A 57,671-nucleotide genomic window follows, 5' to 3' on the forward strand; every position below is an offset into this window, starting at 1 on the left:
CGTGGTCTTTCGGTGTATATGATTACGGGCGATAATGAGCGGACGGCTCAGGCGATTGCCAGACAGGCAGGCATTGACCATGTGTTTTCCGAGGTTCTTCCCGAGGAAAAAGCAGCTAAAGTGAAAATTCTTCAAGAAAAGGGACTGAAGGTAGCCATGGTTGGTGATGGAATAAATGACGCTCCGGCATTGGCTACAGCAGATATCGGCATGGCAATTGGCACTGGAACAGACGTGGCAATTGAGGCAGCTGATATCACATTGGTCGGTGGCGATCTGCTTCATATTCCAAAAGCGATTGATTTGAGCCGGAAAACGATGCGGAACATTCGTCAGAACTTGTTTTGGGCTCTGTTCTACAATACGGTCGGCATTCCGGTCGCCGCACTTGGCTTACTTGCACCGTGGGTAGCCGGTGCTGCCATGGCCTTCAGTTCCGTATCCGTCGTGACGAACAGTTTACGTCTGAAACGGGTCAAAGTCTGAAATTGAAAGGTTTTTTGACTGAGAAGCTGTAGAGCATCAAAAAAGATGAAAAGGAGATTGACGACTTATGGCAAAAACGAAGCTTGATGTTAAGGGTATGATGGGAGACCACTGCAAGAATCTGGTGACTCAAACACTGATGGGTCTTGATGGGGTATCTGCTGTCTCTGTTGATCTTAAAACTGGTGAAGCTGCTGTCGACTATGATGAAACGAAAGTACAATGCGACAAAATGAAAGAAGCTGTCGAAGAACAAGGATACGATGTTGTTGGACAGCACTAAATCTGTCCATTCATCTTTAAATAAAAAATTTTCAGTATAAAAAAGGAGATTGAAACGATGGCAAAGACCACACTTGATGTAAAAGGTATGCATTGCGGACATTGTAAAGCCTCGGTTACAAATGCTTTAAAGGGATTAGATGGTGTATCTGACGTTTCTGTGGATCTTGAAAAAGGTAAAGCGTCAGTTGAATATGATGATGCAAGGGTTCAGTTCAGTAAGATGAAGGAAACAGTTGAAGAACAAGGATACGATGTTGTCGGACAGAATTAATTGTTAAGAAGTGCCTCGCCCGAAATGGGTTAGAGGCACTTTTTTAATACCATAAAAGAAACAAGACAATGAATTAAAGTAAAAAAGCGGGTAGCTTTGATGTTTCAAAATCATGTTCAATTCTCTTTTTAGAGAAATATCACTTTTACATGGTTTCTACACATTTAACGTGTAATCTTATTGCAGTAGAGAAGGAGGGGTAGTTGATACAAAACAACAAATGACGAATGTACTTGTCAATAAGGTAGAAAAAGTGTTGGTCACCCTTTTAAGGGGATCCGATATCGACATGAAAAACAATCAGGAGGTTTCATTAAATGTCACTATTTAAAAGACTGCGTGACCTTACCGTTTCAAATATTTATGCTGTGATTGAAAAAGCGGAAGATCCGGTTAAGATGACCGACCAGTACCTGCGTGATATGCAGGAGGACTTACAAGAAGCTGAACGGGGAGTCGCTGCACAAATTGCTCTTGAAAAAAAATTCAAGGCTCTTTACGAGGAACAAAAAGCCCTTGTAGCCAAGCGTGAAGAACAGTCACATCTGGCGGTTGAAACCGGTGATATGGATCTGGCACGAAGGGTCATCGAGGATAAACAAAACGCTGAACAAAAAGTGACTGAATACAAGAAACGTTATGAACAAAATCAGGTCGCGGCAGAAAATCTTCGTCAAAAACTAGATGAGATGCGAAAACAAGTTGCAGAACTGAAAGATAAGCGGGAAACGTTGGTCGCACGTGTTAACGCCGCCGAGGCGCAGAAAAAGATTAATGACACCATGTCTGGCTTTGATTCCAATACAGCGATGGCCGGACTGAAACGTATGGAAGAAAAAACATTGCAGCTAGAAGCCGAGGCGGAAGCAAGCGGGGAAGTCTATAAAAAAGAAAAATCCATCGATGAAGAGTTTGAAAATTTGGGGAAGGACAAGAAGGTCGAAGATGAACTGGCACAGCTCATCGAACAGCATAAAAAATAAGGGATAACAATAGGCAAATCAATGAGCCGGCACGCCGAGAAAATTACAAAAGACGGCTGTCGGTTTTATTTTTGCAAGTTGAAAGGAGATAAAAAATGTCCCTATTTCATCGAATCATCAATTTAGTAAAGAAGCCAGAACCACCGATTGAAGAAAAAACTCCTTACACTTTATCTATTGGTGATATTGTTGATCTTTCACTTAATAGTTATACCGTTGCGGGTCGAGTGTTATTCCCGCAACGCCAGGAAGCTTTTTTTACGATAAAGGATGGGAGTACGATCAAATATTTACGGGTTGCTAAGAGGGAAAAACTGGAGCTGTCTCTTTATGAAGCGATTGATGGACGTCTGGAAGATATTAATGAGATTCCAACGACCATTGAAATGGAAGGGACATTGTATCATATGGAAGATCAAGCGGTAGGCGCAGCCCATTCTTCAGGTGATACGCCTTTTGCATCCTCTAGTGAACGTTATCTTTGGGACTTTCAATCAGATAACTGGAAACTACTGCGAATCGAATGGCAGGCTGGCCAGATGATGTTGTATGAGGGAGAGGATGTCCTACCAATGGACGTCAGGATCATTCAGTCATGAAAAAAAGGAAGCGTTAAATATGATTAAGCGATTGTCAAACAGCATAAAAATTGTATTGGCTATTGTACTCGGGGCTTCCCTTTTAACCGGATGCTCCGCATCCGGCTCCGGACAGCCAGCCGTTACCGGTGGCTATCCGCTGACCTCCGTATCCAAAAACGGAAATCAGGAGTCTTATATTTATCAGGCTGACAAACAGTCGGTTCCAGAAGTAGCCAAGAAACTAAGCGACCAAAAGAAGCCGGATCAGATCTCAAGAAACGACAACCAGCAAATGTTCCTTGTCTATTCTGATGAATTATATGATCTTCAAAGAGACAAAAAGAACCCCGATAATACCCTGATTGAAGTAAGTAATAAAGAATTTGTTCGCAACAATTACAGTTCGTCGTTTTTGAAGGGCTATCTGTCTGCCGTTCTCTTGGATCGATTGTATCAATTGGGAAAAGGCGCTCTAGGTAATTATCGTGGCTATACGGATGGTAATACAATTCGGCCAACGGTAAAGTATCAGCCCCCTACCGCCAGCGAAAAGAAAACGATCCCTCCAATAACGAAGCAGACAACCGGTTCGATTATTAAGCGTAGCAGCTCCGGGAATAACTCGAACTCGTTTTCAAGTACATTCTCAAGAATAAGGAATAGCGTTACAAAAGATGTAGGACAGGCGATTAATTCGGTTGAGAGAAATACGGGGAAAATCTTGAAATCGGATACGGGTCAAGGAACGAGTAAAGTTTTTCCAAAAAATTCAAGAATTTCAATCCCAAAAAATAATTCTCCACCAAAAGTCAAATTCAAAAGTTTTGGAAGGATCATGAGAAGAAGCAGATAAATTCGATTGTCAATAAATTGATTACAAAACTACGGTTCGCTTTCAATTTAATGGTCGTCTATGAAATTCTGTTCAGGACTAAGCCGTAAAAGAGAGGCTTAGTCCTTTTCCTGACAGAAATACGAATCCACTATTTTTACACTTCTTTAGGCTTATGTGGTTCAGATCAAAATATTTCATATGGGTGTGTGTGCGGATGCATTTCAAAAAATCCAGTGTATTTCAGTCCCTGCTTGCCATCAATCTTGCGTTGTTTATTATTTTCCTGTCAATAGAGCTTGCTCTGCTCTTTAAACCTCTGTACTATTTCGATATTTGGTATCTTGGTATTGACAAGATCGCGGGTATCAACACAGCTAGAATTGTGGAAAACTATAATTACATGATTCAATATCTTTTCGATCCAAGGCCTCAATCCTTTAAGCTTCCATCCCTGCCTTACTCAGTTCGCGGACAAATTCATTTTGGGGATGTCAAAAGGATCTTCACTTCAATTGAGCTGCTCTTTATCATCACAGGTTTAGTTAGTGTGGCTGGCCTGTATTGCGGTATTAAGCATGGAATGATCAGTGTTCTGAAAAAAGCGTCTTTCATTCTTCTGTTCTTCATTATCGTTACTTTAACTGCTTTCACTTTAAACTTTGATGCATCCTTCACTTTGTTTCACAAGGCTTTTTTTAGAAATAATTACTGGCTGTTCGATCCGGTTACAGATCCTGTGATCACGATCCTCCCGGAAGCCTTTTTTCTACATGCCGCTTTATTTATTTTGATGTGGATTGTTATAGGCATGATTTTATTAAGTGTATGTCATAGGAAGTTATTAAAAAAGTGGAAAAATAAGTCCGTTTTCTAATCAAACAATCCATAGGAAGAGATCCAGTTTTTTTTTTTAAGTATCACTGGATTTAAAAAAGAAACTAGGATGTATGCTACGCATGATTTCAATTTGTTAATATATGTAATATGGAAAATTTGCTGTATGATGAGAGAAGGTGATGAGTATGAAGAAATTACAAGTCTTAATGGTGGATGATGACTGGAAGTTGCGCAATTTGCTACGCATCTACTTATCTAAAGAAGGTTTCAATACCGTTGAGGCAGCGGATGGCAATGAAGCGATGCTGAAAATTAAAAATCACTCCTTTGACTTGGTCATCCTTGACGTGATGATGCCCAATATGGATGGTTGGGAGGTGTGCCAGTCGATTCGGAAGACACAATCCGTTCCTATTCTGATGTTAACGGCTCTAGGTGAGACAAAAGAAAAGGTCCAGGGGCTGGAACTCGGGGCTGATGATTATCTGACAAAACCCTTTGATCCAGAGGAATTAATTGCCCGCGTTCATGCGCTGATTCGCCGCGCATCCTCGACCTCTACCGAAAAAACAAATAACGATGTGCTGAATTTTCCAGCACTAACGATTGATAGAGACGGACGCCAGGTTTTTGTTCATGATCAATCGGTGGATTTAACCCATAAAGAATTTGACCTTTTTGCTACGCTGGCCAAAAATAAAGGACGTGTTCTGTCTCGTGAACAGTTGATCGAACAAATATGGGGTTATGATTTTGAAGGGGATGCGCGGGTTGTCGATATCCACGTTAAAAATATCAGAGAGAAATTAAAGAGATCCGGATTAGTCTATAACCCGATTCAGACAAGTTGGGGAGTCGGTTATAAATTTGAGGCAGAGGTCGGAAAATCATGAGTATCAATCGAATCGGGCTGAAATTGGGCGCGGCTGTTATCGTACTGATGATTGTGATTCTCGTATCCTCCGGTCTTGCTGTTGATCGATTGTTCACAAATTTCTATGATGCTCAAATGAAGGACAATACACAGGAAATTGCTGCACACTTTGCAACCATGGCAGAATCCAATGATACTTCTTCACAATCAATGATTCGAGCTTTTGCTAAATTTTCAGATGTAAAGGTCTTCTGGTTGAATGATGAAGGAAGGATTTTGACGCTTCCACGGGAGAAACAGCCGAATCTGTCTTTTATACGGTCACGCGATACCCGGCGCCTGCTATCCGGTCATTCTGTAGCTTTTCAAAACCATGATGTTCATGGAAACCGATTTTATGTTGTAGGTAAACCCATACAAATAGGGGAAACGACTGGGTCTGCGATTTATATTGTCTCTTCCATGAAAAAAATAGACGATTCTTTGCAGAGACTTCGAAATTTGTTGGTGCTTTCTGGACTTGGCGCGTTTTTTCTCGCTTTAGGTATGATTCTTATCATGAGTAAACTGCTTTCTCGTCCACTGCTTCGAATGCAGCAAATGACCGATAAAATGGCAAAAGGAAACTGGGATACAAGACTTCAGGTCGGGAGTCGAGATGAAATCGGTATGCTCGGGCACTCCATTAATGATCTGGCTGCAAGTTTGCAAAGATATCGAGATACGCGGCGAGCGTTTTTCTCAAACATTTCACATGAACTTCGAACCCCAGTCACTTATCTTCAGGGTTATGCTAAAGTTCTGACAGATGGATTAGTTGATTCTGATAAAGAAAAAAAACAGTACCTTTCCATTATATATCAAGAATCCGTTCGTCTCGAACATTTGATTAATGACCTGTTTGACCTCTCGAAAATGGAGGAAGGACAGATCAAACTTAATATGGAATGGATGGATCTGAAGATAACCATAAAAACAGCTGTTCAGAAAGTTAAACTTAAAGCAGAAAGTAAACGACTAAGCTTACAGCTGGATTTACAAGATCAGGTTCCTCTTATTCGAGGAGATCGTAAACGGATGGAACAGGTGCTGTTAAATTTACTTGAGAATGCCATCCGTTATACGGAGAAGGGCAGCGTTCTTGTACGACTGACCGGGAAGAAAGAAGCAACTGTCCTTTCCGTATCAGACACAGGCATTGGTATTTCTAAAGAAGAGTTGCCTTATATCTTTGAACGATTTTATCGAGTGGAGAAATCACGTGCGCGTGAATACGGGGGGACTGGATTAGGCCTGTCTATCGTCAAAAAATACGTTGAAATGCAGGACGGAACGGTTCGAGTTGATAGCCAAATGGGCGTCGGGACTACTTTCACATTGATCTTTACTCATGAAAAAAAGCAGAGAAGGGACGGGATGAAATAATGAAGAAAATTGATTGGTTCTTTTCACTTTTTTTAATTATCGTTGGACTAACCTGCCTTCTCTTCTCAGCCAATGCTTTTGGTCATGAGAGTTTTCTTGCATTTGGGAGGATTTTTTTCAAAGTCTGCATGTGGGTCGCCTGCCCTGTGATCCTCTTTGGCAGCCTGTATTTATGGTTCCATTACAGGAACAAAGAGTAATATGTAAATCTTTTTTTATTTTTTCAACAATTACTCGCCTTCTACATGTTTTCCACACAGATTCCACACATTTCTTTCCTATAATCATTATTGAAGAATGAGAGGAGGAAGAAATCAATGGACTGGTCTTGGCTACTATTACTCGCTTGTCCCCTTATGATGCTCCCGATGATGTTTATGATGATGAAGGGAAATCATTCAGAAACGGATCATTCTGAACATCAAAAAAGCTCGAATGAATTGAACGACCTGAAAGAACAGAATAATCTTTTGCGGGAACAGCTTCAACAGCTTAAAAACAAGGATTAATAATCAAAGTTTACGAGGAGGAATTTTTTATGTCTTGTTGCGGAAATCACAATCATGAAGGTCATCAGTCTGAAAACCATCAACACAGCACACATCAGCATATTCATGAGAAACAGAATGAATTTGACGCGTTAAAAGAACAGAATGATCAGTTGCGGAAAGAACTTCAGCAGCTGAAAAGTAAACAAGCATAACGAGATTGAGGAGGGATTTTTGATGAATTGTTGCGGGAATCATGATCATAACAGTCAGGGTCACGAAAATCAAAATCAGGGAAATGAAAATCATAGTGCTCATGGAACTCATCAACACAATCATAACCTTATGATGGCAGTCTGCCTCATTATTCCAATAGCTGTGATCATTGGTCTGTTTTTCACAGGCGGATTTTCAGGATCAAATAGTTTGCTCATACTCGCGGCTGTACTTATTTGCCCGTTGATGCATCTGTTCATGATGCCGGCTATGATGAAGAAAGGTAATGGACATCATCATTGACTTGAAAAAAGTTTCAATTCGACTTTTCTTTATAGGGACGAAAACTCTATCGGGTTTTTCGTCTCTATTTAATAAGGATCTCATTAATCAGTGCAGATAATAAAACCAGTATGTAAAAAGAGGTGAAATGTAGATTGACAAAATCAAAAGATGAAAAAGCACAACCGGGGACTTTAGCTTGGCAAAAGCAAAAAATAAGAGAAGAATATGTTTGTCCCATTTTAGAAAAGGAAAATGAATCAATGAGAACACGGAGAGGATCTAAACGGAATCTTTTTAACAAAAGAACCGTTAGAACTGAATTTTAATCAGGTGTTGTTAAGCTGAACTCTGCAGATAAGAGTGAAGGGAATACTCTTATCGCTGTGACTTAGAGTTGCCACCGATGTGGCTTTACATAAAGAATTCACATCTCCATCAGATAATTAAATGATGAACGGTGAAAATTAGAGTGACTTTCACTTTTGAAATACAGGGTTCCTTATGCGTGAGTGGAGGAGACGGATGAAACGCGTCTATAGAAATATGATCATTTATGTCTTTATCGTTCTGGTTGTTGCAGGCGTGACCAAATGGCTGACCAGTCCAAACAACATTGTTGAACCGATGTCTTTCAGTACCTTTCAACAACATCTTGCCAAAGGGGATGTCAGAGAACTGACGCTTCAGCCGGATGGGAGTGTCTATACAGCAACAGGCCGCTTGAATAATGGAAAAAAGAATACGACATTTAGAGCCTATGTCCCGGCAAGTGAAAAGGAAATCAATCAAATTACTTCATTGGCTGAACAATCCAATTTGACTATTCAACCAGAAGCAAGTACACCTGGTTGGGTCGTATTTCTTACTTCACTGATCCCATTTGTTCTCATGTTCTTGCTGGTTTTCTTTCTCATGAATCGTACACGTGGTGGCGGCCAAATGATGAGCGTTGGTAAAAGTAAGGCTAAACTTTATAAAGAGGATAATCATAAAGTCACGTTTAAAGATGTGGCGGGTGCGGATGAAGAAAAGCAGGAATTAGTTGAGATTGTCGATTTTCTAAAAGAACCGAGAAAATTTATTGCTTTGGGTGCAAGAATACCAAAAGGGGTTTTACTTGAAGGACCACCGGGAACAGGGAAAACATTGCTGGCTCGTGCGGTTGCCGGAGAAGCGGGTGTTCCCTTCTTTTCAATCAGCGGCTCTGACTTTGTTGAAATGTTCGTGGGTGTCGGTGCTTCAAGGGTTCGTGATTTATTTGAACAGGCAAAAAAAAATTCACCTTGTATTATCTTTATTGACGAAATTGATGCTGTCGGACGCCAGCGAGGAGCCGGTCTGGGCGGAGGAAACGATGAACGGGAACAGACTTTGAATCAGCTGCTTGTTGAAATGGATGGTTTTGCGGCCGATGAAGGAATCATTATCATTGCGGCGACGAACAGGCCGGATATACTGGATCCCGCTTTGATGAGACCAGGCCGTTTTGATCGCCAAATTCCAGTTGGCCGTCCAGATCTGAATGGACGTGAGGCTGTACTTCGAGTTCATGCACGAAACAAACCGCTATCGAAAGATATTGATTTGAATACGGTAGCTAAGTTGACACCAGGATTTTCCGGAGCAGATTTAGAGAACTTGTTAAATGAAGCGGCACTGGTTGCTGCACGCGCCAACAAGATCGTCATTGATATGGAGGATATTGATGAAGCAGTTGAACGTGTCATAGCAGGGGTCGCAAAGAAATCACGTGTCATTTCCAAAAAAGAACAAAATATTGTTGCCTATCATGAATCAGGGCATACAATCATTGGTTTAGCTCTGGATGGTGCCGATGAAGTGCATAAAGTGACGATTATTCCACGTGGACAGGCAGGTGGGTACACTATTTCTTTGCCTAAAGAAGATCGCCATCTAATGACCAAACCGGAACTGTTGGAACAGATCACCGGCTTGCTTGGTGGTCGTGTGGCTGAAGAGATCACATTTGGTGAAGTATCTACAGGCGCTAGCAATGATTTTCAGAGGGCTACAAATATCGCAAGACGCATGGTGACTGAGTGGGGGATGAGTGAGAAGCTCGGTCCTTTGCAGTTTGGAAATAAAGGTAGTCAGCCCTTTCTTGGAATGATGCAAAATGAACAAAATATTAGTGACCAGGTTGCTTACGAAATTGACACCGAGGTGCAGCAAATCATTAAAAGACAATATGCACGTTGTAAGGAATTGCTAGTGGAACACGGTGATAAACTGGAACTGATCGCGCAAACCTTGCTGAAAGTTGAAACACTGGAAGCCGAACAAATTAAGGCATTGTATGAACGTGGAGAATATATCGAACCCAGAAATAATCGTTAAGGCGAGAAAATGTATTAAAATAGTATGTATTTTAAAAGTTCTTTAAGAAAATTACATTAAGATGGACGCTTCGTGAGAAACATAGTGATCCCAACGAAAAGTCAATATTTTTGATGAGGTTATAAATGAAAAAGGTTAAATTGGGCAGATGTCAATTGCTCAATTTAACCTTTTTTTAGATATTAACAGTTTCTACACGTTTTCAACTCAGAATCTACATGATTATCATTTAACATTACTTTATGCAAGAGGAAGTCCCATTGGATATAAAATACTTAAAATAGACACCATGAATGATGGTATAGCATAAGGGATATCTCTTACTAAGAAACAACAGTATAGAAAACAAACTGAGCATTAGATTTTCATTTATTAAATACTTTGGAGGGGAGAATTGAAAATGGAAGCTGAAAAAATACAGCACATGCATGAACATCAAGATCATGAGCATGGGATGATGACCGGTCACATCAAGCCAGAACAAGGTCAGCAAGGAGAATCAACTGAGGAATTAGAATATCGGTCGCTAATGAAGAAATGGTGGCTGGCAGCTACTGTATCTGTTCCTGTTATTTTAGTTTCTTACCCTAATTTATTTCCTGGGTTACGTGAGCTGCTTCCGATGGGAAGCCAGCAACTGTGGTGGGCCAGGTTAATCATGGGAATACTCGCCTTGTTCGTCGTGATCCGAAGCGGTGGTCAATTCTTCGTTGGCACCTGGGAAGGCTTGAAACAGCGCTCCGCCAATATGAACACGCTGATCGCAACCGGTGTTTCGGCGGCGTGGCTCTATTCTCTGGTCGCCCTGTTCTGGCCGCAAATTTTTCCGAGACCTGAAATGGCTGATGTCTACTATGATGTCACTACAGTTGTCACGGCGCTTGTTGTTCTTGGATCGGCGCTGGAAGTAAAAGCTAAAGGACGTTCATCCGAAGCCATTAATAAACTGGTTGCCCTTCAGCCTCAGACAGCCAACGTTGTCAGGGATGGAAAAGAAGTCAAGGTACCGTTAGAGGAAATAAATATCGGTGATCAAATTATTGTCCGTCCCGGTGAAAAGGTCGCCATAGACGGAACCGTTGTCTCAGGAAGTTCAGCTATTGATGAGTCGATGCTGACCGGAGAATCTATACCTGTGGAAAAGAATGAAGGCGATGAAGTTTTCGGAGGGACGCTGAATAAAACAGGAAGTTTTACATTCAAAGTAACCAAAGAACAAAAGGACTCGGCATTAGCCAATATTGTGGAAATGGTGAAGCAGGCCCAGGGATCGCGTATTCCCGTTCAGAAAGTTGTCGATCAGATTTCGTCAATCTTCACTCCGGGTGTCATTATTGCGGCCATACTCGGCTATATCGTCTGGTATGATTTCGGGCCGCAGCCGGGATGGGTATATGCGTTGATTGTTGCAGTGACGACCTTAATTATTGCCTGCCCATGCGCGCTGGGAATGGCAACACCGATGTCCCTGACGACCGGTATTGGAAAAGGAGCGGAAAACGGGATATTAATCCGCTCCGGAGAAGCGCTGCAAATCGCACAGAAACTAAGGACGATCGTCATGGATAAAACCGGCACGATAACGGAAGGAAAGCCTTCACTGACGGATATCGTTCCCCTTGGAAAATTTACTGAGGAAGAACTCCTTCTCATCAGCGCTTCGGTTGAGCAGGGATCCGAACATCCGCTGGCATCCGCTATTGTGGAAAAGGCTAAGGAGAAAGGGTTGACGCCTGTTAAGAGTGAGGGCTTCAATGCGATTCCGGGACATGGAGTTGAAGGAACGGTCGATGGAAAAATGATCTATTTCGGTAATTTAAAACTGATGAAGGAAAAAGGGATTCCTCTGGACGGCTTTAACTCTTATGCTGCCTCGATGGCCGATCAGGGAAAGACGCCGATGTTCCTGGCGATCAATGGGGAAGCCGGTGGCATCGTTGCGGTTGCCGATATCGTCAAGAAGGACTCGCTTTCCGTTATTCATGAATTGAAATCAATGGGCCTGGAAGTCGTGATGATTACCGGGGACAACGAGCGAACGGCCCGCGCGATCGCCAAACAGGTGGGCATTGATCAGGTCCTGGCGGAGGTCCTTCCTCAGCATAAGGCGGAAAATGTCCGCAGGCTTCAGGAAGAAGGGAAGAAAGTGGCGATGGTCGGCGACGGCATTAACGATGCACCGGCACTCACACAGGCCGATGTCGGTATTGCCATTGGAACCGGAACGGATGTCGCCATTGAAGCAAGTGATATCACACTCATTTCCGGGAGCCTGGAGGGGGTTGTTAGGGCTATTAGAGTCAGCCGAGCCACGATGAAAAACATCTACGAAGGTTTATTCGGCGCCTTTATTTACAATGCAATCGGTATTCCCATTGCCTTGGGTGTGCTCTATCCCTTCACGGGCATCCTGTTATCGCCGCTGGTTGCCGCAGCAGCCATGGCGTTCAGTTCTTTAACTGTTGTCCTGAACGCGAACCGTTTGAAACAATTGAAACTTAAATTTAATTAAAGAGGGGAGAATGATTCAAATGAATTGGTTTGTTACAGTTGTTGGACTGTTATTAATTGGTGTGATCGCCTGGTACTTCTGGGGACCGAAAAAAGGAGGAAGCCTTGCGGAAACGAATGCTTCCGGTTTTCAGGAGGCTAAGATCCTGGTTAAAAACGGCTATAATCCGTCCCGTATTGTTGTCCAGAGCGGGAAACCGGTTCGATTTGAGTTTACCCGTATAGAGACAGGAGCCTGTGACGGAATGGTTATTTTTCCTGGATTTGAGAAAAGCGCGACGCTGCCGGCTGGAGAAAAGGTTATTGTTGATCTCCCTCCCATGAAAACAGGATCCTATGACTTTACCTGCCAGATGGGGATGTTCAGAGGAAAGATTATTGTGAAAAACTAAAAAAATAAAACAAGAAACAATGAGCTGGTTTATAGATTATTTATGAAGAGGAGATTTGCTCATGCCTGATGGAAAATACGCGTACGGTCTATGGGGTGCTGTCCTATTCAACATCGTTTTCTTCGGACTGTTTGCTTACTCCGTGTTTAAACCGACGACAAAACGGGACTGGAGAACTTTGGGGGCATTTACAGGGTTTATGGTCGCTTTGTTCAGCGAAATGTTTGGTTATCCCCTGACCATCTATATCCTGACATCTATCCTTGGGAAGAATTATCCAGTTCTTGATCCGTTCAATCATATTAATGGTCATCTATGGGTGGCAGTAGCAGGAGGATCTCCGATTTTATTTGATATTCTTCACCCTTTAAGCAATGTGTTTATTTTTGGCGGATTGATTATTATCGGGATTGGTTGGAGAAAAATACATTCAGGGGAAGGAAAATTAGTCACGGATGGGATCTACCGATTTATTCGCCATCCTCAATACACCGGTTTCGGAGTGGCAATTATCGGTTTTCTGATTCAATGGCCAACGTTAATTACACTCATTATGGCGCCTACTTTACTGATTATGTACAGGAAACTGGCAAAAAGAGAAGAACAGAACATGATTCAAGAGTTTGGTGAGGAATATCTCGAGTATATGAAAAAGGTACCTAGATTCGTTCCAAAGATACATTTAACTAATTTCACAAAGAAGGAAACAAATTAAAAGAAACTGACAGATGATCCTTTTACTATTTATACATGGATTCTTTTAATCATTAATTTTAGTGTGGTAGATTACTCACTCTCTGTGTTCCTCCGTGATTAATTTGAGAAAACATTAAAACATTGAACAAACAATGATGGTAACCGGACCGCTTCACATAATCGACCAAACTTATCTGTGTATCAATGCTGTTCCAAAACGTACTAACTTACACATCCCCCCATCTTCCATAATCAGCACTAAAACCTTCGCCAATCAAGCGAAGGTTTTGTCTTTGATTTTTACTCTTTAACTTTCGCGAGTCGTAAACTGTTCAATGTGACAATTATTGTAGCTCCCACATCAGCTAAAATAGCAATCCATAGTGTTAGCCACCCTGGGAAAATAAGCAATATAGAAATAGCTTTAATAGCTAGTGAGAACGTGACGTTTTGTTTAATAATCGCCAAAGCTTTACGGCTCAATTTTATTGTGTAGGGCAATTTTGTTAAATCATCAGACATAAGGGCAATGTCGGCTGTCTCTAAAGCTGTATCTGTTCCAGCACCCCCCATAGCAATACCCACAGTGGCTTCTGCCAATGCTGGGGCATCGTTCACCCCATCACCAACCATTGCAACCTTTTGCTTCCCACGATAGGACTTAATATAATTTAGCTTTTCTTCCGGTAGCAATTCTGCTTGAATATCAGAAACACCGACTTCTTTTCCTATTGTCTCGGCTGTACTTTTGTTGTCCCCTGTTAACATTACAGTTTGTTCAATACCGGACTGATGAAGTTTTTGGATAACATTCTTCGCTGAATCTCTTAGCTTATCAGCCACAGCGATAAGGGCAAGAATATCTCCGTCCGTTCCAAAAACCATTACTGTTTTCCCTTGCTTTTGAAGGGTTACAATCTGATTATGAATAGCTTTTTTAATCCCATTAGAAAGTGTTTCTTCAAAAAGGTTCGGGCTTCCCACATAGTACATGTTCTGGTTAATTCTAGCCTTGACACCTTTACCAGTAATGGATTGAAAGTCCTCAATCTCAATATCGTTAAATTTCAGCCTTTCTTCCTCAGCCTTCCTAACAATGGCTGAGGCGAGTGGGTGCTGAGATCCTTTTTCAAGAGCCGCTGTTAAGGTTATGATATCTTGTTCGTTTTTATTAAAAGTTACAACGTCTGTAACCTCTGGAATCCCTCTTGTTAATGTACCGGTTTTATCAAAGGCAATAACCTTGAGGGAGCCAGCTTCTTCTAGGTGAACTCCTCCTTTGATAATTACACCGTTTTTGGCAGCATTTCCTATCGATGTGACAATAGCTACGGGTGTAGAAATGATCAGAGCACACGGGCAACCGACAACCAGCAAGGCTAACCCTCGATAGATCCAATCTCCCCAAGAATCTCCCATGAATAAAGGAGGAATCACGGACAACAGGACAGCGAAAATAATAATCGCTGGCGTATAGACTTTTGCAAAACGATCAACAAACGTCTGAGAAGGTGCTTTTTCTGCTTGAGATTCTTCAACTAAATGAATAATTTTAGAAAGAGTTGTATCTTCAACTCTTTTTGTAACTTTGACCTCCAACAAACCTTCTTCATTTAATGTCCCAGCAAAGACTTCGTCATTAATGGTTTTTGTTACTGGTACTGACTCGCCAGTAATAGCGGCTTGATTTAGAGTCGATGTTCCATTAGTCACAACTCCGTCCATAGCCAATTTTTGCCCTGGTTTCACAATCATTGTGTCACCAACCTGAACATCTACAACAGGGACCATCAATTCTTGACCGTTCCGACGAATCAATGTTTCTTTTGGTGCAATTTTCATTAACGATTGAATAGATTGTCTCGCTTTATCTGCTGAATAACTTTCTAACGCTTCACTAATCGCAAAGAGAATAACAACCGTTGCTCCTTCTTCCCATTTACCTATCGCGGCCGCTCCTATAATAGCAATCGTCATAAGAGTGTCCATATCAAAGTCAAGCCGAATCAGATTTTTAAAACCTTCAATGAATAACGAGTAGCCACCGATGATAATAGCCGCTAAAAATCCGATGGTAGGAATCAGACTCAGCTCTCCGTATTGAGTCCCAATAATCCAACTGATTATCAATAGAAAGGCTGAAATGTAGACTTTAAAATTTTCTTTTTGCTTCCAAAATGGTACATGTTCAACAGTTTGTTCTGCTTCATCCCTGACTTTTAATTTTTCAAACGCTCCTGCTTTTTCTAACGCTTCAATGGTTGTGTTTCCAGTAACCATAATCTTAGAAGCGCCAAAATTCACTTTAGCTTCAATCACTCCATCTAACCGCTTTACATTTTTTTCAAACTTGTTCGCGCATTCCATGCAGTCAAACCCTTGAACTCGATATGACTTGACTTGTTGTTCAGACATGAGTTTTCTCCTCTTTTCTGTGCGTCATTGCAATAGAAATTAATTGTTTGATGTGTTCATCATCAAGCGAATAAAATGCCATTTTTCCGTCCTTTCGATATTTTACAAGACCTTGCTTACGGAGAGTGCGTAGGTGATGTGAAGCCGTTGCTATGGAAGAACCAATAATGTTTGCAACGTCACAAACACATAGCTCCTTATCTTGACATAAGGCAAAGACTATTTTTGACCTATTTTCATCAGCAAGCGCTTTGAACAATCGAACAACGCGAGATAGCCCATCATTTTCATTTTTTAAAAGGCCTTGTATGCGATTGACCTTTTCTTCGTCATAGCAATAAATTTCACATGTATCTTTTTCGACCACTAATAGCGACCTCCTTATCATTCAAATATTCATTTGATTATATTATACATCATTTCTTATTTTATTCAAATGTACATTTGAATAAATTTTTTTAGTGTGCTAGAGATGTCAATTATGTGCCATTAACTACAGAAAAATAAGATGATAAAAGATAGATGACTTTTTTTCCTTTGGTCAATCTCCATGACCTTCTTCATTGATATGCATCACCAAAAATTTTTCTATAATCATAACCGAAGTTTATCGTTTCCACATCGTTTCCACACATTTTTGCAATAGGATTCAACTTATAAAGTGATTATTTTTATTAAAAGGGAGGAAGGTTCATGTGGTTTCCAGGACCTGTTTTATTTAGAATCGGACCGATTCCAATTAATACGTTGGGTGCTTCGGTAGCTCTGGCAACGCTCTTTGGTTTATGGTTGATAAATCGTGAGGCCAAGAGGCAAGGTATTCAAGCGGATTACATGGTGGAATTCGCTATTTATTGTGTATTGGGTGGTGTTCTTGGAGCAAGATTGTGGTTTGTTCTCTTCAAATGGCCGTATTACGCTGCTCATCCAGCAGAAATTTTTATGGTTTGGATGGGGGGACTGGCAATACAAGGTGGCATTCTCGGCGGTACTTTAGTAGGAATCTGGCTCGCTAAGAAGCATAAATTGCCAGTTTGGCAGGTAGCCGATATCGTGGCACCAGCGTTAATACTCGGAATGGCGATTGGTCGGATCTCAGATTTTCTTACCGGTGACGCTTATGGTATTCCAAGCGATTCCATCTTAGCTGTTTCCTATCCCCCGGGAACATTTGTCTACAACATCTTTGGTAGCACGCCGGTCCTGCCGATGCCCTTATTTGAGGCCATCGGTGATTTGATCATCTTTGGCTTTTTGCTATTGATTAAATATAGAAAACCATTCCAAGGGTTTCTATTCCTTCAGATGTTAGCACTTTACTCAACATTGAGATTTACTTTAGAGTTCTGGAGAGGAGACAGCCTAAGGACATTACTTAATCTAAAAGTCGCTCAATTGACGGCTTTGGCAACGATTATCTTAGCAATCGGTTTTATGATCGGACGCTATAGACAAATGAAAGCCGCTCATCGAGAGTAACAAAGAAAATTAGAAAATAAAGAAAAGGAGAAGCGGCATGAGGAACAGAAAATCTGGATCAGTTTCAACAAATAAAAAGTCAAATCGAGGGAAAACCTTACTAAAAACCATAGGTTCAGTCCTTTTCGCCATTATTGCTACATCTCATCACTGGCTGCATATACTATTGATTTCTGTCGGCTTAACGTCGATTGGGGCAGTTTTATTTAATATGCCTCCCCTTTTAAAAGTCATCCTGTTGATCATTTCTCTGATCATTTCAATCCGGTTTATTTTCGTAGCGAAACACAAATGGAGACATGAACGCCCGGTCGCATGGGTTTATGCCATCTCTTCAATTCTATCGATCGTGATTGTATTGTCTGCTGTACCGCAGACAATCAACGCAATCATTCAGCCACCTTCAAATACACAGAATCCTGGCAGTATAAACACGCATGACCATAATCATAGTGATATGAATAAATAGTGGTGAAATGATTTTTAGCAAATGACAGATAGACATGGGGTGATTTTCTATTTTTATGAGGAATGTCCGTATTTTCACAATGTGAGAATTGCATCAGTCTCTAAAAGATTGAATGCTAAAAGGTTGGGAAACAAAATGGATTCAAAAATTTATGATGTGATTATTGTCGGAGCAGGTCCTGGTGGCAGTTCACTGGCAGCAAAGCTTGCTGAAGCAGGGCTTCATGTTTTAATTTTAGAGAAGCAAAGTTTTCCGCGTTATAAAGTATGTGGAGGCGGGATTACCAAGAGAGCCCTCCTGAAAATGCCGACTGCTATCACACCGATTATTCGAGATCAGATCACTTCATTTGTCACGGTGGAAGGTAATCATGACATTCAGGAGTTTAAACATAAAACGCCGTTTATTTATATGGTTATGAGAGACGAATTGGATCAACTACTGGCGAAACATGCCGTTGACTGTGGTGTAGAACTGAAAGAGGATTCCTTCGTTAAAAAAGTGGTCGAGTGTGGTGGAGGGGTCGAGGTCTTCACAAGGGATGAGAAATATTCAGGACGGTATTTGGTTGGAGCCGATGGCGTAAACAGTATCGTTGCGAAACAGGTGGGGTTAATGTCGGAACGAAGGAAAGCTCTGGCATTGGAATATGAATTCAGATGTGACCAGGCAACAAACGCAAAATATAAAAACAAGTTTATCATTGATTATACCAGTGTACCTGACGGATATATATGGATATTTCCGAAAAATGGAATTTTATCGGCAGGCATCGGTTCTTACTCGTTAAGTCGGAAATTGATGTCGAAATATTTGCTTTCATTTCTGGACCATCAGGAAATGAGTGGAGATCTGCTGAGCGCGAAGGGATCTTTTTTGTCTGCTGGCGGTACCCGGCAGCCAATCATGACGCAACGAACAGCATTAATCGGAGACGCAGCCGGACTGGTCGATTCATTTGCCGGAGAGGGCATCTACTATGCTTTGTGGAGTGCTGAATTACTTTCTGACCATTTAATAAAGTCGATCAGGGATAGATATAGTGAAGCATTCTTAACCTATCAAAGAGATGTTGATCTGACAATCATGCCCGAACTCAGTACATTGGATCAGTTTGGCCGGAAATTTTACAAAAATCCGAAATTGATGCAAAAGATTGTTTCTCGTTTTCCTAAGTTATTAAGCTTAGTTTTTGATGTATTAGAAGGAAAAAGAGATTATAGCAAACTGTACAAGAAATTCAATATAGTAAAATCGTACGGCCATTTTTTGAATCTGAAAAGCTCTATTTTCACTTGAGTCCATTCTAAAAGACCAATTAATGATATTACCGTCATGATACGGAGTTATGTTTAGGAATAAAGGTTGACCCTGTACTTTGGTACAGGGTTTATATTGTATATGAGGTGAAACAAATGGGGTTACGAATCGGACAGCTGGCCAGCCGAACTTACGTCAACAAAGAAACGATCCGGTACTATGAACGGCTGGGGCTAATTCCAATTCCCTCTCGTACAGCGAAAGGATACCGTATCTATAAGGCTCAAACAGTGGACCGAGTGAATTTTATTAAAAAGTTGAAGAGATTAGGATTTACATTGAATGAAATTGACAAGTTGTTAGGCGTTGTTGACCGCAATGAAGTGAAGTGCAGAGATATATATGATTTTACCGTTAACAAGATTGGTGAGATACAGCATAAAATCGAGGAATTAAACAAACTTGAAAAGATGCTTGTCGATCTGAAAAAAAGATGTCCTGAGAATAAAGAGATTTATGAGTGCCCCATTATTGAATCCTTAATGTGAGAATACGAGGAGGAAATCATATGATAACGTATCGAATGACTGTTCAGGGGATGACTTGTGCCGGGTGTGAAGACCATGTGGCAAGTACTCTGGAACATATTGGTGCAAGAAACATTAAGGTTAATTATCAACGTGGGGAAGCTCTTTTTGGGCTCCCGGTTAGTATTAAAAAGGAGACTGTGGAACGGGCAATAGTTGAAGCACACTATCAACCTGTAAATTTTATGCAGATCCAATCAGAAGGAGATTCTGATAAAGAAGACGACTACGATTACATTATTATTGGCTCTGGCGGTGCGGCTTTTGCTTCAGCCATTAAAGCCAGAGAGTATGGCGCCAGAGTGGCAATGATTGAACGAGGTATAGTTGGCGGTACCTGTGTTAATATCGGCTGTGTTCCTTCTAAGACCTTGCTCAGAGCCGGGGAAATTAATAACCAGGCAAAAAATCATCCATTCAAGGGATTGCACACTTCAGCAGCTGAAGCTGATTTAGCGCAACTGGTTGAGCAAAAAAATGAATTGGTTGAAACATTACGGATCCAAAAGTATGAAAATTTAATTGGAACTTATGGTTTTGAACTTATTAAAGGAGAGGCAAAGTTTGTCAATGAAAAAACGATCGAAGTGAATGGCAGACAACTGACGGGAAAGCGTTTTTTAATCGCCACCGGTGCTTCACCGCTCATACCCGATATTCCCGGATTAAATCATGTGGATTTCTTAACCAGCACAACTTTACTTGAACTGAAAAAGATCCCGAAACGTCTTGCGGTCATCGGTTCCGGTTATGTAGGTTTTGAATTAGGTCAGCTTTTTCATCATTTAGGTACGGAAGTAACATTGATGCAGCAGAGCAATCAATTATTAAAAAAATATGATCCGGAAATATCGGAAACCATAACACGAGCTTTAACACAACAAGGTATTCATTTTATTACCGGAATAAAATTCAAGCGTATCGAACAAGACGGGCAGATAAAGAAAGTCCATATAAAGACTGAGGGTAAGGAACAAGTTATTGAAGCAGAGCAGTTGCTTGTCGCAACAGGACGCAAACCGAACACAGCAAACTTAAATCTGTATTCAGCAAACGTTAAGGTCGGTACCCGGGGTGAAGTCCTCATTGATGAATTTTCCAGAACGACCAATCCACGTATTTATGCAGCTGGGGATGTCACGCTCGGCCCGCAATTCGTCTATGTCGCTGCTTATCAAGGCGGTCTTGCTGCAGACAATGCCGTCGGAGGACTTGGTCAAAAAACCGACTTAGACTTTGTACCGAGCGTTATGTTTACAACTCCATCAACTGCCATGGTTGGATTAACGGAAGAGCAGGCAATAAAAAAAGGCCTTAAGGTAAAAACGTCTGTTCTGCCTTTAAGTACCGTGCCCAGAGCAATCGTTAATCGAGAGACGACTGGTGTCTTTAAATTAGTGGCAGAAGCAAAGACACTCAAGGTCTTGGGCGTCCATATTGTTGCTGAAAATGCGGGAGACGTGATCTATGCTGCGACATTAGCCGTAAAGTTTGGGATGACTGTGGAAGATCTTCAAGATACCCTCACGCCTTATCTCACTATGGCCGAAGGCTTAAGGTTAGCAGCACTCACATTTGACAAAGATATATCTACACTTTCTTGTTGTGCAGGATAACAATGTTAATAATAAAGAAACAAATTAAAGCCGATTTCCCATTTTTCCTTAAAAATGGGAAATCGGCTTTTTCTCATAATTTAAAAAAGTATAACCCCGATGACGATCTGCTTCAAATCAGGATGATGCTGTTTACTGTAGCCATACGTAATGGCAGGTGTCCCGTCCGCCCCATCTGGCGAAGTGTAGCTGCCCTAAAACAAATAGGATGTGGTATCGCTGCGGACACCGGACACCGGGAGACCCGGTTTCTGATAGGCGGAAAGAGACAGGGGTGGAATACACACGCCAGGGGCCGGCCTCGTGCAGGTGATCCAACGCTCGACCGAACGCCGAGAGAGGCTTTCGAACGGATCTCATCCCAATCCGGCAGATGATTGATCGTTTCATTAAATTGGTTTTCTCACAAATCACGGAAATCAACTGAGAAGCACCCACCGACAGGGTGAGCACCTGATCTGTTTCCATGACTTTTTGCCATTTCCGAATATTCATGAACAGCTCTTTCCTTCATATTTATTCCTCAATTTATTTCTATCAATCATCGTATTTAGTGATGTTCATCAACATGTTCTAAATCTTACAACATAATTTGTTTCTACATAGTTTCCACACAAAATCCACACATTTATTGATTATCATTATTTTAATAACTAAACCACATTATAGAGAAATTGAGGAGGTTTCAGATAAAAAAATAAATCGCGATTAATTAATTAAACGAAATAATATTGAGATCGAAACATGTCGAAATTTGTCATATTGAACTGTTACGATATGATTAATGGCTCTAGCGGGGGTCTTTCACCTTAAAACTCCAAAGAAAAGAAAAGAAGCTAAAGGGGAAAGATAGTAGTGAAAAGAAAATATTTACGCACAACAATGATCTTGGGTACAGCGTTTTTGTTGATAACGAGTTATACGGAGAGCTACGCACACGCCACTTCAGAACGTCAATTCAATACGAAACAAAGCTTATCTTCTGAGCAACAGTTGTCGAAGAATGATAGACAACAAGATGTAGCGATAAATAGAATTAAATCATCCGAAAAGCAGATTGAGAAGATAAAAAGAAGTGTAGCAGATAAACAATCTAAACTGGTTGAAAGTGAAGCAATATCCGAATCGATGAAAGATCAGATTGATCGGCTTACCAAACAGATCAGTATTAGGGATAAATTATTAAAAGAACGGATACGTTCCATTTACATAAATGGAGGGGCAATCAGTTATCTTGATGTTCTTCTTGGTGCAGATAGTTTTGGAAATTTTCTGGATCGATTATTCGCCTTGAAATTGATTACTGAAACAGATAACAAAATACTGACTGCTCAAGAGAAAGATAAGAAGGATCAAGTATCAAAACAAAAGATACTAAAACAAGAACTGATAAATCTGAAAAATGGATTGGCAGATCTAAAAAAATTAGAAAATGATCTACTTCAGAAACAGAAAGATCAAAAAAATGAGTTAGCGTTATTAAGAAAAGAAGCATCCAAAATTAAAGAAAAGTCAATGGATAAGAAGGAAGAAAAGGACATTGTAAAGGCTCAAACGAGTTCAGCAGAAAATAGAGCATCGACTTTATCATTAAAAAAGTTATCGTTAAACAAATCAGATTTTATTAATCCTACTCAGGGTTATATCTCATCTGGGTTTGGTAATCGGTCATTTGATAACAGCTTTCATCCAGGAATTGATATAGCTAACAGTGAGGGAACACCAGTTAAGGCTGCAGCTGACGGAGTAGTTTTCAGAGCGTATCAATCTTCAAGTTATGGAAATACGGTAATGGTTTCCCATCAAATTGATGGAAAATTGTATACGACGGTCTATGCTCACCTAAACGCTTATAATGTATCTACAGGTGAACGAGTGACTCAGGGACAAGTGATTGGCGGAATGGGTAATACAGGCGAATCATTTGGGTCTCATCTGCATTTTGAATTGTATATAGGCCCTTGGACTCCACCACCACATAAAGGGGCAGTTAATCCAGTGAGCTATATTCAATAAAAGCCGTTTGAATTTCGATTAGATTTTAGTAGAATACAATTATAAAATCAGGTATAGAATAAAAAATTTTTATACTAAGCTTGTAGATAGAATGAGCTGTACGGTGGTTTTCATCAGTGAGCTCATTATATTATTATAGCCAATTCAGAGGTGTATCTATTTTATTCAATAGTAATTTCGGTTGATAAAATTCTCTGAAGTTGATACAATAGTATTATGATTATTAAACTAACAGAAAAACAAGAAGATGAATTAAGAGTAAAAGTTTTTAAGGCTCTATCGGATCCAATCAGATTGGAGATTATTCGATATTTAAAAAAGGTAAATCGAGGGGTAACTTGTGGTGAAATCGGAGAGATAGTTAAAATGAGTAAATCTGCAGGTTCTTATCATTTTAAAATTCTTCGAGAAGCAGGATTAATTCTTACACGAAAGCAGTCCAGAGAGAAATATGTTTCTCTTAATTATGATATCTTTGATAAATATGTGACAAAATTTCTAGATTCTCTTTGAATTTAGAAATTTTTTGTTTATTGAGAACGCAACTTTCGCAGCTTAATCCTGGTAGGTAAACCCTGATATAGTTGGGTAGTCTGTCAATCTATTGCTGGAGTTGACAGACGATACACTTCTTGATTGTATTTTTGGTTTCGGCTAAATCTAAATGGAAAAGGTCAAGTAGATGGGTCAGGGCAACGCCCCAATCCAGGGTCCTTATTTCGTCGCAAGGTTCTTAGAACATGCCGCCTAGTGTCAGTTCGTCCGAACTGCAGCGGTTTCGCCAGTCCAGAAAAGAATGAACCGAGTAAATACGATTGCTGTATGGCTGATCATGGGGTCATACGACCGTCCCTAAAATTATTTTTGTAGTTTTAGAAAAAATTGGTCGTTTTAAAGAAGAACTCAATGTCCCGTCTCTTCTTTAGATTCGGATAATTTATATTCCGTCATCGTGCAGTCGGTACTAAAAATGACAATCCAGCGGTCCTGCTGGTAACGGTTTTGTGCGAAAACCACTTTGGACGGAATCCAATTGGCAGGGTGGTGCGGATTGAACACAGAATGCCTTTTTGACTGGTGACTGGTTCAGCGAGCCGGAACAGAGGTTTTAATCCAAACTGTTTCGGTCAACCTGATAACGCTGATTTGTCGCTTTCACTATGCTAATGACATCTAGTCCCTGACAGGTCAGCGCTTTGACCAGCAGCTGCTGTGTGAACCAACTGTCCATCAGGACATAGGGGGCATGAACCCCCTTGACATCCGTTCCACCATGGCAGGAATTTGATCTGGAGCTATCTGCAAGGCTTTGATCCGACGTTTGTATCCGGAACACTTCTTGTCGATACCAGCATGAATCCTATTTATCACTGTTTTTTCTAAACTGAGCAGGGAAAAGTTAACGGGGAGAAACGTGGTTCCGTCTGACCATTCCAGGGTCACGTCCTTATTTTTGAACTGTGAAAGTTGATTTGAGAAATATTAAACTAGATAACGTTCTTGAAAAGTAAATATATAGGTGGTATACTACATTAAAGTTCAAATGTATTTGTACTATTGAACCATTAATGCATTAGCGGTATAATATATTATAGTTTAAAACAATTTGTACTTTTGAACTGATAAAGGAGATGGGGATAATTATGATAAGCGATAATATTACCGCTAAACGTGGAATACAAGAGGGCTTTCATCGGTATCCAGCAAATCTTTCCGAAATGATTTCTTACTCTGTTGAGAATTTTCCAGACAAATCAATTATTTATGTAGATTCTAGAGGGGAAAAAATCACCACTTATCTTGATACCTATAACGAATCTAGGTTGATACTTAACAATTTGCATCAAAGCGGAATTAAAACTGGAGATATTGTCGTCTTAGCTCTAGAGGAACACTCTGATTTCATTCCTTTAATTTGGGCCTGTGTTTTGGGAGGAATAATACCTTGCCCAATAATTCCACGAGTTGCAGATATGGAAGTATGGAGAGGCAATCTAAACCATATATCAAAATTGCTTAATAATCCCACTTTTATCATTTCATCGCGTAACCTTAAATTATTTGATGTAGATAACAAAATCCTAAAGGTAGAAGATTTACATAACCCTGTATCTGCACCTGCAAAAGTCGATAGCGATAATGTTCCGGATATTGCCTTTTTAATGCTGAGCTCTGGTTCAACAGGTGCTCCGAAAGCAATTACTCTGACTCATGAAAATATCCTTAATTCATTAGAAGGAAAGCGACTTGCTACAGGAATAGAGGATACCGATATTACCATGAATTGGATTGCTTTTGATCATGTTGCGGCATTAACAGAGTGCCACTTCTTGCCATTGTTCACGGGCTCAACGCAGATTCAAGTTCCAGCGGTTGATATTGTTTCAGATCCACTCTTTTTTTTGAAAATAATTAGCAAATATCGAGTTTCACATACATTTACACCTAACTTCCTACTGGGACAAATCACTTCACTGATAGATGGTACAAATGGTTTGCCAGAAAAAATTCAGCAAATGGATTTTTCTTGCCTCAAACGTATTATTTCTGGAGGTGAGGCTAACGTATGTGAAACGGGAGACCGCTTCTTAAATGCATTTGCAGATCTAGGTATGAAACGTTCAGTCATTTGGCCAGCATTTGGTATGACTGAAACCTGTGCTGGATCAATCTATTCAACTAATTTTGAGAATGAAATCGGCAAGAGTGAGTTCGCAACTCTCGGGAAACCTATTCCTGGTTTGAAAATTCGAATTCTTGGGGAAAACGGGGAGGTCATGAACCCAGGCCAAGAAGGGGAACTTCAGCTGCACGGTGCTATGATCTTCAATAAATATTATTCCAATGAAAAAGCTACAAAGGAAGCATTTACTGAAGATGGATGGTTTAAAACAGGAGATCTTGGCATTATTGAGCCTGACTCAGGATCTTTACGCTTAGTAGGGAGAAGTAAAGATAGCATTATTGTTAATGGTAACAATTACTTTCTTTACGAACTGGAAACAGTAATTGGAAGTCTTGAAGGTATAGCGCCTTCTTTTATTGCTGCATTCTCAACGCGGCCAGTTGGATCGGATACCGAGTCACTTGTTGTTTTCTATACTCCACTGAGTGATTATAATACACCTCAACAACTTAGGAATATTAACATTGCGATTAGAAATATCACAATATTACGCTGGGGATTCCGTCCTCTTTTAGTGCTTCCTGTATCCAAAGATATACTTATTAAGACAAGTCTTGGTAAAATTCAGCGTTCTAAGCTGCGAAAGAAATACGAATCAGGAGAGTTTGATAGCTTAATAGCAGATTTTGCTAGTTTAGAAAAAGAATATACTCCACCAATTGTGCCTGCTGAGAATGGATACGAAGAGAAAATAATCAATTTATTTTCTAAGATAACAGGGATTTCAACAGGAGAAATAGGTGCGACTAGTAATTTCTTTTCACTAGGTGGTACATCGCTAGAGATATTACGTTTACTTACTAGTCTTAAAGGACAATTTGACACCAAACGGAATTTTTCTTTAGTAGACTTGCTTCGAGACCCTACACCTAGAGGCATAGCTCATCTTGCTTCTTCTAAAACAGCTAATAATAAAGAATACAATCCAATCGTGCCGCTTCAGAAAAAAGGAGTTGGAGCACCCATTTTTATGATTCACCCAGGAGTCGGAGAGGTTCTGGTTTTTGTAAATCTGGCTAATTTTTTCATGGATGAAAGACCTATTTATGCTTTAAGAGCACGTGGATTCAATCCAAACGAGAAATTTTTTGAATCTTTTGATGAACTTGTATCGACCTATGCTGCTGCTATTAAGCAATATCAACCACATGGACCGTACTACATTGCAGGATATTCCTATGGTGGTCCAGTTTCACTACCAGTTGCACAAACTTTGGAAGCGATGGGAGAGAAGGTACATGTTTTAGTAATTGATGCTCCGCCAGTAATTGAACATCCACGAGGTAAGGTTGATAGGGTAGAAAGTGCTCTTATGTTGTCTTTCTTTCTCGGCTTTATTGATAAAAGTCAACTTGATACTCTTGGTAATTATCTAAGAGAATCTGAGGATATAAATCCAGTAGACTATCTTTTTTCATTGGCACCGACCTCGAGAATTCGAGAGCTTGGATAAGATTTGACGACATTTAAACACTGGAACGATCTGGCTTATGGTCTTTCTCAAATTGGAGGTTCTTACAAACCTAAGGGAAGCGTAAATGACATTACCGTCTTTTATGCTCAACCGATATGGGGAAGTAAAGCGGATTACTTTGAAACAATGTTAAAGAAGTGGGATAAATATTCTCGCTCCCCTGTGCGGTACATAGAAGTTCCAGGAGAGCACCATACAATCCTCAATCCTGAATTTGTTGATAAATTTCAGGAGATATTTCGATCCGAGTTATCGAAAATGGTTAGCAAACAAGGAGCTGAGAAATGATGAGTAACAATCGTGCCCTATGCTATGACGAGGTCGGGCAGGGCGAAGAGATCGTGTTTGTTCATGGCTATATTTCCGATCGACGGATTTGGTCACAGGTAAGAGAGCATTGGTACGATTCGGGTCATCTTTTTTTTCCTACGCTCGAGGGTTTTTGGGAAGACTCGCTGGAGTTCAGAGAAAGTAATTTTAGTGTTGATAATCATATAGAAGATATTGTTGATTTCTTAGAAAAAGTTTGTACTCCGCCTGTTCACCTCGTTGGATGGTCATATGGAGCGTCACTTGTTTTGCTGGTTGCTGCAAGAAGGCCGGATCTGGTTAAATCCGTGTTTGCTTATGAACCTGGCATTTCATCTTTTGTTTTAGATAAAAAAATATTGCAGCAAATCCAGCGTGATCGTGTAGAAATGGCTGGCCCCGCTATAGGAGCAGTAAAAGCTGGGAATACAAAAGAAGCTGTTAAATATATTGTTAATGGAGCCTGCAATCGGGAAGGAGTATTTGAAGATTTCGATGAGGAACTAAAACAGAGATTCTTTGATAATGCAAGCACAGTTCCGTTGATGTTTACTGAACGGAGTGCCCCAAATTTACCAGCTTCTTCGGAGGACTTAAAAAGAATCTTGTGCCCTGTTACTATAAGTTATGGTGAGTATGCTCGTCCTGCGTATAGGCTTGTCGCAAAGGAAGCTGCAAAAATAATTCCCAATTCAATAATACAGATCATTCCAGGCGCAATGCATGTTGTCCCAGTAACGTCTCCAGAGATATTTCTGCAGAAAATTATTGAGCATCTCAGTGGAGTTGACAGGAGGGGGGTATCCAATGGTAAATAAACAAACAAATCCAACTTGGGTACTCGTGCTCACATCGCTTGGCTTCTTCATGGCGATGATGGATTCGATGATTGTAACAACCGCGTCAACAGCGATTCGAAATGACTTTGGAATTTCGGTTGGCGAGCTACAATGGGCGCTCAATGCCTATAACATTACCATTGCAGCTGTTTTATTGATTGGTGTTTCGATTGGAGATCGCATCGGACACAGAAGGCTGTATAATATCGGTCTCTTTATCTTTGTTTTGGGTTCAGTCTTTTGTGCATTATCAAGTAATATCGATCTTTTGATCGCTTCCCGGGTCATAGAGGGAATCGGTGCCTCTGTAATGACCCCTATGTCGATGGCCATATTAACGGCATCCATTCCTCCTTCCGAACGCGGAAAGGCTCTGGGTATTTGGAGTGGGATAGGCGGACTTGCTCTTATCGTAGGGCCTGCACTGGGTGGCCTGATTGTTGCTCTGCTTGCCTGGCAATGGATTTTCTGGATCAATGTTCCCATAGGTCTTGTTGGTATTTATCTGTCGCAACGTAAATTACCAGAAACTCAGCTAGAGGGCAATCATTTAAACATCATTGATTCTATACTCATTGTCCTTTCTTCGGCGGGAATTATCTGGGCGTTATCAGAAAGTACTTCTAAAATGGTTCAGACTTCAACACTAATTGTTGGCGTGCTCAGCATCGTTTTGGGAATCATTTTTGTTTTGAGACAGAGGTATGAAAAAAAACCAATGATCCCACTTTCCTTTTTTAAATCATGGACTTTCAGTGGTGGAGTCATCTCTACTTTTCTGCTTTACGCCTCCATGTATGGCGTAGTGTTCTTTTTACCCCAATATTTACAGGTTGCAGATAAATCAAACGCATTGATAGCCGGACTTCAACTTTTGCCTTGGACAGGGACATTGGTCATTGTCGCGCCAATAGCTGGAAAAGCGGTCGATAAATTTGGTGAACGCCTGGTAGCGATCACTGGTCTGCTTCTTCAAGGAATAGGCTATTTATGGATTGTGCTGACTTCGGTATCAGGGAACCCATATTGGCTAATGGTTATTCCGCTTATCCTTGCGGGTGCTGGAATTTCAATGGCAGGGCCCGCATTGCAGAAAGCAGCACTTGGATCTGTCGGCAGAGCCGAGATTGCTAAAGCGTCAGGGATTTATAACATGTTTCGGCTCCTTGGTGGTGCAGTAGGAATCACGGTTTCTGTCATCATTTTCTATGCTTTTGGAGATGTTGTGACGACAACTGCATTTACGAATGGCTTTAGCGCAGCAATGACTGGAGCAGGCGTAATTTCTCTGCTCGGCATTCTTTCCTCAGTCGGTCTCCGCTCAACTCTTGTAAAATGATTTGGGCGATAAAGCTTGATTTCAAAATTGAGGTTTTGCGATACAAAAAGTTATTGCCAAGGATTAGCAAAGAACGACTCTTTAGGATAAAAAAATACAGAAAACAAGAAGACAAAATTAGTAGTGTCTTTGCTGAACTTTTAGTACGATATGCGGTTAATCAATTTAGCGGTTATTCTAAACAAGAAATTAAATTTTGTACTGGAATAAATGGAAAACCGCAACTAATGACCCCCGATAATATTCATTTTAATCTTTCACACTCTGGTAGCTGGGTAGTTTGTGTGGTAGATAATGAACCTGTTGGGATAGATATTGAAAAGATTCAAGAAATTGAGTCGGATGTGGCTCAGCAATTTTTCACGCAGAAAGAATGCGGATTTCTTAAGTTCTCAAAGAATAGTTTGGAACGGAAAAAACGATTTTTTAAGATCTGGACGATGAAGGAATGCTTTCTAAAAGCTATTGGGGAAGGTTTAAGCAGAGACTTATCCTCTTTCTCTGTAGAATTTAATCAGAATCGGTATCCTAAAATATCCACTACATCAGAGGGAGAGAATTTAAACTGTATTTGGAAATTTAAGCAGTATGAGATAGATAATGATTATATCCTATCAGTAGCTGATACAAGAAAAACAGAAAAAGTTCAGATGGTTGACTCTCAAATTTTTTATGATGGTGCTGTCCCATCAACGAATTATCCAGAGGTTTAGATTATAATAATGAACCAGGTAACTATATTTGATGAAATTACTAGCATACCCACTGTTACTGTTTAACTTGTAAAAACTTGTCTGAATAATAAAGATTATGTATATGCACTCGAAAGTCTGTATGGATGATTACATCCGTTCGGGCTTTTTTCAATACTTTAGATAGGGGGTTTCCTGCAACAAATAGCTTCCCTTTGGTGAGAGTCAGTATGAAAGAGAAAAAGAATCAAACTTTTCTTTTTTCTTGCTGACTTGGAAGGGGGGTGATACTTGTGAGGCCATCTTCTTTCAACAAAATACATCCTGAAAAGGTTAATTATCAGATTCAAGATGATTTTCAGACAACCATACAGTTTCAATTTGATTATATGGCAAGAAAGGTGATGATACGTACTAAAAGTAACTACCGTCGCTCTATTGGTAGACGAAGAAGGCACGAAAGTCTATTTTCAGAAGTTTCAGACTTAGATATAAATAAATTACACACTACTGATACTTACCGTCTGGACCGTCGATTTTATAAAGTCTTATCAATGGATGTGCAAGTTACTGATTGTCAAATTGCTGAAGCGCTGGATACTTTGTCAAAGCGCAAGCGTGATATTATTCTGATGTTCTACTTTCTGGAAATGTCAGACGCAGAAATTGCTAAAGAATTAAGTGTAAACCGAAGCACAGTCTATCGCAACCGCCATAGTGCATTAGAAATGTTCAAAACGCTATTGGAGGACGAGCCATGAGAGAGAAGAAAAAATTGATCCCCTTTTCTATCATTGAAGCAGCAAACAGTGGTGATGCCATAGCCATTCAATATATATTAAAACATTACGAAGGCTATATTGTCACACTTGCTACAAAAACGCTCACAGACGAATACAGCAACGGTTATTTCTTCGTAGACAAAGAGATGCAGGAACAGCTGACCACTGCTCTACTGCAAATGATCTTAGACTTTGAAATCTAGTATCCTATAAACACGAATAACAAGATTTATTATAAGCGATAATTTAGAATTTGTCATTCTATTAAAGCATATTGATTACTTCGTATGCTTTGATAGGCTGACAAAGGCCTACGTTCTTTGAAAAAGAAAACGTCTAATCAGGCGTCGTATATAGCAATCGAATACGTTCCGATAAAGAAAAAGCCAGCGGACTGACACGCCAAGACCTAGTAAAATAGCGAGCGACTCCTGTCAGTGACCCCACAAACAATCCAAGGCAGGATTGCTGCCATGACTTCTTTATCGGGATAATGATACTCCCGCATAGCCTAGTCCGAGCGTTAAAAGCGTCGCAGGCAATGGATGCGGCTGCATGAGAACCATGCAGGGGTGAGACCCCCGTGAGCTTTGCCAAAGCTGTTCGATTTGCTAATCAATTAATAACCATAAAGACGGTAATTCTGAGATTCAAACTTATTGAATTATCTTTTGAGGTTAAAGGGGGAATGGCTTGCCTTATGAATGAATTAATAACCAAATGATTTAATTAAAAAAGGATACTCTAAATATACGGCTGTTAATATCATTAGACAGGCAAAACAAATTATGGTACAACAAGGATATCCATTTTACAATAATAAGCGCTTAGGGCGTGTGCCAAAAGAGACTGTTGAATCGATTCTAGGATGTGGACTAGAATTGGAGAAAAACACTCGTGGCTAAAACAAAGTATTCTGGTGTTTATGTTGATGATACTGGACAATACTATTATGAAACGGAATTAGGAAAAGATCGACTGACTGGAAAACGATTAAGAAAAAAATCAAGAACCAATCGCCAAGGGAAAAAGTTCACTTCTGCTTTGCAAGCCTACAAGGAATTGGTACGCGTTAAGAATGAGTATTTGTCCACTCAGGGTTATGCGAATTATCATATGACTTATGGTCAGTTTATGGATAACGTATATATTCCTGCTTACAAGACAGATGTAGAAGAAAGTACATTCTATGTTCGTAAACGTACTTTAGAGCGTATGAGAGATCGCTTCTCAGCCATCCAACTTCGAAAACTTTCTATAGAAGATGTCCAAAGATATCGGACGTGGTTACTTTCTGAAGATGGGGCTGGATATTCTCAAGCGTATGCTAGTTTGGTTTTTGGTATGTTTCGCAAGAGCTTGGATATGGCTGTTGAAATGGAGTATCTTGAGTACAATATTTCTAAAAAAGTCAAACCCATCCCAAAGGGAAAAGCAATTGTTCCTTATTGGACAAAAACAGAGTTTGAAAAAGTCATTTCAACGATTTGTTTAGATGATTTATATGAACATTTGTGTTTTGTTATGTTGTGGGTTTACTTTATGACAGGGATCCGAGTGAGTGAAGGAACAGCCTTATGGTGGGAGGACATTGATTTTGAAAATAAGCGGCTTCGTGTTCATCATATCTTATTTATGAGAAATAAGATGGACTGGGAACGCAAAAATTACACGAAAACCGCTGATGGAAAGCGAATCATTTCGCTGGATGATGATACCATTCGAGTGCTTAAAGATTGGAAAGAACGACAATCCGAGTTGAATATTCAAGATTTTGTCTTTAGCTATGACGGCATGCCCATGATTAAATCCACTCTTTCTCGAATTATTGGACGCTATGCTAAATTAGCCAATGTTCACCGTATTCAAGCGAAAGGGTTGCGTCATTCCCATGCCTCGTATCTCATCAATGAATTTAATGTTTCTGTTTTAATTTTATCCAAACGAATGGGACATTCAAGTCCCGAAATTACGTTGAAGCATTACTCTCATTTATGGTCTGGCATTGACGAATTAATCGCTGAAGAGATGGCTGGAAATATCCATATTCAAACCGCTCCAAAGTCAGCGATTCAATTTAATGGCAATCAAGCAATTAAAAAAATGAGTTCCGCCAGAATCCCCGCCAAGGTATAGAAAAGGTGTTGGAAATGCTGATATAAAGGCATTTTGACGACACCTGCAAACTTAGAGTGGGAATAACCCAATATGCAAATGAGTCCTTAGGTTTCCTTTTAGGAGGTCTGAGGGCTTTTCTTTTTATCGACCTAACGGACTAACAAAAGGTCATGGCATGATGAATTAAGATGTTTTATTTCGACTCAACAAGCTGTGATGAAACAACAAGAGAATGCCTACATACGTTTTATGTCTCATTACAAAAAGCGTTTTTGTCGTCCAAGTATCAGTTATAATTTCATCCAATGATTTTTATCTTAGGTCTGTAGTCACATCTAATAGTTTCAACTATAATGATGATAGTTTCTGTTTGGTTATTATTTACATATTTACATAGAACAAGAAAATTGAATAACGAAGGTGAATCTATTGAGGAAAATGCTGATGTTACTGCTGATCGGTATATTGACTGTGTCACTAACCGCATGTGTGGATAAAGAGCCTGTCAAATCTGTGAACAGCAAGCCAGAGAGCAGTAAAGTAGTCGAACAATCAAATCAAGATAAGACCAGTTCATCGGAAGAGAAAAAAGATAGTACTGAGAAAAAAGAAGTCACCCAAACAAAGAAAGATAAAAGTAAGGCAGCCAAAAAAGCTGATGGTAGCAATGATAAAGTTCCTCTAAAAACTTCAAATCATACCAAATCAAAAAGCATTGAAAAAACAAATGACAGTAGTAGTTCGCTAGAAAGCTATTCGAGTCCAGTAAGTCAACAAGTTAACCATTCATCAAATAACAATTCTAATACCCCAAAGCAAAGCATCAATAATACAAAGCCAGAAAGTGATCATCAAGTCATTAATAAGCCAGAAAACAATAATGAAAAAACAAAAACAGAAGTGACGCCAAAAGTGGAATCAAAACCAGAACAAAAATCAGAATCTCAGCAGAACAATGTGCAACCGCAGCCTTTAATTGCGGAAACGAATTTAGCCAAACGCACAAATCAAATTCTAACAGTTGTTGCCAGTGGTATTCATGCCCATATCACTTTATGGACAAAGAATGGAGATACATGGGGTAAATCCTTGGAGACAAACGGTTTTGTTGGTAAATATGGCATTGGTACGGTTCATGAAGGATCGATGAGAACGCCATATGGTGCCTATTCGTTGGACTTTGCATTTGGGACAAGCAATCCGGGTACAAAACTTCCGTTTAGACAGATTACATCAAAATCTTGGTGGGTCGAAGATAGTAATGATCCCAATTATAATACATGGCAGGAAGGCGATCATTTCAACAAACCAAGCGAGCATTTAGCAGACTATCCTGTTCAGTATAAATACGCGGTGGTCATCAACTATAACACCGCCCGAACACCATGGGCAGGATCGGGATTTTTTGTTCATGTCTCAAATGGCAGCTACACCGCAGGATGCGTGTCCTTGCCTGAAAGCCAGATGGTTCGACTGTTAAATACATTAGCGCCAGGTGCCTATATTTTGAATGTTACGAGTGAGAGTCAGATTAAAGGTTTTTAAAAAACTTATATAGATGTAATCCCTTTGAAAATTGCAGTAGAAGAATACGGGCAATTGAAAGGAAACATCCATGGGCATGTGCATGCGTATGCGAACAATCATTATTCTAAATTATACTTTTATGCTTGCGTTGAGTTGACTCATTATAAGTTGATTTTGTTTGAAGAATTGGTGGATGGCAAATCAGTACACACATCTACACAACTCGTTAAAACTATAGAACTGAGTACATATAAAATCTTGATCTAAAATGAGAATGACAAGAGGGGGAATTAGGGTGTCTAATATTTATTACTCAATAAAGAATGGAGTAACAAATTTAATCAAATGGTTTCCCGTAATATGGAAAGATAGAGATTATGACAATGCATATCTTTATAAACTATTGTGGAAAAAGCTACAAAATATGGCTAATATGCAAAGAAGAGAGGGTCATTCAACAAACTCAGAAGAAATAGCTGAACAAATAGAATACGCGGCAAATCTGGCACATAGGTTGTGGAAGAATAATTATTTTGACGAAACGCTTAACAAGTATGATTACTATACAAAATATCCAGATACTGATGCTAATGAGATTATGCATATTGATAATCAACCAAATGAACATGGAAATTATGATGTTACATGGAGTACAAATGAGACACAATTAAAATTATTTCGTCAGTGCGGGAAAGAAGCTGATGATCTTTTTGAAGAAGAACATAAACAATTATTCGATTACATGAAAAGGTATTCGAAAAGTTGGTGGGATTGATTGAATCATAGTTTCAGCAACAGGGAAGAACAAGTCACCATAAGAAAGATGCTTAAAAATCCGTATCTAAAAATAGTCATAGGAGTTGACTATTTTTGACAGCATACAAAGAATCATTTCCTAAATCTAACTATTTTTCATTGACTCCTCTTGATGATGGTGTCTGGGCAGCTCTGTCTATACCGGGAACAGGCTCATGGTCAAATGCAGGAATCATTGATATAGGCGATCAAACACTTATTTTTGACGCATTCGCTACCCCCACGTCTGCCGACGATTTACGAATTGCTGCCGAAAAATTAACGGACCGTCAAGCAACACTTATTTTAAATAGCCATTATCATCTTGATCATGTGAATGGGGATCAAATTTTTCAAGATGTACCGATTATTAGTACAAAGCTCACTCGAGAACAAATAGCTAATCAACAGCCAAAACTTATAGATATATTTAAAACTAATAATACGGAACTTTTGGATCAGACAAAGGCAGAGATGGAGCAAGAAAAAAATCCTGAAAAGCGTCAGGAGTTAGAAAGTTTACTTGGCGAATATTCAATGATTATAAGGGATACGGAAAGGTTTAAGTTAACGTTGCCAACGATTACTTTTGAAGATAAGATCACTTTAAATGGAGCGAAAATGTCTGCCGAGTTTATCACCTATGGCGGGGGACATACAATCAGTGATGCCTTTCTGTATTTGCCAAAGGAGCAAATACTATTCTTAGCTGATCTTATGCACATCGGATATCACGCTGATATCAGACAGGGAAATGTGGATCATTGGATCGACATACTCAAAAAAATTAAAAAGCTAAAGATCAAAAAAATTGTTTCCGGCCATGGAGCCATTGGGACAGCAAAAGATATAGATGATATGATCAATTACCTTTACACGATCAAACAGATTGCGGTCGATTGGAGTCGGCATGGCGGCACCATTGAGAACATAAATGAAATCCAAATCCCCCCTAAATATGTATCTTATGGTGCACCAAGCATCTTCCACTACAATATAAGATCCTTGATGGAAAAAGGGATCTGATCAAGTCATTGTAAAATTACTGAGAATGAAGATATTATGGAGTCAGATAATCTTGTCTCTATTGTTTTAATAAAGCGAGTTAAGAAAGTTCTCCTCGATTCAATAAGCTTCATGAGAATAATAGTCTACTTAAGTTAAAATATCCATTCCAGCAATTTTTTATTTACTTACTGCAATGAATTATTGTGTTCATCAAAAAAATAAATGAGAACCATTTGTTTTAGCCTGAATAACAGTTTCTATAAGAACTAATTTTCGTTTGCGATTTTACTCATCGTTGCAGAAACACTGCCCGCATAACTGGAACCGAATTTGTTTAGATGAACCATCAGATAGTAGAGCTGATAGTATGCCAGCCGTTTTTCATAACCCTCATCAAACGGATAAGAGGACACGTATGCTCGGTAAAATTCAGAGGTAAAACCGCCAAAGACTGTAGTCACGCCAAGATCCAGCTCCCGATCACCATATACTGCTGCCGGATCGATTAATGCAGGGGAGCCATCTGCCAAAAACATATAGTTGCCGCCCCATAAATCTCCATGCAGCAGCACGGGCTTACTCGAATGGCGTGCCAACTCAGAGACAATGCGGTCACGGACTTTTTCATACAGCGTGACTTCGTGATTCATCCATAGTTGCTTCTTTTGCAGTAACGAACCAAGCACATCCAGACGCCGATTGACGAACAATTCCGTCCATGAATCCGTCCAATCATTATTAAACGAAATGCTGGAACCCGAATAGGGATAGTCAAAGCCGAACTTGCCATTTGGACTTTGATGGCGGTGAAGATGGGCAACCAGTTTACCTAAATCGGATTGCTTCCCGGTGCCGTGCTCAAGACAGTTAAGTAGCAAATAGGCATCACCATTTATCTGCCCGCTGGCAATTACCCGCGGAGCCTGAATGCCGGCTTCTTTAAAGGCGCTTAAACCGGCAACTTCACCTGCGTAGAAGCTTTGAGGTTGATTCGGCTGGGCGAGAAGAAAATAGCTTTCCTTGCCGGTATCGATCCGGTATGCTTGATTTACGTCGCCTCCACCTACACGCGTTACCTGTATTACATCCTCCAGCGGCAACTGGTTGATCCAGTCATTGACCATCGCGCTTCCTCCTCGTTGGCAATTGCTTTACTCTCATTATAGAACGTTCGCGGTTCATTGTTTAACACGACCTTTGAATTGCAGTGGGTATAACCAATGCTTGGTCACTGATTTACGATGTCTTTCATTGTATAATCAAAATCAGTGAGATCCTTTTCAACATAATTTTGCAATGACATCAATTGCATTTCTTTGATGGCATTAGTCCGTTCAACTTTTTTTCATGGAACACCTAAGCAGTACCGCTTTTTGACACAATTTTGGGGTAACCTATATTCAACAAGTGATTAGAGGAGAAATGGAAATGGCTTATATCGTTGATTTTAAAAATGTATCTACGGTTGGATTAGAGTATTCACCTGTAGCAGAAACGCTTGCTGGCTTACGTGCTAATGAGGCTCGGTATTTTATGAACAAATACAAGCATGAATTTACGGTTGTAACGGTTAGCGAAAGCCAGGAGACTCTTGACTATGTGAACCGAATTTTGAAAGAAGAACGTGATCTTGAATTTGCGGCCAAGCCTCTTGAAACATCGCGTTTTCAAGTGGAGAATATCAAATTTGCCTACGTCTTTTATGAGGACGGCCTTGAGGTCAACGTTATGTATATGGTTGATAACCCTAAGAAGCGGGCCGTTGGTTTTAAGCTCTCTGAAGGGATGGAGGTGCCCAAGGAGTTAGAAGGAAAGTTTAAATTTGCTCGTCAGAAGTCGAAACTAGCCGGAACGATTCGGGGGTCGTTTTTTGTCATAAAAAGAGAATATTAAAGTAAGCAAAAGTGGAGGAATTTAGCCATTTTTCGTACTTGGGCATTCTTTTTCATCCTCGGCGCACGTGCATGGCCTTTGTATTTGTTTTGCAACCGTATTAATTCTAGCATTTTTGCGAGAAATCAAGGATAGTCATTTTTATATGAATCAGCCCGCCATTATTTTTTGCTTGTGAAATAACAGTACGTCTGTTCATTGGCTACTGAACTGATAACAAAAAAGGCATCACGCCAACATGGGTTAGGAATGATGCCTGATCTTTATTTACGGTTATTTCTTCAGCGCACTGATTATTTCTACAGATAACCCGGTTAACTCGGAGATGGTATGGAGATCCATGTTCTTTTGAAGCATGCGCAGCGCCATCTCTTTTTGCGCTTCAGCCCTTCCCTCAGTTTTGCCTTCTACCTTGCCCAGAGCCTTACCCAATGCCTTACCTTTCCTAACCCCACGATCATAGAATGAATTCGGCCATTTGATTACTTGTTCTTGCTCATCTTTAGGCAATGCATGAACTTCCTTCATGAGTTGATCCACCTCATTTTCATTCAGATTTAAATAGGTCTCAAAAAATCCGTTAATCATACTGCTGCGTGCTTCATCAAGTTGCAAACGGGCCATCTGTCTGAGAAAGGAGAGTCGAACAGCGACACGTTCTTTGTTTTTATAATTCATTTTACTCATCAAAGCGGCACTGACAGGATTGTTGCTGTGCATAAATGTGCGCCAGTTCATCCTTTTTAATTCCATCTTAAAAAAACGAAACGTCATGGCATCAAGGAATGGTGTCTTGATGACGAATTCATTGGGTTCATCTCTAACTCCATCATAGCTGAAAATGGCAATCGGTAAAACAGGTTTTCTGAATTTTAGATAAATCATTGAAAAATAGGTGAACATGCGTTGCGGGAAGTGCTCTTGATGCGTATTTTGGGCTTCGACATGAATAATGAGCACACAGTTTGTTCGGTTCTTTTTAAACCGTAAAAAGTTATGCAGCAATTCTTTGAAAAGGCGGTCGTGATCAGTCACTCGATCATGCTCCTTTGGGGAAGGGATTGGATGTGGAGGAGAGGCTTGAATCTAAATAATAATTGAACTCATTTTCGTCAGAATGTAATCAGCAAAAGTACAGCGGCTGGTTCTCTTGTACAGATCGTTCCATGCCGCCGATGAGTGAACGAATTTCCTGTTTAAAGTTTACTTCCGGCCAATGAGCGGTCAGCTCTTTTAATCGCGGAGCTACGCGTTGACATTCTTCCACAGACAGGCATCCGTCGCAGTCTGAATGGTCAAGCAATGGAATGATTGGATCATTGAAATCAGCGAATGGGGTCGTTCCGCCGAAACCCTCCATTTGATTTAAATTCATGCCGATTTCAGAAGCAAGCATTTCCCTGAATTGATGAAAGAGCCCGTAAGACCAATGCGCCTCACAATGACTGAAATTGATACCCATCTCTTTCACTCCTTTTGTCGTTTCTTTCATTATTAACTCCAACGCAAGTCACTTGCAAACGACTAAAACAATAAAAAGGAGTTGATGTTAGTGCTTACATAGGGTGAAAATACATATGCTGGGTCAAAAACGATCAAGAAAAACAGTAAAAGCAATGAAACTACAATTCTGTTCTCACTTTTTTAGACGCACAAAAAAATTTCACTTAAAAATTTATAATTTAAAATATTCTTTGGCGAAAACGTTTACACACAGTGCATTATGTGCTATATTCAATTTGTAAATTGTTAACGGTTACAACAGGGTTGTAAAAACAGTTGCAAATAAGGGAAGTGTTCAGCAACCATAATAAGCAAAAGGCTTTTTGGCTTTTGTAGTCTTTGTACAGAGCGTTTTTAATGGGATTTATGTGAAAATATTCACAAATAGTACTGCTTTAAAAAATGAAATGCCAGAAAGGAGCAGGTACGATGACTTAATCATTTCAAACGATGGATGGGATCATGAACAATTATTTCCATAAAATCACTAGGCCAAAGCGACAGATACTGACGCACGGTTCATTCGTGTTTTTATTGGTTGCATGGATCATTTCTCAAATCATAAGTTTAGTAGTACAGGAGGTGAATGAGATGTCTTTGATTTTGGCGATCAATGCGGGCAGTTCGTCACTCAAATTTCAACTGTTGGATATGCCTGCAGAGAAATTAGTGACGAAGGGTTCTATTGAACGCATTGGTTTGTCCCGTTCGATCTTTACCATCATCGTAAAGGGGGAAAAAATTCAGAAAATCAATTTGATTCCTAATCACGAAACGGCTGTTCGTTTGCTATTGAGGCGACTGGTTTCCTACAAAATCATTCAGTCGTTGGATATGATCAAGGGGATTGGTCATCGTGTCGTTCATGGTGGTGAATTTTTTTCCGATTCTGCATTGGTGACGGACGACGTTATTAGGAAAATTGAAAATCTCTCGGATCTCGCACCGCTGCATAACTCTGCTAATCTCATTGGAATCAAAGTGTTCTGCAAGGTTCTACCAGGTGTACCGGAAGTTGTCGTGTTTGATACGGCTTTTCACCAGTCAATGAGTGAAGAAACCTATTTATATAGTTTACCCTATAATTATTACCAGGATTTTGCCATGCGTAAATACGGATTTCACGGAACGAGTCATAAATATGTGGCTGCCCGTGCGGCCAGATTATTAAAACGGCCGATTGAGACTTTAAAACTGATCTCCTGCCATCTGGGTAATGGGGCAAGCATCACAGCGATAAAAGGTGGTAAATCTGTCGATACATCTATGGGTTTTACGCCATTGGCCGGCATAACAATGGGGACTCGATCTGGGGATATCGATCCGGCTCTGATCCCATATATCATGGATAAAACCGATATGAATGCGTCCGAAGTCGTGACTATACTGAATAAAAAAAGTGGCATGCTCGGCATTTCGGGTGTTTCGAGCGATCTGCGTGACATAGAAAAAGAGGCCGAGCAAGGCAACCATCGGGCAAAACTAGCCATTCGAATTTTTGTTGAACGCATTCAAAAATACATCGGGTCCTATACAGTAAAAATGTCAGGAGTGGATGCAATTATTTTTACGGGGGGAATCGGTGAGCATAGTTCGATGATTCGTCGGGAGGTCCTACATGGTCTTGAATTTATGGGTGTATTTTGCGAGGAAAAAGCGAATCAGATAAACGGACAGGAATTATTGATAAGCAAAACGGATTCACCAATTAAAGCGTTAGTCATTCCCACTAACGAAGAACTAATGATCGCTTGCGACACGTTCAGATTAGCCCCAATGCATCTGAGGGAAAAATCAGGGTGATAAATCAGGTTGTAGATTATTGTAGTTTGTGTGAAAAAAATCACAAAAATAGAACTTATTTAATTAGTAAAAAGGCTACTATGTAGGGGTAATTTTACACTGGTAAGAATGTATAAAAAAATTAAAAATTCAAGGAAACGAGTGTAAGTGCAACTAAGCCTCTGTCTGCGCCAAGGCTTGCCAATCGGCAAGTTTTCTAAAATAAAAATAGAAAAAAAGGAGTTTTTAAAATGGAAAAATTAGTAAAACCTAAAGTGAATAAGGTTTTGTCTGATGATGAAAAAAAAGCTTTGATGGAAGAAGCGAAAAACTATACATCCGGATTGGTCGATAAAGCCTTGGAAGCAGAAAAAGCATATTCCAAGTTCACACAGGCACAGGTTGATAAGATTGTTGCTGCAGCAGCTCTGGCAGGATCAGAAGCAGCTTTGTTGCTTGCACATGAAGCAGTTGATGAAACCGGACGCGGCGTTGTTGAAGATAAGGATACGAAAAATCGTTTTGCAACTGAAAATGTTTACAATACAATCAAGAATGACAAAACAGTCGGTGTGATTCATGAGAATAAAGTTGCCGGCGAAGTTCAAATCGCAGCGCCATTGGGGGTATTGGCGGGGATTGTGCCAACGACTAATCCTACCTCAACGACGATGTTCAAATCATTACTGGCATTGAAAACACGCAATGCAATCGTTTTTGCCTTTCATCCGCAGGCGCAAAAATGTTCTGCTCATGCAGCCAAAATCGTATATGATGCAGCCGTAGCCGCCGGCGCGCCTAAAGATGTTATTCAATGGATTGAAAAACCGTCGCTTAACAATACAACAGCTCTAATTCGCAATACCAAAATCGCTTCTATATTAGCAACCGGAGGTCCGGGGATGGTTAATGCGGCATTGCAATCAGGTAATCCGTCCATGGGTGTCGGTGCCGGTAACGGGGCAATATTTGTTGACCACACAGCGCATCTTGACCGGGCAGTCGAAGATTTGCTGCTGTCGAAACGATTTGACAACGGAATGATCTGCGCTACTGAAAACTCAGTGGTTGTTGAAGCACCAATCTATGATCAATGGATGAACAGAATGCTGGAAAAAGGCGCCTACCTTGTTCCTAAGAAAGATTATCAAAAAATAGCTGATTTCGTTTTCAATGACAACCATGGTGTAAACGGACCGGTTGCCGGCAGACCTGCTCGATGGATTGCGGAACAGGCAGGTGTCATTCTTCCGGAGGGCAAGGATGTTATGTTGTTTGAGCTTGACCCGAAGAACATTGGCGAAAAACTCTCCTCTGAGAAGCTGTCTCCGTTGCTGTCTGTTTATAAAGCTAAGGATCGTGATCAAGGTGTTCAAATTATTGCAGCTCTTTTGGATTACCAAGGAGCAGGACACAATGCAGCGATTCAAATCGGCTCACAGGCAGATCCGTTTATCAATGAGTACGGCGAAAAGACTAAGGCCGCTCGAATTCTAGTGAATCAACCGGATTCAATCGGAGGCATTGGCGATATTTACACAGATGCACTGCGTGCAAGCTTGACTTTAGGAACAGGATCATGGGGGAAAAATTCATTGTCGCATAACTTATCAACTGAAGACTTATTGAATATCAAAACCGTCGCAAAACGTCGTAATCGTCCGCAATGGGTTCGTTTACCGGAAAAAATATATTATGAAAAAAATGCAATTTCTTATCTTCAGGACATTGAAAAAGTTTCACGGGCATTTATTGTTGCGGATCCGGGAATGGTTAAATTCGGTTTCGTTGACAAGGTTTATGAACAGTTGGAAATTCGAGATAATGTGGTGAAAACGTCGATCTATGGGACCGTTCGACCTGACCCAACACTGGGGCAGACGATCGAAATCGCAAAACAAATGAGCGAGTTCCAACCGGATACAGTCATTGCGATCGGCGGTGGATCTGCGCTAGATGCGTCTAAAATTGCCCGCTTTATCTATGAGTACTCACTGGAACAAGAACCCGGATTCTTAGACAGCTATGAAAAAGTCAGTGAGTTGTTCACACGTTTGCAACAGAAATTCATTGATATCCGCAAACGAATCGTTAAATTCCATCATCAAACGCAGACCCAGTTGGTTGCCATCCCGACAACATCCGGAACAGGGTCTGAGGTAACGCCGTACGCGGTAATCACAGACGATAACACACATGTTAAATACCCATTGACTGATTATGAACTGACACCGCAAATTGCCATCGTCGATCCGGAATTTGTCATGACCGTTCCGAAAAGAACCGTTGCGCTGTCCGGACTGGATACACTGTCTCACGCTTTGGAAGCCTATGTTTCAGTTATGGCATCTGAATTTACACGTCCGTGGTCACTGCAGGCAATTAAGCTTGTCTTTGAGAACCTGGAAGAATCGTATAAGTATGATCCTAAGAACCCGACACTCTCGGGTGAGCAGGCACGCGAAAAAATGCATTATGCTGCTACTTTGGGTGGTATGGCGTTTGCCAATGCCTTCCTTGGAATCAATCACTCGCTTGCACATAAAACCGGTGGGGAATTTGGATTACCGCATGGTTTGGCCATTTCAATCGCAATGCAGCATGTTATTCGTTTCAATGGTGTCTCCGGCAGAGTAAAACGGACGCCGTTCCCGCGTTACGAAGTATATCGCGGTCAAAAAGACTATGCCGACATTGCACGTTCTTTAGGTATGCAAGGAACGAGCGATGCAGAGCTGGTTGAAGCATTTTGCGATAAGATAGCGGCTTTAATGAAAGCTCTGGATGTTGTGCCTAAACTGTCGGCCAATGGTGTGACTCAGCAGCAATTTGACGCTGCACTTGATAAATTGGTTGATTTGATTTATAACGACCAGTGCACACCGGCGAATCCACGTCAGCCGGGATTGGATGAAATAAGACAATTGCTGATTGACCAGTTTTAATGAATATGTTTATTAGCATTAAGTAGAGCTGAAACAATAGTCCGATTCTACAGGGGTTGAACACACCTGTTTCGGATTTATTGCGTGCAACAAGTGAAGAAAGTGAATGAACCTCCTAAGGTGAACGAACAAATTCAACTTTAGGAGGATTTATTATGGTCAAATAGTCAATGGATTATGTCTCTTGCCGAAACTATTGAAAGTCAAGATCATGCACGATCATGCGCAATCCGTAATGCACATGAGTATTGAAAAAGCTAAAGAGAAGACCTATCAAATTTAATGATTTGTTCCACAAGGCTCAATTGCCATCAATGGTACGAGCGTGACAGTTGATGATGTACAACCGGGAACATTTGCTGTATCTTTGATCCCTCATTCTTTAGAAAATACGGTCACGAAACGATCAGCTCTTTTTAAATTTATTTGTTCTTCACTAAGTAGTCTAGAAGTCTAAATAAAACCGTTTTGTTTTGTTCAGGAATACCAAAGTCGGTTATTTCCTCAGCGCTTTGCACGAATTGTGAGTGATCAATATAATCTCCGTCATGGGTGAGTAATCCCTGAACACTTTTAGGGGTCATTTCCAGATGAAATTGCAAGCCAATCACTTTTTCACTGTAGATAAATCCCTGGTTTTGACATGCCGCGCTGCTCACTAATCGTTCCGCTCGATCGGGAAGTCCAAATTGCTCGCCGTGCCAGTGAAAAACAGTCAATTCCTCAGGTATAAATGGTAACCTAGAAGAAACGGAACGTATCGGAAGCCAGCCTACTTCTTTATCGCCTTGAATAACAGCGGCTCCTAATGCTTTAGCAATCTGTTGAGCGCCTAAACAGACGCCAAATACAGGTTTATTCTCGGAAATGGTCTTGCTGATTAATCTGCGCTCTTCGTCAATCCATTGTTGATCCTGATCATTTGCACTCATTGGTCCGCCGAGTAGGATCAGAAATTCAAGATCGTCGATCCGGGGTATTGAGGGATTTTCATAGAGCTTATGCATGCGAAAGGTATGGCCATTATCGTTGCCCCATTCTTCAATAGATGCGAGTCCTTCAAAGGGAACGTGCTGCACTACGTCAATGTTCATGTCATCACCCACTTTATCGATTTTGCAATCCGTCAATCAGCCTTGTTTTGCTTTGTACATTGCGGTCAATCATCCGCTTCTTGCATCTTCGTTTAAAAATCATTGATTCAATCATAGCGCATCTTTTAGCTTCAATAAAGTCTTCCCATACCAAAAAGGAACCTTAGCCGCGCGAACTTCAGGAATGAAATCGAATCATTTAATTTACAATAAATCGTTACTTCTTGACAGCGGTCAATTTTATATCCTTGGTCTTCGTTTATCCTTGAGTTATAAAAAGGAGGGGGAGGCTGTATGAACGTCCAGAAATGGGTACAGAAACATAACCAACACATCACCTATTTGACCGGTGCATTGATTGTCCTCGGCTTTTTTAGTAAAGGACTTTTTCAATGGGAATTAGGTTATACGGCGACCTTTATCGCGGCTACACTTGTCGGCTTTTTACCGGTTTTGATTCATGCATGGCAGGCCTTGAGCGTTAAGGTCATCAGCATCGAATTGTTAGTCAGTATCGCTGTGATCGGTGCCCTTTTCATTGGTGAATATAACGAATCGGCGATCGTTGTCTTTCTGTTTTTGTTCGGGAGTTATCTGGAGCAGAAAACCTTGCAGAAAACGCGCAACTCAATTAAAACCCTGACTGAAATGGCTCCGACGAAAGCTTGGGTTTATCAAGAGAATGGTCAGGTGCAGGAAACGGATAGTGATGAAGTCAATGAGGGTGATGAGCTCTTAGTGAAGACGGGTGCACAGGTCCCGGTGGATGGGGTGATCACCTCAGGTCACGGCTATCTGAATGAAGCCAGTGTCACGGGCGAATCGCGGGTTGTTGATAAGTCAGTGGGCGCGACCGTTTTTGCTGGGACTCTTTTAGACAATGGAACGTTACGCATTAAGGCAACTCGTGTGGGTGAGGATACCACATTCGGTAAGATCATTGAATTGATTGAAGAAGCTCAGGATACGAAATCACATGCGGAAAAGTTTATTGATCATTTTGCCCGCTACTATACGCCAGCCGTTCTCTTATTGGGAATAATTGTCTGGGGGATCACGCAGGACATCCGTCTGGCCATCACAATCTTAGTCCTGGGTTGCCCGGGGGCCTTAGTGATCGGTGCTCCGGTATCCAATGTCGCCGGTATCGGTAATGGCGCAAAACGCGGCGTTCTGATCAAAGGCGGCGAGATCATGAATACGTTCAGTAAGGTGGATACGTTAGTCTTTGACAAAACGGGCACGCTAACGAAAGGACAGACTGAGCTCGTAGAAATGAATGCCATGCCTGGTCAGCAACGTGGATTAGCCTATACAGCTGCTATTGAAAAGGAATCCGATCACCCACTTGGTCGGGCGATCTTAGCCTATGCCGAGGCGCATGCTATTGATTACAGTCATCTGAAGGTGACGCAAACCAAAGTGGTTAAGGGTAAGGGAATCCGGGCAGTTGTGGAAAACCAGACCGTCCTGGTTGGTAATCGTAACCTGTTAACTGAAGCCGGTGTTCAATTGAACCGCGAGCAGGAACGAAAATTAGCTGAGATGGAAGAGAAAGGAATATCCACCGTTTTAGTTGCGGTCGATCAGCAACTGGCGCTTATGCTTGGTATCGCCGATACGCCAAGAGACGGGGTTAAAGCAGCTTTAGCAGCGTTAAAAACAATGGGCATCAAAAGAATGGTTATGCTGACGGGTGACAATGTGCGGACTGCGCAGGCGATTAGCCAGCAACTTGGTATTGATGAAGTTCATGCAGAGCTGTTGCCGGAAGATAAAGTGGGTTATGTAGAAAAGTTGAAGAAGGCGGGTCATACTGTCGCTTTCATCGGGGATGGTGTCAATGACAGCCCCTCCCTTGCCTCGGCACATATTGGCATTGCCATGGGCAGCGGGACCGATGTTGCGGTGGAAACCTCAGATATAGTTTTAATGAAGTCCAGATTTACCGAGCTTGTCCATGCTTATGGATTAACGAAGAAAACGGTAAAAAATATGAAAGAAAATATTATTATTGCCATTGCTACCGTTGCGTTCTTATTGATTGGTCTGATCTTTGGCTATATTTATATGGCGAGCGGCATGTTCGTCCATGAAGTCAGCATTTTAGTGGTCATCATGAACGGGATGCGTTTGTTAAGGTACCACACGAAGCATGCTGAATAAACACGTTGCTCTTTCCGACTATTTTTCTAACACTGGGGCCCAATCTTAGAAATAAACGGAAAAATTCCGCTTAATTAGAAAATGAATGAAAAAATCGCTTAAATAGACGGAGAAAGTCCGCTTATCGAATCAAAAAACGTGAAAATGGAGGGTTTTTCTGTGCATAAGCGGAAAAATTACCCTTATGTACCTGTAAAACAAGCGCCAGGATGCATATAACCGGAAAATCTCCGCTTATTTGCATCCTGGCCGCGTTACTTAATTAAGGATCAAAATGATTTATTAGAAAACTTGCAGATTGGCAAGCCTTGGCGCAGACAGAGGCTTAGTTGCACTTACACTCGTTTCCTTGAATCTTTAATTTTTTTATACTTTTTTATCAGTGTTAGAAAACTTGGCTTCGCCAGAGGCTTGGCGAAGCCAAGTTTTCTAACAGGTAAAGAAAGTATATGATTTTTGGTTACGCAAAAGACTGTGCATCAAACGCGAAGATGTGAGACGCCTGCGGGATAGCGAGCCAAGAGAGACCCCGCAGATTCCTGCTTGTCTGAGGAGGCTCTCGGATCGCCCGCGGCAAGCGAGCAATCGGAGCGTACACAAAAATCAGGATGGTTTAAGGACCAAGCGTGGCTTGGATTTTCTAACAAGTAAAGAAAGTTTATGATTTTGAGCATGCTGGCCCCAGATAATAAATCCAGACACGTAAGCGCGAGACGCCTGCGGGATAGCGAGCCAAGAGAGACCCCGCAGATTCCTGCTTGTCTGAGGAGGCTCTCGGATCGCCCGCGGCAAGCGAGCAATCGGAGCGTACACAAAAATCAGGATGGTTTAAGGACCAAGCGTGGCTTGGATTTTCTAACAAGTAAAGAAAGTTTATGATTTTGAGCATGCTGGCCCCAGATAATAAATCCAGACACGTAAGCGCGAGACGCCTGCGGGATTAGGTGCCGGCGAGACCCCGCAGATTCCTGCCTGTTTGAGGAGGCTCGCGGTGCGCCCGCGAGCGCACCAGTTGATCGCGAGTAACCGAAGCAACGATTCAGCACCGAAAAGACACGAACCAATAACACATGGCTGGAGATTAAGGACCGGGCGCTATTTGCCCGGATTTTCTAAAAGTTGATACCTGTCAATTTATTAATGAACGAATCGCTTTAAACTGAACTAGTAAACAAAAGAAAGGGGCGTTCAAGATGACAAAAGTAATTTTACAATTAGAGGCGCTGACCTGTCCGTCATGCCTGCAAAAAATTGAAACCGGCCTTGCACATCAGGAAGGCATTTTAAAGTCGAAAGTCTTGTTTAATTCCAGCAAGGTTAAAGCAGAAATCGATACAGATAAGATCTCAGCCAAAGCGGTTGCGCAGATCGTGTCGAAACTCGGTTATGAAGTCGAATCGATAAAAGTAAAGGAAGCTTAAGGATCATAAATTCAGAGGAGGAACGCGTATGTCAATCGATGCGTTGTATGAAGCAGAAGTTTCTCAGTCGGAGAAAGATCACCACATCCCGACCTGCGGAGCGATGACCGGTCATATTTTAGCCAATCTGAAGATTCATCAGGAAAAGCTGGCTCAGGCCGTTTCTTATGCCAAAGGATCCGAGACTCCATTTTTAAAGGAATTCTTCAGCCAGGCGATCCAAACAGAAATCAGGTTATTTGACGAGCTTGCACAAGTGTTGTTAGATGAAAGTGAAGTGATTCCGACAACAACTGAGGAGTTCAACCGTTACAGTATGTTGGAGGAACATGGGAAATTCAAGTATCTCTCTGCTAAAGAATGGCTTGTGGTTGCGGTGAAAGACTTTGATACGCAAAATCTGTTTATCACGCGCGCGATTAAATTAGCTGAAAAAGAGGATAAACTGGCACTTCAAGCGCTTCTGGTGCAGCAATTAGGCTGGAATAATCGCAAGATCCGTGAGTTACAGGCGTTCTTAGGTCATGCTCCTCGAGAGGGGTTAGAAGAAGACGATGATGATTAATTAATGGAGGTTTGAATGATGGGGAAGCATAGCTGTCTGATCTTGGTCCCTCTGTTCAATCATTTGGACGAGTCTGATTTAGAAAAAATTGATCAACTGACCAAACGTCATGTCTATAAGAAAGCGGAACAGATCTTCAAACCGTATGATCAGAAGCAATTGACCATCGTAGCCAAAGGACGCATGAAAGTCTATCAGATTTCCGGCTCTGGTCGCGAGCAGCTTCTGCGCGTTGTCGAACCGGGTGGGTATGAAGGCGAAACGGCATTATTCGGTACAGAAAACGACAGCTTAATTGGCGAAGCACTTCAAGAAACGGTGGTATGCACACTGGCTCACCAAGACTTCCGGAAGCTGCTGCTGACGTATCCTCAGATCAGTCTGAAATTATTAGAGACGAATGCAGAAAAACTGGTTTCTGCGGAGAACCAGTCAAAATTTTTACTCATGGAAGCTGTAGAAACGCGATTAACGGTCTATCTGCTGGATTTAGCGAAGGCAAAGGATTCCCTGACCTTCGATTTGCCTGTGAAAATGAAGGAATTGGCGGGGTTCTTGGGTACGACTCCAGAAACGTTGTCCCGTAAATTTAAGTTATTAAAGGATAAAGCGTTGATTCATCGCGAGAAGCAAACAGTGACCTTGCTTGATCCGGAAGAACTTGAAGCGCGTTATGTCATCAATTAAAAAATCCCGTCAGGAAAAGCTGACGGGACTTTTTTTCACAGGTGAAAAATTTATAATTTTGCCTTTCTAGTACGACGATTAGTGTTACTGTTCATCATCCTCGATAAAGCGTGCAAGACGATGGCTGTAGTCACCGTCTAAGTGTACAAGATCCGCTTTGGACATATTTTCTAGAAAGCGGTCGATAATTTTAGGACCGTAATCGAGATAGAGTTCTGAGATTGATCGATTTGTCGTCACCAGCAGACTTTTCGATAACCGCGCATTGAGTATGGCGAAGATGAGCTCCTTCGTCCATGGAGTAATCCCTTCAGCACCAACATCATCCAGAATGAGCAGATCGGCATCAGCGATGAAGGCCATCAGATCGCGCTCTGTGAGCGTACTCTCTTTCGTCCAGGTTGATTTAAAGATGAGCTTTAGAGCTGGAACATCGATAAATAAGCATGTTTTATGATAGTTTTGGTCAAGCAGTTTACTGATTCCAACGGCTAAATGCGATTTTCCAAGGCCGGGTTTGCCATAATAGAACATTCTCGCCGGCTTATTTTCTCCTATTTTTTCAACAAATTCAACGGCATGTTCAACGGCATGGATCTGTGACGCATTCTGTGCGGAAAAATTTTTTAATGTTGCCTGTTTTAAGGCATCGTTGAGCGTCGACAGTTCGTTAAATCGTTCACGCTTGATTCTGTCGGCCTCTTGTAGCGCTTGCTGAGACAACGAGCAGTCACAAGGCTCGGTGATCGTCGTCCATGAACCTTTTCGCGGCCCGCCGACCATTCGCATTTTATAGACATTCAACGCTCTGCCGCAATTGCGGCAATGCGTCACATTGACTAAGCTTCGCTTCAAATCGATGCCATCTGCATTTAAGAAATTAGCTAAGCGACGCATGGTGACACCAGCCTTTATGAGATGGATTAATGCTGCGCTTAGTTCTTAGTATCATGCTTATTCCCCCGAAAGACGCGAGCACTTCGAACATAGGCAACATCCTTTACATGGAGCCTACAGTTGGCGATGCGTGCGGCGGCAAAAAAGTAATCAGAGAGACGGTTGATATAGCGCAAGGGCAGAGAGGACAGTGCCTGATCCTGCTTCATAAGACCTGCGATGCATCGCTCGGCTCGTCGTGCCACGGTGCGGGCGATGTGGAGCGAGGCGGATGCGGCCGTCCCTCCCGGCAGAATAAAGCGTTCAATGTTCGGCGCTTCATCGGTTAACGCATCGATCCGCTTCTCCAGCCAATCGACCATTTCTTGGTGTAATTTGTTCGGTCGTTCCTTAATCACGCTTGCCAGATCGCTGCCGCAGTCAAACAATTCATGTTGAATCTTCTCCAAATCATCCAAAAGATCCTGAAATAGGGCGGGATCTAGCTGGGCAATGGCCAACCCGACAAAACTATTGGTTTCGTCAACCGTTCCATAGGCTTCGATTCGAATGTCGTCCTTATCCCGCCGACCGCCAATAATGCTGGTCTGCCCCTTGTCACCCGTTCGCGTATAAATTGCCATGTTTTTTCACCTCTGCTCTAACGTCATTAAAACTTGCTATAGTACCAGACGATCTGATCATTTTTTTGAACTTTTACGGCACCAGCGCCGACATTGGGCTGTTTGCCGTTAACGGTGAACAGCCAGCCGGCTTTTTTTGAGGCTTTTTTGTTGTTTAAGCTTGTCACATAGACCATTTTGCCACTGCCGCTGCTGCTCATTTCGAGATGCTGTTTTTTACTGAATTTTTGAAGCAGGCTAAAGACGGTTTCGTTTTTTGAAAATGCGATTTTGCCTTCTTGTACATGAGAACCGTCCTTAATGCTGATAAAAGCACTTGAAGCAGCAGTTTGAGACGCACGTGCGGCTGGTTTTGCTGCAGCGTTCTGCGCCGTTTGATGTCCGGCCCAAAAGCCTGCACCAAATAATACGGCGGCTGCAAGTAGTGCAATGATGATTCTATAAATGGTTTTCATTAGTTTTGTCTCCTCTTCGTGTAGGTTGTTTGCTTAACGGGTCTGTTTGGTTAATTTACGGGATTCAGCTGCGAAGACTTTGAACAACAGCGGAGAAAACAAACCGAAAATGAGATTTCCTGCCGCGTGATAGAGATCAAAAGGCAGTCCGCTGATCCATAGACCGATGACCGTTAAGGGATTTTGGGTGAAAACAAAATAGGACAAGGCCATGATCATACCAAACACTAATCCGCTCACGAACAGCCATAAGAAATAGAGCCACTGCTTCTGTGGAAGCAGTGCGGACAGGAGTCCGATCAGTCCCCACGCGGCAAGGTGAAAAAGCGTCCAGTAGCCGAGACCAAGGAACAGATCGGAAACCAGCGCTGTTAATAGCCCTTCAGCAGCCCCCATCTTCCAGCCAAAAAACCATCCGGTCAGAATGATAATGAGTGTCGCCGGCTGGATATTCATTCCGTGAATCGCAAGCCGGCCGGCGACCGCGGCTGCAGTTAGCAAAGAGAGCAGTGTCATTTTATGAATGGCCAGCATTATGGTACCCTCCAGGTCACTTATTTTACCGGACAAGCGCCACCGACGCAGTCGCTTTGATCGACAATTTCAAGGTCTTTCTGTTCCTTGAGACGGAGCGTTTGATAGAGTTCAGCAACATCCGCGCGGATTTTGGCTTTGCGCTCAAGGTACACTGCTTTACTGATTGGCTCTTTCGGTGCTTGAGCAAAGCCATGACCACTGTATGGGAGCAGTGAAGTTGACTTGCATAACTCTCGGTATTGCTGCAGCAAATCGGCAATCTTATCCGCTTCATCTTTATGAAAAGTAATGGTACAGCTGACCGAGTTATCTGCCCAGTAAGTTTGAAGAAACAGCTGTGTCGCAAACTGCTCCTCAATCGATACATCATTCGCGGATACAAAGCTTTTATGATAGGCACCGCCTGCTTTAACCGGGAATTCGACGACCATCGTATTCTCAGAGTATACATCTTTTTCGATCGTGTAGCCGGCTTGTTGCAGTGCAGGCAGCAAGGGATCACTGTCCTGAAAACGGATGCGTTGAATCAAGTATTTATCGAAACTAAAGTGCATTCCTTCGGATATCCCGACAAGCTTTGAGACTGTTCCGGAAGGTTTGACGGTTGTGTGTTTGATTGATGGACTGCAGCCGAGTGTCTGGGAATACCGTTGATCGGCTTTGACGACCATTTGATAAAAGGCATCAACACATTGTGCCGCTTGCTCATTAAATACCGGTTTTTGATACGAAGTTCCGCTTTCCGGGTCTTGCTCATCAACGAATCCTCTGACGAGACGTTCTCCAAATCGTTCGAGTACCCAGTCTTGGATGCCGCTCATTGAGATGCCGATGCGCCGGTTCTTCTCGATGATTGTTCTTGAGCATTGCCAATCATAGTGCGAGAACGTCACGCGTTTGGCATAGCGGACGGCAAGACTGAAGACTTCTTCCATCGACCAGCCCATTTCTTCTGCAATCCCTGGGAAGACTTCAAATAAGTTGCACGGTTCGCCGTTTCCTAAAGAAATTTCGCCGCAGGGGTTGGTTCCTTCTGCGTCAGCGTCGATGCCTGGCTGACGGCCGTCTGCCAGCCGTCCGTAGTTGCGGATGTTGTCCAGATTGACGATACCCGGTTCTCCATTTTTGGCAATCGCCTCGGCAACCGCATCGTAATGATTAAAATCAGGAGTGACCAGCACACTGTTGTTTGAGGCCCAGCGATGATCCATTAATTGTTCCTGATCCTGTTTCATCGTGACGAAGGCTTGGTCGTCCGGATCACCAAGGGCAATTTCCGCACTGCGGCGCACATTGCCGGCAACGACATTTTTGCCGATTAAATTGCAGATGTCCGTGCAGTCCACGGATGTGAGCTTTTTCCCATTTGCCTGATTCAGCACACGGTTTACTGCGCCCAGCATGTCAATGAACGGAACAGGGCCTGCAGCCACACCACCGAATCCTTTAATTTTCTCCCCTTTTTCACGAATCGAGCTGACATCGATGACCACATGGGAGGCATGGTCAATCCTAGACGAGAAGTGAGCATCAATGAGCAGGGCGTTCGATTCTACCCATCCTTCGCGTGTATCCGGTGTTTGGTAACAGAGGTAAGATTTGCGGTCATGATCCTGATACCAGGTATCGGCATCTTGAGCGCCCGCTTCAAGCGCTGCTGCGTAATCGCCATTTTCTTTACTAATCAGAATATCCAGCTTCACGTGACGCGTCACCGGAGGGATTTGACAAATATTTGCTCTGGAAACGGAGAAACCGACACCGCCGCCTTTCATTAATTCGTCAAACAGGAAAGAGAAGGGCATGGATACGGCCGGCTGCTCTTTCTTCAGATAGAAAGGAACGATGTGGCTGTCCCCGTAGGCTTGGGGACGAATCGCAATAAACCAGCAATTATTCAATGCATCGCCGACACGCTGCTGATAGTCCGTACCGGAGATCCAAAGGTTGCGCCCTGATGGGGTGGAGCACAGGCTGTAAATGAGTTTAAATAAGCGCTCGGTTTCTTTTCCAAGCTCACGGACGGTTGCTTCGGATACCTGATCCTCATGGAGTCTCGGATCCAGATTAATATTGCCCTCAACCACTCGCCTTACTGTCTCGTCCCATTCTTCGTAGCGGCCAAGCGGCTCAATCCAGCGGGCATAGGTTCTTTTATAGGTGACCCATCCGAGTTCACCCCAGTGCGGCTGAACTTCTGACTTTATCTTTTGTATGTAAGCATCGGATAACTTAATCTGCATTATTTTTACTCCTCTCAACGACGTTTCCTGCTCATGATAACTAGATATTGTATTGAAGTCAACAATACGATCAATATATAGTGTTCGCGGCTTTTGGGTACAATCATGCATGGTTATCGGATTTCTGCCGTGACAGCTTTTGGATGCATCAATCCAGTTAACTAGTTGTCACATAATTGTCACTTCGTGAAAACATACAGTCTAGCCCCTTTATCAGCGCAATAATTGGGCAGGTGACAAGGCTTTTTTCTGATGAGTGAGGACCAGGGGCATAACGGTTTTGCTGATCGGGGATCGATGGCTCGAGAGCTTATCCTTGAAATTGAGAATCATTATCAATAAAATGTGTAGGTGGAGAATAGTCGCTTGCGTTTCAACCCATGCTTAAATAAGTACGGGTCTTGAATTCGAATGGCATCATTCTGATTATTGAACTGGTTTTTTTTGATCCCTGCATCGGTAGGAAAATTTATACTATTCGGGACCCCTCCCTTGGCAGTGTTTCTTGATAAATACGGCAGACCTTAGTGGAAGATGAGGAAACAATAATGAGAGACCACGAAACTGGGATTGGCGTGAGCAGCAGTAAAATTATTCTGATTGGCGAACACTCGGTTGTTTACGGAAAACCGGCGATTGCTCTGCCTGTTCCGGTCGTGCATGCAGTGACCAAAACAACGCGCTGTCTTGGACTGCTGAGGCTGCAATGCAGCTTCTATAATGGCATTTTGCGTGATGGAACGGATCAGATTGCCGGACTCAGAACGATTATTCCGGCAGTACTGCATGTTTTAAAGCGGCCTGAAAAAGATATATCGATCACAATTAACAGTACGATACCTGCAGCGCGCGGCATGGGTTCAAGCGCTGCCGTTGCGATATCAGTGGTACGTAGCTTATTCAACTATTTTGATACACCACTTGAACGGAACGTGCTGCTCAATCTCGTCGGCGTTTCTGAAAACTATTTTCATGGAAATCCGAGCGGTCTCGATGCGGCTGCGGCCAGTAGTAATCATCCGATTTTCTTTAGGAAAGGAAAAGGAATGGAATGGATTCACCATAAGCTGCGCGGTTGTTTGGTCATCGCCGACAGCGGGATAAAAGGGCAGACGAAGCGTGCGGTCACCGCCTTGAAACAACGCCTGATGCAAAGTGCACCGCTCCAGCGGAAAATAAACCAATTAGGTGTACTTACCTCCAACGCTAGAGAAGCGTTGGAGGCGGCCGAAGAAGAAGTCTTGGGTTCCATATTGCTGGAAGCGCATCGTCTTCTCCAAGAGCTGGGCGTTAGTCATCCTTCTTTGGATCATTTAGTTGCGGTGGCGATGAACGATGGGGCGCTTGGCGCGAAGATGACCGGTGGCGGCTGCGGCGGCTGCATGATTGCCCTGGTCAAGGATGTGCGCAAGGCACATGATTTAGCGAAAAAGTTAATGGGTGCCGGAGCATCTAAAACCTGGATTCAGCCGCTTCAGGGCAGAGATTTTCCGGTCAATGCCGGGCTCTTGCACTGATCTGCAACAAGAGAGAAGGAGAGTGAGCACATTGTATGCTGCTGCACGCGCGTATACAAATATTGCTTTGATCAAGTATTGGGGGAAGAAGGACGAACAGTTGATTCTGCCGATGAACAGTAGTTTGTCGCTTACGCTTGATGCATTTTATACGGAAACAAGTGTTGAACCGCTGCAAGGGCTGCACGAAGATGAAGTGATGATGGATGGTGTGCTTTTAAGTGGCGCTTCCGTTGCAAAAATCAACCGTTTTATGAATCTTGTTCGTGAAAAATCGGGAAGGCACATGTTTGCTCGAATTGTAACGAGAAATCATGTTCCGGTGGCCTCTGGTTTTGCGTCTTCTGCCTCCGGTTTTGCCACGCTTTCAGCCGCAGCAGCTCGTGCCTATGGCATGGACTGCTCGGGA

Annotated in this window: 57 protein-coding genes and 1 pseudogene (1 of these 58 running past the window's edge); 46 read left to right on the plus strand and 12 right to left on the minus strand. The window is 41.7% G+C overall.

Annotated elements, in window-relative coordinates:
* From BM003_RS10265 to BM003_RS10340, 17 genes are all read left to right on the plus strand, one after another.
* Window positions 1-486, plus strand: a 486-nt coding sequence (locus BM003_RS10265; protein WP_143128452.1) for an HAD-IC family P-type ATPase, incomplete at its 5' end; no start/stop codon positions are given.
* Between the two features lie 67 nt (window positions 487-553).
* Window positions 554-769, plus strand: coding sequence for a cation transporter (locus BM003_RS10270; RefSeq protein ID WP_093672777.1), 216 nt, complete (start codon window positions 554-556; stop codon window positions 767-769).
* Window positions 770-826: 57 nt separating this feature from the next.
* Entirely contained in the window at window positions 827-1,042 is a 216-nt protein-coding gene (gene copZ / locus BM003_RS10275) for a copper chaperone CopZ (RefSeq protein WP_093672779.1), read from the plus strand.
* A gap of 317 nt (window positions 1,043-1,359) precedes the next feature.
* Entirely contained in the window at window positions 1,360-2,025 is a 666-nt protein-coding gene (locus tag BM003_RS10280) for a PspA/IM30 family protein (protein ID WP_093672781.1), read from the plus strand.
* 95 nt (window positions 2,026-2,120) lie between these two features.
* Window positions 2,121-2,624 (plus strand): DUF4178 domain-containing protein, encoded by a 504-nt coding sequence (locus BM003_RS10285; protein WP_093672783.1) that lies wholly within the window; start codon window positions 2,121-2,123, stop codon window positions 2,622-2,624.
* Entirely contained in the window at window positions 2,587-3,459 is an 873-nt protein-coding gene (locus BM003_RS10290) for a DUF4247 domain-containing protein (protein ID WP_230459019.1), read from the plus strand. Before BM003_RS10285 ends, BM003_RS10290 begins: the two co-directional genes overlap by 38 nt.
* Before the next feature lie 196 nt (window positions 3,460-3,655).
* Window positions 3,656-4,315 carry a TIGR01906 family membrane protein gene (locus BM003_RS10295; protein WP_093672785.1) on the plus strand — a complete coding sequence of 220 codons (660 nt, stop codon included), beginning with the start codon at window positions 3,656-3,658 and terminating at the stop codon, window positions 4,313-4,315.
* A 148-nt stretch (window positions 4,316-4,463) separates the two neighbouring features.
* Window positions 4,464-5,171: a response regulator transcription factor gene (locus BM003_RS10300; protein ID WP_370646039.1), complete on the plus strand. Its 708-nt coding sequence runs from the start codon at window positions 4,464-4,466 to the stop codon at window positions 5,169-5,171.
* The gene (locus BM003_RS10305) at window positions 5,168-6,577 is read left to right on the plus strand and encodes a sensor histidine kinase (protein ID WP_093672789.1); all 1,410 of its coding nucleotides are present in this window, start codon (window positions 5,168-5,170) and stop codon (window positions 6,575-6,577) included. The genes BM003_RS10300 and BM003_RS10305 overlap by 4 nt, the downstream gene beginning before the upstream one ends.
* Before the next feature lie 317 nt (window positions 6,578-6,894).
* Entirely contained in the window at window positions 6,895-7,086 is a 192-nt protein-coding gene (locus BM003_RS10315; protein ID WP_010025838.1) for a hypothetical protein, read from the plus strand.
* Window positions 7,087-7,115: 29 nt separating this feature from the next.
* Complete coding sequence (locus tag BM003_RS17640; protein ID WP_176557813.1) at window positions 7,116-7,280, plus strand: hypothetical protein; 165 nt, start codon at window positions 7,116-7,118, stop codon at window positions 7,278-7,280.
* Window positions 7,281-7,302: 22 nt separating this feature from the next.
* Window positions 7,303-7,584, plus strand: coding sequence for a DUF2933 domain-containing protein (locus BM003_RS10320; protein WP_010025840.1), 282 nt, complete (start codon window positions 7,303-7,305; stop codon window positions 7,582-7,584).
* 134 nt (window positions 7,585-7,718) lie between these two features.
* Window positions 7,719-7,892 (plus strand): hypothetical protein, encoded by a 174-nt coding sequence (locus tag BM003_RS17645; protein ID WP_155217843.1) that lies wholly within the window; start codon window positions 7,719-7,721, stop codon window positions 7,890-7,892.
* A 196-nt stretch (window positions 7,893-8,088) separates the two neighbouring features.
* On the plus strand, window positions 8,089-9,924 hold the full coding sequence (ftsH, locus tag BM003_RS10325) for an ATP-dependent zinc metalloprotease FtsH (protein ID WP_093672791.1): 1,836 nt from the start codon (window positions 8,089-8,091) through the stop codon (window positions 9,922-9,924).
* Between the two features lie 400 nt (window positions 9,925-10,324).
* A complete protein-coding gene (locus BM003_RS10330) occupies window positions 10,325-12,436 on the plus strand; it encodes a copper-translocating P-type ATPase (protein WP_093672793.1) in 2,112 nt (703 codons plus the stop codon).
* A gap of 19 nt (window positions 12,437-12,455) precedes the next feature.
* On the plus strand, window positions 12,456-12,827 hold the full coding sequence (locus tag BM003_RS10335) for a cupredoxin domain-containing protein (RefSeq protein ID WP_010026851.1): 372 nt from the start codon (window positions 12,456-12,458) through the stop codon (window positions 12,825-12,827).
* A gap of 61 nt (window positions 12,828-12,888) precedes the next feature.
* Window positions 12,889-13,542 carry a methyltransferase family protein gene (locus BM003_RS10340; RefSeq protein ID WP_010027497.1) on the plus strand — a complete coding sequence of 218 codons (654 nt, stop codon included), beginning with the start codon at window positions 12,889-12,891 and terminating at the stop codon, window positions 13,540-13,542.
* Window positions 13,543-13,823: 281 nt separating this feature from the next.
* Here the strand turns inward: BM003_RS10340 and BM003_RS10345 are convergent, their stop codons facing one another.
* Together BM003_RS10345 and BM003_RS10350 are read right to left on the minus strand one after the other, a co-directional pair.
* Window positions 13,824-15,938 carry a heavy metal translocating P-type ATPase gene (locus BM003_RS10345; RefSeq protein ID WP_093672795.1) on the minus strand — a complete coding sequence of 705 codons (2,115 nt, stop codon included), beginning with the start codon at window positions 15,936-15,938 and terminating at the stop codon, window positions 13,824-13,826.
* Window positions 15,931-16,305: an ArsR/SmtB family transcription factor gene (locus BM003_RS10350; protein WP_093672797.1), complete on the minus strand. Its 375-nt coding sequence runs from the start codon at window positions 16,303-16,305 to the stop codon at window positions 15,931-15,933. Before BM003_RS10350 ends, BM003_RS10345 begins: the two co-directional genes overlap by 8 nt.
* A 326-nt stretch (window positions 16,306-16,631) precedes the next feature.
* Between BM003_RS10350 and lgt the strand changes: the two genes are divergently transcribed.
* The 7 genes from lgt to BM003_RS10390 all read left to right on the plus strand — a co-directional run bounded on the left by lgt (window position 16,632) and on the right by BM003_RS10390 (window position 23,878).
* Entirely contained in the window at window positions 16,632-17,417 is a 786-nt protein-coding gene (gene lgt / locus BM003_RS10355) for a prolipoprotein diacylglyceryl transferase (RefSeq protein ID WP_093672799.1), read from the plus strand.
* 37 nt (window positions 17,418-17,454) lie between these two features.
* On the plus strand, window positions 17,455-17,886 hold the full coding sequence (locus tag BM003_RS17650) for a hypothetical protein (protein WP_177184748.1): 432 nt from the start codon (window positions 17,455-17,457) through the stop codon (window positions 17,884-17,886).
* Between the two features lie 135 nt (window positions 17,887-18,021).
* On the plus strand, window positions 18,022-19,185 hold the full coding sequence (locus BM003_RS10365) for a geranylgeranyl reductase family protein (RefSeq protein ID WP_093672801.1): 1,164 nt from the start codon (window positions 18,022-18,024) through the stop codon (window positions 19,183-19,185).
* Between the two features lie 116 nt (window positions 19,186-19,301).
* Entirely contained in the window at window positions 19,302-19,694 is a 393-nt protein-coding gene (merR, locus tag BM003_RS10370) for a mercury resistance transcriptional regulator MerR (protein ID WP_010023125.1), read from the plus strand.
* A 20-nt stretch (window positions 19,695-19,714) separates the two neighbouring features.
* Window positions 19,715-21,349 carry a mercury(II) reductase gene (merA, locus tag BM003_RS10375; RefSeq protein WP_010023127.1) on the plus strand — a complete coding sequence of 545 codons (1,635 nt, stop codon included), beginning with the start codon at window positions 19,715-19,717 and terminating at the stop codon, window positions 21,347-21,349.
* An 855-nt stretch (window positions 21,350-22,204) separates the two neighbouring features.
* Window positions 22,205-23,365 carry a murein hydrolase activator EnvC family protein gene (locus BM003_RS10385; RefSeq protein WP_010024625.1) on the plus strand — a complete coding sequence of 387 codons (1,161 nt, stop codon included), beginning with the start codon at window positions 22,205-22,207 and terminating at the stop codon, window positions 23,363-23,365.
* A gap of 216 nt (window positions 23,366-23,581) precedes the next feature.
* The gene (locus tag BM003_RS10390) at window positions 23,582-23,878 is read left to right on the plus strand and encodes an ArsR/SmtB family transcription factor (protein ID WP_010024626.1); all 297 of its coding nucleotides are present in this window, start codon (window positions 23,582-23,584) and stop codon (window positions 23,876-23,878) included.
* Window positions 23,879-24,473: 595 nt separating this feature from the next.
* Here the strand turns inward: BM003_RS10390 and BM003_RS17375 are convergent.
* The gene (locus BM003_RS17375; RefSeq protein WP_139692325.1) at window positions 24,474-24,701 is read right to left on the minus strand and encodes a hypothetical protein; all 228 of its coding nucleotides are present in this window, start codon (window positions 24,699-24,701) and stop codon (window positions 24,474-24,476) included.
* Between the two features lie 307 nt (window positions 24,702-25,008).
* Here BM003_RS17375 and BM003_RS10395 point away from each other — a divergent pair, with 307 nt between their 5' ends.
* The 12 genes from BM003_RS10395 to BM003_RS10455 all read left to right on the plus strand — a co-directional run bounded on the left by BM003_RS10395 (window position 25,009) and on the right by BM003_RS10455 (window position 36,952).
* Complete coding sequence (locus BM003_RS10395; RefSeq protein WP_177184749.1) at window positions 25,009-27,504, plus strand: non-ribosomal peptide synthetase; 2,496 nt, start codon at window positions 25,009-25,011, stop codon at window positions 27,502-27,504.
* Window positions 27,505-27,507: 3 nt separating this feature from the next.
* A complete protein-coding gene (locus tag BM003_RS10400) occupies window positions 27,508-27,813 on the plus strand; it encodes a hypothetical protein (protein WP_093672807.1) in 306 nt (101 codons plus the stop codon).
* Window positions 27,813-28,652 carry an alpha/beta fold hydrolase gene (locus BM003_RS10405; RefSeq protein WP_177184750.1) on the plus strand — a complete coding sequence of 280 codons (840 nt, stop codon included), beginning with the start codon at window positions 27,813-27,815 and terminating at the stop codon, window positions 28,650-28,652. The genes BM003_RS10400 and BM003_RS10405 overlap by 1 nt, the downstream gene beginning before the upstream one ends.
* On the plus strand, window positions 28,642-30,012 hold the full coding sequence (locus BM003_RS10410; protein ID WP_093672811.1) for an MFS transporter: 1,371 nt from the start codon (window positions 28,642-28,644) through the stop codon (window positions 30,010-30,012). Before BM003_RS10405 ends, BM003_RS10410 begins: the two co-directional genes overlap by 11 nt.
* On the plus strand, window positions 30,009-30,725 hold the full coding sequence (locus tag BM003_RS10415; protein WP_093672813.1) for a 4'-phosphopantetheinyl transferase family protein: 717 nt from the start codon (window positions 30,009-30,011) through the stop codon (window positions 30,723-30,725). The genes BM003_RS10410 and BM003_RS10415 overlap by 4 nt, the downstream gene beginning before the upstream one ends.
* A gap of 272 nt (window positions 30,726-30,997) precedes the next feature.
* Window positions 30,998-31,465 carry an RNA polymerase sigma factor gene (locus BM003_RS10420; RefSeq protein WP_010024635.1) on the plus strand — a complete coding sequence of 156 codons (468 nt, stop codon included), beginning with the start codon at window positions 30,998-31,000 and terminating at the stop codon, window positions 31,463-31,465.
* Window positions 31,462-31,689, plus strand: a complete 228-nt coding sequence (locus BM003_RS10425; RefSeq protein ID WP_093672815.1) for a helix-turn-helix domain-containing protein — start codon at window positions 31,462-31,464, stop codon at window positions 31,687-31,689. The genes BM003_RS10420 and BM003_RS10425 overlap by 4 nt, the downstream gene beginning before the upstream one ends.
* A gap of 525 nt (window positions 31,690-32,214) precedes the next feature.
* Window positions 32,215-32,391, plus strand: a complete 177-nt coding sequence (locus tag BM003_RS10435) for a DUF3173 domain-containing protein (protein WP_093672817.1) — start codon at window positions 32,215-32,217, stop codon at window positions 32,389-32,391.
* Window positions 32,384-33,622, plus strand: coding sequence for a tyrosine-type recombinase/integrase (locus tag BM003_RS10440; RefSeq protein ID WP_093672819.1), 1,239 nt, complete (start codon window positions 32,384-32,386; stop codon window positions 33,620-33,622). The genes BM003_RS10435 and BM003_RS10440 overlap by 8 nt, the downstream gene beginning before the upstream one ends.
* Before the next feature lie 426 nt (window positions 33,623-34,048).
* Window positions 34,049-35,149 carry a L,D-transpeptidase family protein gene (locus BM003_RS17950; RefSeq protein ID WP_245734202.1) on the plus strand — a complete coding sequence of 367 codons (1,101 nt, stop codon included), beginning with the start codon at window positions 34,049-34,051 and terminating at the stop codon, window positions 35,147-35,149.
* 277 nt (window positions 35,150-35,426) lie between these two features.
* Window positions 35,427-35,906, plus strand: a complete 480-nt coding sequence (locus BM003_RS10450) for a hypothetical protein (protein WP_093672821.1) — start codon at window positions 35,427-35,429, stop codon at window positions 35,904-35,906.
* Between the two features lie 95 nt (window positions 35,907-36,001).
* Window positions 36,002-36,952 carry an MBL fold metallo-hydrolase gene (locus tag BM003_RS10455; protein ID WP_093672823.1) on the plus strand — a complete coding sequence of 317 codons (951 nt, stop codon included), beginning with the start codon at window positions 36,002-36,004 and terminating at the stop codon, window positions 36,950-36,952.
* 248 nt (window positions 36,953-37,200) lie between these two features.
* Here BM003_RS10455 and BM003_RS10460 read toward each other — a convergent pair whose 3' ends face one another.
* Window positions 37,201-38,058 (minus strand): fructosamine kinase family protein, encoded by an 858-nt coding sequence (locus tag BM003_RS10460; protein ID WP_093672825.1) that lies wholly within the window; start codon window positions 38,056-38,058, stop codon window positions 37,201-37,203.
* Between the two features lie 304 nt (window positions 38,059-38,362).
* Here BM003_RS10460 and BM003_RS10465 point away from each other — a divergent pair, with 304 nt between their 5' ends.
* Window positions 38,363-38,827 (plus strand): phage tail protein, encoded by a 465-nt coding sequence (locus BM003_RS10465; protein ID WP_093672827.1) that lies wholly within the window; start codon window positions 38,363-38,365, stop codon window positions 38,825-38,827.
* Window positions 38,828-39,100: 273 nt separating this feature from the next.
* Here the strand turns inward: BM003_RS10465 and BM003_RS10470 are convergent, their stop codons facing one another.
* Window positions 39,101-39,862: an RpnC/YadD family protein gene (locus BM003_RS10470; RefSeq protein WP_093672829.1), complete on the minus strand. Its 762-nt coding sequence runs from the start codon at window positions 39,860-39,862 to the stop codon at window positions 39,101-39,103.
* A gap of 88 nt (window positions 39,863-39,950) precedes the next feature.
* Window positions 39,951-40,319: a hypothetical protein gene (locus BM003_RS10475; RefSeq protein WP_245734204.1), complete on the minus strand. Its 369-nt coding sequence runs from the start codon at window positions 40,317-40,319 to the stop codon at window positions 39,951-39,953.
* 602 nt (window positions 40,320-40,921) lie between these two features.
* On the opposite strand from BM003_RS10475, the gene BM003_RS10480 reads away from it, so the two are divergent.
* The 3 genes and pseudogenes from BM003_RS10480 to BM003_RS10490 form a co-directional block, all read left to right on the plus strand.
* Entirely contained in the window at window positions 40,922-42,133 is a 1,212-nt protein-coding gene (locus BM003_RS10480) for an acetate/propionate family kinase (RefSeq protein WP_093672831.1), read from the plus strand.
* Between the two features lie 230 nt (window positions 42,134-42,363).
* Window positions 42,364-45,057: a bifunctional acetaldehyde-CoA/alcohol dehydrogenase gene (gene adhE / locus BM003_RS10485; protein ID WP_093672833.1), complete on the plus strand. Its 2,694-nt coding sequence runs from the start codon at window positions 42,364-42,366 to the stop codon at window positions 45,055-45,057.
* A gap of 301 nt (window positions 45,058-45,358) precedes the next feature.
* Window positions 45,359-45,514 (plus strand): annotated as a pseudogene (locus BM003_RS10490) (hypothetical protein); the annotation flags it as partial.
* On the opposite strand, the gene BM003_RS10495 reads toward BM003_RS10490, so the two are convergent.
* Complete coding sequence (locus BM003_RS10495; protein WP_093672835.1) at window positions 45,480-46,151, minus strand: type 1 glutamine amidotransferase; 672 nt, start codon at window positions 46,149-46,151, stop codon at window positions 45,480-45,482. The pseudogene BM003_RS10490 and the gene BM003_RS10495 sit on opposite strands and share 35 nt — an antisense overlap.
* Before the next feature lie 294 nt (window positions 46,152-46,445).
* Here BM003_RS10495 and BM003_RS10500 point away from each other — a divergent pair, with 294 nt between their 5' ends.
* The 4 genes from BM003_RS10500 to BM003_RS10515 all read left to right on the plus strand — a co-directional run bounded on the left by BM003_RS10500 (window position 46,446) and on the right by BM003_RS10515 (window position 50,990).
* Window positions 46,446-48,317, plus strand: a complete 1,872-nt coding sequence (locus tag BM003_RS10500; RefSeq protein ID WP_093672837.1) for a heavy metal translocating P-type ATPase — start codon at window positions 46,446-46,448, stop codon at window positions 48,315-48,317.
* Between the two features lie 1,193 nt (window positions 48,318-49,510).
* Window positions 49,511-49,738: a heavy-metal-associated domain-containing protein gene (locus tag BM003_RS10505; protein ID WP_093672839.1), complete on the plus strand. Its 228-nt coding sequence runs from the start codon at window positions 49,511-49,513 to the stop codon at window positions 49,736-49,738.
* A gap of 28 nt (window positions 49,739-49,766) precedes the next feature.
* Window positions 49,767-50,303, plus strand: a complete 537-nt coding sequence (locus BM003_RS10510; RefSeq protein ID WP_093672841.1) for a ferritin-like domain-containing protein — start codon at window positions 49,767-49,769, stop codon at window positions 50,301-50,303.
* An 18-nt stretch (window positions 50,304-50,321) separates the two neighbouring features.
* Window positions 50,322-50,990, plus strand: coding sequence for a Crp/Fnr family transcriptional regulator (locus BM003_RS10515; RefSeq protein WP_218143243.1), 669 nt, complete (start codon window positions 50,322-50,324; stop codon window positions 50,988-50,990).
* An 84-nt stretch (window positions 50,991-51,074) separates the two neighbouring features.
* Here the strand turns inward: BM003_RS10515 and BM003_RS10520 are convergent, their stop codons facing one another.
* The 5 genes from BM003_RS10520 to nrdJ form a co-directional block, all read right to left on the minus strand.
* Complete coding sequence (locus BM003_RS10520) at window positions 51,075-51,845, minus strand: ATP-binding protein (protein ID WP_245734208.1); 771 nt, start codon at window positions 51,843-51,845, stop codon at window positions 51,075-51,077.
* Between the two features lie 80 nt (window positions 51,846-51,925).
* Window positions 51,926-52,510, minus strand: coding sequence for a cob(I)yrinic acid a,c-diamide adenosyltransferase (locus tag BM003_RS10525; RefSeq protein ID WP_093672846.1), 585 nt, complete (start codon window positions 52,508-52,510; stop codon window positions 51,926-51,928).
* Between the two features lie 26 nt (window positions 52,511-52,536).
* Window positions 52,537-52,965 (minus strand): DUF4430 domain-containing protein, encoded by a 429-nt coding sequence (locus tag BM003_RS10530; protein WP_093672848.1) that lies wholly within the window; start codon window positions 52,963-52,965, stop codon window positions 52,537-52,539.
* A gap of 33 nt (window positions 52,966-52,998) precedes the next feature.
* Window positions 52,999-53,499 carry a DUF6580 family putative transport protein gene (locus tag BM003_RS10535; protein WP_093672850.1) on the minus strand — a complete coding sequence of 167 codons (501 nt, stop codon included), beginning with the start codon at window positions 53,497-53,499 and terminating at the stop codon, window positions 52,999-53,001.
* 20 nt (window positions 53,500-53,519) lie between these two features.
* Window positions 53,520-55,745: a ribonucleoside-triphosphate reductase, adenosylcobalamin-dependent gene (gene nrdJ, locus BM003_RS10540; protein WP_093672852.1), complete on the minus strand. Its 2,226-nt coding sequence runs from the start codon at window positions 55,743-55,745 to the stop codon at window positions 53,520-53,522.
* Between the two features lie 548 nt (window positions 55,746-56,293).
* On the opposite strand from nrdJ, the gene mvk reads away from it, so the two are divergent.
* Both mvk and mvaD read left to right on the plus strand, forming a co-directional pair.
* Window positions 56,294-57,262, plus strand: coding sequence for a mevalonate kinase (gene mvk / locus BM003_RS10545; RefSeq protein WP_093672854.1), 969 nt, complete (start codon window positions 56,294-56,296; stop codon window positions 57,260-57,262).
* A 31-nt stretch (window positions 57,263-57,293) separates the two neighbouring features.
* Window positions 57,294-57,671 carry the start of a diphosphomevalonate decarboxylase gene (gene mvaD / locus BM003_RS10550; RefSeq protein WP_093672856.1) on the plus strand. It continues 603 nt past the right edge of the window, so the window shows 378 of its 981 coding nt (coding positions 1-378); its start codon is at window positions 57,294-57,296; the stop codon falls past the right edge of the window.

Source organism: Sporolactobacillus nakayamae (assembly GCF_900113325.1).
GTDB lineage: Bacteria > Bacillota > Bacilli > Bacillales > Sporolactobacillaceae > Sporolactobacillus > Sporolactobacillus nakayamae.

Excerpts from the sequence above, each read along its gene's own strand:
- BM003_RS10270 (WP_093672777.1), top strand. The coding sequence starts at position 554 with ATGGCAAAAACGAAGCTTGATGTTAAGGGTATGATGGGAGACCACTGC.
- copZ (WP_093672779.1), top strand. The coding sequence starts at position 827 with ATGGCAAAGACCACACTTGATGTAAAAGGTATGCATTGCGGACATTGT.
- BM003_RS10280 (WP_093672781.1), top strand. The coding sequence starts at position 1,360 with ATGTCACTATTTAAAAGACTGCGTGACCTTACCGTTTCAAATATTTAT.
- BM003_RS10285 (WP_093672783.1), top strand. The coding sequence starts at position 2,121 with ATGTCCCTATTTCATCGAATCATCAATTTAGTAAAGAAGCCAGAACCA.
- BM003_RS10290 (WP_230459019.1), top strand. The coding sequence starts at position 2,587 with ATGTCCTACCAATGGACGTCAGGATCATTCAGTCATGAAAAAAAGGAA.
- BM003_RS10295 (WP_093672785.1), top strand. The coding sequence starts at position 3,656 with ATGCATTTCAAAAAATCCAGTGTATTTCAGTCCCTGCTTGCCATCAAT.
- BM003_RS10300 (WP_370646039.1), top strand. The coding sequence starts at position 4,464 with ATGAAGAAATTACAAGTCTTAATGGTGGATGATGACTGGAAGTTGCGC.
- BM003_RS10305 (WP_093672789.1), top strand. The coding sequence starts at position 5,168 with ATGAGTATCAATCGAATCGGGCTGAAATTGGGCGCGGCTGTTATCGTA.
- BM003_RS10315 (WP_010025838.1), top strand. The coding sequence starts at position 6,895 with ATGGACTGGTCTTGGCTACTATTACTCGCTTGTCCCCTTATGATGCTC.
- BM003_RS17640 (WP_176557813.1), top strand. The coding sequence starts at position 7,116 with ATGTCTTGTTGCGGAAATCACAATCATGAAGGTCATCAGTCTGAAAAC.
- BM003_RS10320 (WP_010025840.1), top strand. The coding sequence starts at position 7,303 with ATGAATTGTTGCGGGAATCATGATCATAACAGTCAGGGTCACGAAAAT.
- ftsH (WP_093672791.1), top strand. The coding sequence starts at position 8,089 with ATGAAACGCGTCTATAGAAATATGATCATTTATGTCTTTATCGTTCTG.
- BM003_RS10330 (WP_093672793.1), top strand. The coding sequence starts at position 10,325 with ATGGAAGCTGAAAAAATACAGCACATGCATGAACATCAAGATCATGAG.
- BM003_RS10335 (WP_010026851.1), top strand. The coding sequence starts at position 12,456 with ATGAATTGGTTTGTTACAGTTGTTGGACTGTTATTAATTGGTGTGATC.
- BM003_RS10340 (WP_010027497.1), top strand. The coding sequence starts at position 12,889 with ATGCCTGATGGAAAATACGCGTACGGTCTATGGGGTGCTGTCCTATTC.
- BM003_RS10345 (WP_093672795.1), bottom strand. The coding sequence starts at position 15,938 with ATGTCTGAACAACAAGTCAAGTCATATCGAGTTCAAGGGTTTGACTGC.
- lgt (WP_093672799.1), top strand. The coding sequence starts at position 16,632 with ATGTGGTTTCCAGGACCTGTTTTATTTAGAATCGGACCGATTCCAATT.
- BM003_RS17650 (WP_177184748.1), top strand. The coding sequence starts at position 17,455 with ATGAGGAACAGAAAATCTGGATCAGTTTCAACAAATAAAAAGTCAAAT.
- BM003_RS10365 (WP_093672801.1), top strand. The coding sequence starts at position 18,022 with ATGGATTCAAAAATTTATGATGTGATTATTGTCGGAGCAGGTCCTGGT.
- merR (WP_010023125.1), top strand. The coding sequence starts at position 19,302 with ATGGGGTTACGAATCGGACAGCTGGCCAGCCGAACTTACGTCAACAAA.
- merA (WP_010023127.1), top strand. The coding sequence starts at position 19,715 with ATGATAACGTATCGAATGACTGTTCAGGGGATGACTTGTGCCGGGTGT.
- BM003_RS10390 (WP_010024626.1), top strand. The coding sequence starts at position 23,582 with ATGATTATTAAACTAACAGAAAAACAAGAAGATGAATTAAGAGTAAAA.
- BM003_RS10395 (WP_177184749.1), top strand. The coding sequence starts at position 25,009 with ATGATAAGCGATAATATTACCGCTAAACGTGGAATACAAGAGGGCTTT.
- BM003_RS10405 (WP_177184750.1), top strand. The coding sequence starts at position 27,813 with ATGAGTAACAATCGTGCCCTATGCTATGACGAGGTCGGGCAGGGCGAA.
- BM003_RS10410 (WP_093672811.1), top strand. The coding sequence starts at position 28,642 with ATGGTAAATAAACAAACAAATCCAACTTGGGTACTCGTGCTCACATCG.
- BM003_RS10415 (WP_093672813.1), top strand. The coding sequence starts at position 30,009 with ATGATTTGGGCGATAAAGCTTGATTTCAAAATTGAGGTTTTGCGATAC.
- BM003_RS10425 (WP_093672815.1), top strand. The coding sequence starts at position 31,462 with ATGAGAGAGAAGAAAAAATTGATCCCCTTTTCTATCATTGAAGCAGCA.
- BM003_RS17950 (WP_245734202.1), top strand. The coding sequence starts at position 34,049 with ATGTTACTGCTGATCGGTATATTGACTGTGTCACTAACCGCATGTGTG.
- BM003_RS10460 (WP_093672825.1), bottom strand. The coding sequence starts at position 38,058 with ATGGTCAATGACTGGATCAACCAGTTGCCGCTGGAGGATGTAATACAG.
- BM003_RS10465 (WP_093672827.1), top strand. The coding sequence starts at position 38,363 with ATGGCTTATATCGTTGATTTTAAAAATGTATCTACGGTTGGATTAGAG.
- BM003_RS10475 (WP_245734204.1), bottom strand. The coding sequence starts at position 40,319 with ATGAAAGAAACGACAAAAGGAGTGAAAGAGATGGGTATCAATTTCAGT.
- BM003_RS10480 (WP_093672831.1), top strand. The coding sequence starts at position 40,922 with ATGTCTTTGATTTTGGCGATCAATGCGGGCAGTTCGTCACTCAAATTT.
- adhE (WP_093672833.1), top strand. The coding sequence starts at position 42,364 with ATGGAAAAATTAGTAAAACCTAAAGTGAATAAGGTTTTGTCTGATGAT.
- BM003_RS10495 (WP_093672835.1), bottom strand. The coding sequence starts at position 46,151 with ATGAACATTGACGTAGTGCAGCACGTTCCCTTTGAAGGACTCGCATCT.
- BM003_RS10500 (WP_093672837.1), top strand. The coding sequence starts at position 46,446 with ATGAACGTCCAGAAATGGGTACAGAAACATAACCAACACATCACCTAT.
- BM003_RS10505 (WP_093672839.1), top strand. The coding sequence starts at position 49,511 with ATGACAAAAGTAATTTTACAATTAGAGGCGCTGACCTGTCCGTCATGC.
- BM003_RS10510 (WP_093672841.1), top strand. The coding sequence starts at position 49,767 with ATGTCAATCGATGCGTTGTATGAAGCAGAAGTTTCTCAGTCGGAGAAA.
- BM003_RS10515 (WP_218143243.1), top strand. The coding sequence starts at position 50,322 with ATGGGGAAGCATAGCTGTCTGATCTTGGTCCCTCTGTTCAATCATTTG.
- BM003_RS10525 (WP_093672846.1), bottom strand. The coding sequence starts at position 52,510 with ATGGCAATTTATACGCGAACGGGTGACAAGGGGCAGACCAGCATTATT.
- BM003_RS10530 (WP_093672848.1), bottom strand. The coding sequence starts at position 52,965 with ATGAAAACCATTTATAGAATCATCATTGCACTACTTGCAGCCGCCGTA.
- BM003_RS10535 (WP_093672850.1), bottom strand. The coding sequence starts at position 53,499 with ATGCTGGCCATTCATAAAATGACACTGCTCTCTTTGCTAACTGCAGCC.
- nrdJ (WP_093672852.1), bottom strand. The coding sequence starts at position 55,745 with ATGCAGATTAAGTTATCCGATGCTTACATACAAAAGATAAAGTCAGAA.
- mvk (WP_093672854.1), top strand. The coding sequence starts at position 56,294 with ATGAGAGACCACGAAACTGGGATTGGCGTGAGCAGCAGTAAAATTATT.